General features: G+C 48.5%; 48 protein-coding genes (1 of these 48 running past the window's edge). 14 read left to right on the forward strand and 34 right to left on the reverse strand.

The window, feature by feature from the left end:
- The first annotated feature begins 415 nt into the window (after positions 1-415).
- The gene (locus tag ACEW8F_RS16440; RefSeq protein WP_373484546.1) at positions 416-1,606 is read left to right on the forward strand and encodes a DNA cytosine methyltransferase; all 1,191 of its coding nucleotides are present in this window, start codon (positions 416-418) and stop codon (positions 1,604-1,606) included.
- Positions 1,596-2,333 carry a PmeII family type II restriction endonuclease gene (locus tag ACEW8F_RS16445; RefSeq protein WP_373484547.1) on the forward strand — a complete coding sequence of 246 codons (738 nt, stop codon included), beginning with the start codon at positions 1,596-1,598 and terminating at the stop codon, positions 2,331-2,333. The genes ACEW8F_RS16440 and ACEW8F_RS16445 overlap by 11 nt, the downstream gene beginning before the upstream one ends.
- A gap of 66 nt (positions 2,334-2,399) precedes the next feature.
- Here ACEW8F_RS16445 and ACEW8F_RS16450 read toward each other — a convergent pair whose 3' ends face one another.
- From ACEW8F_RS16450 to ACEW8F_RS16465, 4 genes are all read right to left on the reverse strand, one after another.
- Positions 2,400-3,569, reverse strand: a complete 1,170-nt coding sequence (locus ACEW8F_RS16450; protein ID WP_373484548.1) for a Fic family protein — start codon at positions 3,567-3,569, stop codon at positions 2,400-2,402.
- 169 nt (positions 3,570-3,738) lie between these two features.
- Positions 3,739-4,503 (reverse strand): hypothetical protein, encoded by a 765-nt coding sequence (locus ACEW8F_RS16455; protein WP_373484549.1) that lies wholly within the window; start codon positions 4,501-4,503, stop codon positions 3,739-3,741.
- Positions 4,496-5,596, reverse strand: coding sequence for an ATP/GTP-binding protein (locus ACEW8F_RS16460; RefSeq protein ID WP_373484550.1), 1,101 nt, complete (start codon positions 5,594-5,596; stop codon positions 4,496-4,498). Before ACEW8F_RS16460 ends, ACEW8F_RS16455 begins: the two co-directional genes overlap by 8 nt.
- Positions 5,597-5,828: 232 nt before the next feature.
- Positions 5,829-6,293 (reverse strand): DUF6790 family protein, encoded by a 465-nt coding sequence (locus ACEW8F_RS16465; protein ID WP_373484551.1) that lies wholly within the window; start codon positions 6,291-6,293, stop codon positions 5,829-5,831.
- 126 nt (positions 6,294-6,419) lie between these two features.
- On the opposite strand from ACEW8F_RS16465, the gene ACEW8F_RS16470 reads away from it, so the two are divergent.
- The 3 genes from ACEW8F_RS16470 (at position 6,420) to ACEW8F_RS16480 (ending at position 8,837) form a co-directional block, all read left to right on the forward strand.
- A complete protein-coding gene (locus tag ACEW8F_RS16470) occupies positions 6,420-7,319 on the forward strand; it encodes a hypothetical protein (RefSeq protein WP_373484552.1) in 900 nt (299 codons plus the stop codon).
- 176 nt (positions 7,320-7,495) lie between these two features.
- Positions 7,496-8,704 (forward strand): hypothetical protein, encoded by a 1,209-nt coding sequence (locus ACEW8F_RS16475; RefSeq protein WP_373484553.1) that lies wholly within the window; start codon positions 7,496-7,498, stop codon positions 8,702-8,704.
- A gap of 1 nt (position 8,705) precedes the next feature.
- Positions 8,706-8,837, forward strand: a complete 132-nt coding sequence (locus tag ACEW8F_RS16480) for a hypothetical protein (protein ID WP_373484554.1) — start codon at positions 8,706-8,708, stop codon at positions 8,835-8,837.
- A 53-nt stretch (positions 8,838-8,890) separates the two neighbouring features.
- Here ACEW8F_RS16480 and ACEW8F_RS16485 read toward each other — a convergent pair whose 3' ends face one another.
- Entirely contained in the window at positions 8,891-11,419 is a 2,529-nt protein-coding gene (locus ACEW8F_RS16485; protein ID WP_373484555.1) for an EAL domain-containing protein, read from the reverse strand.
- A gap of 360 nt (positions 11,420-11,779) precedes the next feature.
- Between ACEW8F_RS16485 and ACEW8F_RS16490 the strand changes: the two genes are divergently transcribed.
- The 3 genes from ACEW8F_RS16490 (at position 11,780) to ACEW8F_RS16500 (ending at position 16,846) form a co-directional block, all read left to right on the forward strand.
- On the forward strand, positions 11,780-14,350 hold the full coding sequence (locus ACEW8F_RS16490) for an ABC transporter substrate binding protein (protein ID WP_373484556.1): 2,571 nt from the start codon (positions 11,780-11,782) through the stop codon (positions 14,348-14,350).
- A gap of 214 nt (positions 14,351-14,564) precedes the next feature.
- The gene (locus ACEW8F_RS16495; protein ID WP_373484557.1) at positions 14,565-15,350 is read left to right on the forward strand and encodes a hypothetical protein; all 786 of its coding nucleotides are present in this window, start codon (positions 14,565-14,567) and stop codon (positions 15,348-15,350) included.
- A 230-nt stretch (positions 15,351-15,580) separates the two neighbouring features.
- A complete protein-coding gene (locus ACEW8F_RS16500; RefSeq protein ID WP_373484558.1) occupies positions 15,581-16,846 on the forward strand; it encodes an EAL domain-containing protein in 1,266 nt (421 codons plus the stop codon).
- A 215-nt stretch (positions 16,847-17,061) separates the two neighbouring features.
- Here ACEW8F_RS16500 and ACEW8F_RS16505 read toward each other — a convergent pair whose 3' ends face one another.
- The 10 genes from ACEW8F_RS16505 to ACEW8F_RS16550 form a co-directional block, all read right to left on the reverse strand.
- The gene (locus ACEW8F_RS16505; protein WP_373484559.1) at positions 17,062-20,532 is read right to left on the reverse strand and encodes an EAL domain-containing protein; all 3,471 of its coding nucleotides are present in this window, start codon (positions 20,530-20,532) and stop codon (positions 17,062-17,064) included.
- Positions 20,533-20,785: 253 nt separating this feature from the next.
- A complete protein-coding gene (locus tag ACEW8F_RS16510) occupies positions 20,786-21,118 on the reverse strand; it encodes a CGGC domain-containing protein (protein WP_373484560.1) in 333 nt (110 codons plus the stop codon).
- A 170-nt stretch (positions 21,119-21,288) separates the two neighbouring features.
- Positions 21,289-21,537: a TIGR04076 family protein gene (locus tag ACEW8F_RS16515; RefSeq protein ID WP_373484561.1), complete on the reverse strand. Its 249-nt coding sequence runs from the start codon at positions 21,535-21,537 to the stop codon at positions 21,289-21,291.
- Between the two features lie 11 nt (positions 21,538-21,548).
- Positions 21,549-22,694, reverse strand: a complete 1,146-nt coding sequence (locus ACEW8F_RS16520) for an iron-containing alcohol dehydrogenase (protein WP_373484562.1) — start codon at positions 22,692-22,694, stop codon at positions 21,549-21,551.
- A gap of 147 nt (positions 22,695-22,841) precedes the next feature.
- Positions 22,842-24,359, reverse strand: a complete 1,518-nt coding sequence (locus ACEW8F_RS16525) for an APC family permease (RefSeq protein ID WP_373484563.1) — start codon at positions 24,357-24,359, stop codon at positions 22,842-22,844.
- Between the two features lie 143 nt (positions 24,360-24,502).
- Positions 24,503-25,720 (reverse strand): aspartate aminotransferase family protein, encoded by a 1,218-nt coding sequence (locus ACEW8F_RS16530; RefSeq protein ID WP_373484564.1) that lies wholly within the window; start codon positions 25,718-25,720, stop codon positions 24,503-24,505.
- Between the two features lie 290 nt (positions 25,721-26,010).
- Positions 26,011-26,565 carry a helix-turn-helix domain-containing protein gene (locus ACEW8F_RS16535; RefSeq protein WP_373484565.1) on the reverse strand — a complete coding sequence of 185 codons (555 nt, stop codon included), beginning with the start codon at positions 26,563-26,565 and terminating at the stop codon, positions 26,011-26,013.
- Between the two features lie 106 nt (positions 26,566-26,671).
- Positions 26,672-27,790 carry a 4-hydroxybutyrate dehydrogenase gene (locus ACEW8F_RS16540; protein ID WP_373484566.1) on the reverse strand — a complete coding sequence of 373 codons (1,119 nt, stop codon included), beginning with the start codon at positions 27,788-27,790 and terminating at the stop codon, positions 26,672-26,674.
- A gap of 54 nt (positions 27,791-27,844) precedes the next feature.
- A complete protein-coding gene (locus tag ACEW8F_RS16545) occupies positions 27,845-29,197 on the reverse strand; it encodes an aspartate aminotransferase family protein (RefSeq protein WP_373484567.1) in 1,353 nt (450 codons plus the stop codon).
- A gap of 324 nt (positions 29,198-29,521) precedes the next feature.
- Positions 29,522-30,328 carry a tryptophan-rich sensory protein gene (locus ACEW8F_RS16550; protein WP_373484568.1) on the reverse strand — a complete coding sequence of 269 codons (807 nt, stop codon included), beginning with the start codon at positions 30,326-30,328 and terminating at the stop codon, positions 29,522-29,524.
- Between the two features lie 227 nt (positions 30,329-30,555).
- Between ACEW8F_RS16550 and ACEW8F_RS16555 the strand changes: the two genes are divergently transcribed.
- Both ACEW8F_RS16555 and ACEW8F_RS16560 read left to right on the forward strand, forming a co-directional pair.
- Positions 30,556-31,689 (forward strand): PucR family transcriptional regulator, encoded by a 1,134-nt coding sequence (locus ACEW8F_RS16555; RefSeq protein ID WP_373484569.1) that lies wholly within the window; start codon positions 30,556-30,558, stop codon positions 31,687-31,689.
- A 118-nt stretch (positions 31,690-31,807) separates the two neighbouring features.
- Positions 31,808-32,995 carry a diaminopropionate ammonia-lyase gene (locus ACEW8F_RS16560; protein WP_373484570.1) on the forward strand — a complete coding sequence of 396 codons (1,188 nt, stop codon included), beginning with the start codon at positions 31,808-31,810 and terminating at the stop codon, positions 32,993-32,995.
- A gap of 99 nt (positions 32,996-33,094) precedes the next feature.
- On the opposite strand, the gene ACEW8F_RS16565 is transcribed toward ACEW8F_RS16560, so the two are convergent.
- From ACEW8F_RS16565 to ACEW8F_RS16575, 3 genes are all read right to left on the reverse strand, one after another.
- Positions 33,095-35,218, reverse strand: coding sequence for an amino acid permease (locus tag ACEW8F_RS16565; RefSeq protein ID WP_373484571.1), 2,124 nt, complete (start codon positions 35,216-35,218; stop codon positions 33,095-33,097).
- A 232-nt stretch (positions 35,219-35,450) separates the two neighbouring features.
- Positions 35,451-36,329 (reverse strand): mechanosensitive ion channel family protein, encoded by an 879-nt coding sequence (locus ACEW8F_RS16570; protein WP_373484572.1) that lies wholly within the window; start codon positions 36,327-36,329, stop codon positions 35,451-35,453.
- Positions 36,330-36,456: 127 nt separating this feature from the next.
- The gene (locus tag ACEW8F_RS16575; RefSeq protein WP_373484573.1) at positions 36,457-37,092 is read right to left on the reverse strand and encodes a DUF2179 domain-containing protein; all 636 of its coding nucleotides are present in this window, start codon (positions 37,090-37,092) and stop codon (positions 36,457-36,459) included.
- Positions 37,093-37,777: 685 nt separating this feature from the next.
- On the opposite strand from ACEW8F_RS16575, the gene ablA reads away from it, so the two are divergent.
- Positions 37,778-39,103 (forward strand): lysine 2,3-aminomutase, encoded by a 1,326-nt coding sequence (gene ablA, locus ACEW8F_RS16580; protein ID WP_373484574.1) that lies wholly within the window; start codon positions 37,778-37,780, stop codon positions 39,101-39,103.
- Position 39,104: 1 nt separating this feature from the next.
- The gene (ablB, locus tag ACEW8F_RS16585) at positions 39,105-39,986 is read left to right on the forward strand and encodes a putative beta-lysine N-acetyltransferase (protein WP_373484575.1); all 882 of its coding nucleotides are present in this window, start codon (positions 39,105-39,107) and stop codon (positions 39,984-39,986) included.
- Between the two features lie 46 nt (positions 39,987-40,032).
- On the opposite strand, the gene rffA is transcribed toward ablB, so the two are convergent.
- From rffA to ACEW8F_RS16620, 7 genes are all read right to left on the reverse strand, one after another.
- A complete protein-coding gene (gene rffA / locus ACEW8F_RS16590; RefSeq protein WP_373484609.1) occupies positions 40,033-41,166 on the reverse strand; it encodes a dTDP-4-amino-4,6-dideoxygalactose transaminase in 1,134 nt (377 codons plus the stop codon).
- A 55-nt stretch (positions 41,167-41,221) separates the two neighbouring features.
- Entirely contained in the window at positions 41,222-41,992 is a 771-nt protein-coding gene (locus tag ACEW8F_RS16595; protein WP_373484576.1) for an ABC transporter ATP-binding protein, read from the reverse strand.
- A 26-nt stretch (positions 41,993-42,018) separates the two neighbouring features.
- Positions 42,019-43,062, reverse strand: coding sequence for an ABC transporter substrate-binding protein (locus ACEW8F_RS16600; protein ID WP_373484577.1), 1,044 nt, complete (start codon positions 43,060-43,062; stop codon positions 42,019-42,021).
- 185 nt (positions 43,063-43,247) lie between these two features.
- Complete coding sequence (locus ACEW8F_RS16605) at positions 43,248-44,033, reverse strand: ABC transporter permease (protein ID WP_373484578.1); 786 nt, start codon at positions 44,031-44,033, stop codon at positions 43,248-43,250.
- A gap of 124 nt (positions 44,034-44,157) precedes the next feature.
- Positions 44,158-45,855 carry an FAD-dependent oxidoreductase gene (locus ACEW8F_RS16610; protein ID WP_373484579.1) on the reverse strand — a complete coding sequence of 566 codons (1,698 nt, stop codon included), beginning with the start codon at positions 45,853-45,855 and terminating at the stop codon, positions 44,158-44,160.
- A 64-nt stretch (positions 45,856-45,919) separates the two neighbouring features.
- A complete protein-coding gene (locus ACEW8F_RS16615; protein WP_373484580.1) occupies positions 45,920-47,209 on the reverse strand; it encodes a YeeE/YedE family protein in 1,290 nt (429 codons plus the stop codon).
- Positions 47,210-47,286: 77 nt separating this feature from the next.
- The gene (locus ACEW8F_RS16620; RefSeq protein WP_373484581.1) at positions 47,287-48,216 is read right to left on the reverse strand and encodes a rhodanese-like domain-containing protein; all 930 of its coding nucleotides are present in this window, start codon (positions 48,214-48,216) and stop codon (positions 47,287-47,289) included.
- A gap of 218 nt (positions 48,217-48,434) precedes the next feature.
- Between ACEW8F_RS16620 and ACEW8F_RS16625 the strand changes: the two genes are divergently transcribed.
- Entirely contained in the window at positions 48,435-50,117 is a 1,683-nt protein-coding gene (locus ACEW8F_RS16625; RefSeq protein WP_373484582.1) for an ArnT family glycosyltransferase, read from the forward strand.
- Here the strand turns inward: ACEW8F_RS16625 and ACEW8F_RS16630 are convergent.
- The 5 genes from ACEW8F_RS16630 to ACEW8F_RS16650 are packed head-to-tail and all read right to left on the reverse strand — an operon-like array spanning position 50,095 to position 54,626.
- A complete protein-coding gene (locus ACEW8F_RS16630) occupies positions 50,095-50,826 on the reverse strand; it encodes an ABC transporter ATP-binding protein (RefSeq protein WP_373484583.1) in 732 nt (243 codons plus the stop codon). The two genes, ACEW8F_RS16625 and ACEW8F_RS16630, sit on opposite strands and share 23 nt — an antisense overlap.
- Positions 50,823-51,605: an ABC transporter permease gene (locus ACEW8F_RS16635; RefSeq protein ID WP_373484584.1), complete on the reverse strand. Its 783-nt coding sequence runs from the start codon at positions 51,603-51,605 to the stop codon at positions 50,823-50,825. Before ACEW8F_RS16635 ends, ACEW8F_RS16630 begins: the two co-directional genes overlap by 4 nt.
- Positions 51,595-52,563 (reverse strand): ABC transporter substrate-binding protein, encoded by a 969-nt coding sequence (locus ACEW8F_RS16640; RefSeq protein ID WP_373484585.1) that lies wholly within the window; start codon positions 52,561-52,563, stop codon positions 51,595-51,597. The genes ACEW8F_RS16635 and ACEW8F_RS16640 overlap by 11 nt, the downstream gene beginning before the upstream one ends.
- A 21-nt stretch (positions 52,564-52,584) precedes the next feature.
- Positions 52,585-53,871, reverse strand: a complete 1,287-nt coding sequence (locus tag ACEW8F_RS16645; protein WP_373484586.1) for an ATP-grasp domain-containing protein — start codon at positions 53,869-53,871, stop codon at positions 52,585-52,587.
- A gap of 2 nt (positions 53,872-53,873) precedes the next feature.
- Positions 53,874-54,626 carry a glycosyltransferase family 2 protein gene (locus ACEW8F_RS16650; RefSeq protein WP_373484587.1) on the reverse strand — a complete coding sequence of 251 codons (753 nt, stop codon included), beginning with the start codon at positions 54,624-54,626 and terminating at the stop codon, positions 53,874-53,876.
- A gap of 106 nt (positions 54,627-54,732) precedes the next feature.
- Here ACEW8F_RS16650 and ACEW8F_RS16655 point away from each other — a divergent pair, with 106 nt between their 5' ends.
- Positions 54,733-54,945: a sulfurtransferase TusA family protein gene (locus tag ACEW8F_RS16655; RefSeq protein ID WP_373484588.1), complete on the forward strand. Its 213-nt coding sequence runs from the start codon at positions 54,733-54,735 to the stop codon at positions 54,943-54,945.
- A gap of 10 nt (positions 54,946-54,955) precedes the next feature.
- Here ACEW8F_RS16655 and ACEW8F_RS16660 read toward each other — a convergent pair whose 3' ends face one another.
- From ACEW8F_RS16660 to ACEW8F_RS16675, 4 genes are all read right to left on the reverse strand, one after another.
- Entirely contained in the window at positions 54,956-55,849 is an 894-nt protein-coding gene (locus tag ACEW8F_RS16660) for a LysR substrate-binding domain-containing protein (protein WP_373484589.1), read from the reverse strand.
- Between the two features lie 109 nt (positions 55,850-55,958).
- Positions 55,959-56,492: a YeeE/YedE thiosulfate transporter family protein gene (locus tag ACEW8F_RS16665; RefSeq protein ID WP_373484590.1), complete on the reverse strand. Its 534-nt coding sequence runs from the start codon at positions 56,490-56,492 to the stop codon at positions 55,959-55,961.
- 79 nt (positions 56,493-56,571) lie between these two features.
- Positions 56,572-57,222: a YeeE/YedE thiosulfate transporter family protein gene (locus ACEW8F_RS16670; RefSeq protein ID WP_373484591.1), complete on the reverse strand. Its 651-nt coding sequence runs from the start codon at positions 57,220-57,222 to the stop codon at positions 56,572-56,574.
- Between the two features lie 183 nt (positions 57,223-57,405).
- Positions 57,406-57,671, reverse strand: partial view of a zinc ribbon domain-containing protein gene (locus tag ACEW8F_RS16675; protein WP_373484592.1) — the 3' portion only. The gene runs 847 nt beyond the window's last position; 266 of the gene's 1,113 nt are visible here — the last part of the coding sequence; its start codon lies off the right edge, out of view; the stop codon is at positions 57,406-57,408.

The following is a 57,671-nucleotide window of genomic DNA, read 5'->3' on the forward strand; positions in this document are numbered from 1 at the left end:
TTATTTTTGTTCCATTTTTTCATCTTCTTCAATATTTTCATTGTTTTGTTGTTCCGTTTCACTTCCGACTTCATGAATTCTGCCTGGTTCTTAGACCCGGATTCTCTAAGCTCCAAATCTTTTTCATTTCGCAATTACCTATGTTTATTTTATCATAATTTTGCTAAATAATAAAGTTGTCAATCTTTCAAACCAGGCCCCGAAAGACTATCCTGACCGGGCTTCCGATGGTAGCCATACCGGCTGGTACTCTCTGTGCTACCCCAGACCCAATCGCCATCGAGCTATTGGTCTATTTTATTTTTTTCCATCCCATCACAAAGCGATGCGATCATCTGTTTCATTTGTTCTATCTAATCTCAATAAAATATGCTATAATATAACCAAATTACTAAAAGAAAAATGGTGAACAATTATGTCAACACTACAAAAAAATGATTCCTCTGTCATCTCGCTATTTTCAGGTGGCATGGGTTTGGATATTGGTCTGATGCAGGCCGGATTAAACATTCAAATTGGACAGGATATTGACAAGGCCTGTGTATCAACCATGAGACTCAATGGCCACAGTGTCATTGACGGCGATATCCGAAAAATAAGCGCTGAAGAAGTCTTAAAACTTTCTGGACTGGCCCGAGAAGAGCCTTTTTTGATCTGTGGCGGACCACCTTGTCAACCATTTTCAACGGCGGGCAAGCGACTAGGAATCAACGATCCACGAGGTAGCCTTTTTATGGATTATATCCGCATGATTGATGCCATCCGGCCTCGCTTCTTTATCATGGAAAATGTCAAAGGTTTGATATCTTCCTCTATCAATCATGTCCCTCTGTCAGAACGTAACAAAGAAAACAAGGATCCCCTGTCCCAACGGGGATCCGTTTTCAAAATTGTTCTTGATGAGTTTGAGAAATTGGGTTATACAACCATTTATGGCGTGCTGGATGCTGTCAATTATGGGGTTCCGCAATTCCGTGAACGGCTGATTATTATCGGTAGTCGTGATCATGAAGATATTTTTCTCCCCATGCCATCACATTTTCAGTTGCATCAGAAAAAAGATTACCAGTGGCATACCCTTCGAGATGCAATTTTTGATCTGGAAGACAATCCCGGCGAATGCGCCAGCTTTAGCAAAGACCGCTTGAATTTTTTAAAAATGGTTCCCGAAGGCGGCAACTGGAAAGACTTGCCCCCAGATCTTATCAAAGAAGCCATGGGCGGAGCCTATCTATCTGGTGGCGGAAAGGTTGGATTCTACCGACGTCTATCCTATGATCAGCCTTCGCCTACCCTAGTGACGACGCCAGTTCAAAAAGCTTCCATGCTATGTCACCCTACCAAGGATCGTCCCCTGAGCGTGACCGAATATGCGCGCATTCAACAATTTCCTGACGATTGGGTTTTTGCAGGAACCACGACAGCAAAATATTGTCAGATCGGCAACGCCGTACCAATCGGTCTGTCCCGGGCATTAGGACAAATGCTAGTTGCGGTGGCTAACAACAGTGCCATTATCAAATCAAAACGTACCCGTGGTACTGATATTCATCTCAAAATTCAAAATGCTATGTCGAAACAGGAGAATGCAATCAATGGCTATTAATTCAAACTATAACGAAGAGCTGATGCTGTCAGTAATTGGTGATGCCCTCAATCATTTTTATGTGTCACTTGTTGCGAAAATAGATTCACTGACCATCAAAACGGTCATGCGCAAAAAAAATCCTTATTTGTTTCGCGCAAAGGATATGCAAGGTGCGGCACAGATCGTTGATGCCATTCTTTCTGCTTATGTATCATCGTCGGAAGAAACAATTTTTGGTAATTTATTTTTTGAACCCATTGCTACGGCAGCGGTTCAGGGTCAAAAAGCGCTGGCCCCTGGCATTGACATCATGGTTGAGGGGGATGATGTGATTTACGCCATTGCCGTCAAATCAGGAACAAATGTATTTAATTCCAGCAGCAAGAAAAAACAAGAGCAGGATTTTGCTGCTGCCAGCAAATTAGCACAACAAGCGCGAAAACGTTATGTCCCGATCATTGGCTACAGCTATGGAAAAAAGAAAAATGGAACAAAGGCCATTCCCAAAATGTATGCCGAACTGGCTGGCCAGGATTTTTGGGAAGAACTTACGGGTGACCCAGAGTTCTATCTTAAATTGATCCATTATATTGATCGACTGCCTAAAACCCATATTGATGCTTTCGAAGCCGCCTATCAAAAAGCACAAAACCGCCTTATCAAAGAATTTACCCAATTATTCTGCTTAGACGACGGCAGTATTGACTGGGACGCCCTGGTGCGCTTCAACTCCGGCCGCTCCTAATCGCCTGGCTTTCTAAACATCAAACCCTTCATCGTATCGGGTTTGATGTTTTTTTTTGCTCATGAATCACCTCACAAAATACTTATTCCGGTTGCCATATTTGTGCACCCCCAGCAGTCCCAGTTCGGCAAACTTCAGGACAAAGCCCCGGATGGTGGCATAGGCGGCAGCGCCAAAGTCTTTTTCCAGCTGTTTGGTGGAAAACTCCGCCCGGCCATAAGCGGCCAGAACAAACTCAAAGAGGGCTTTTTCCTTTGCTGTGATCAGCCCCGCCGCCAGGGCCTCCTGATAAACCGCCAGCCCATCGGCGGCGACCCCGGTCTGGGGCTTCAGCTGGTGATAAACCGCTTCGATAAAATAGACCAGAAAGGGCGTCACATCCACAATCCCGCTGATCCGGTGATTATCTTCTACCCGGCTAAAGGCCTGGTAATAGTCTTTTCTGGTGGCATTGATATGGTCTGACAGGGGTTGGAACAAGGCCGCCGGATAACCCTGCTGGATCAGCAGCCATAAATGCAGCATCCGGGCCATCCGACCGTTACCGTCAAAATAGGGATGGAGATAGGCCAGGTAAAAATGAACAATCACCGCCTTGAGCAGATCGTTGAGCTGATCTTCGCTGTTGATAAAATCAACCAGCTGCGCCATCGCTGCAGGCAGCTGATGGGCGGGTAAACCGGCATGCTCGATTTTTTCGCCGACAATATACACCGCATCGTCACGATAGAAACGGCCCAGTTCCAGCTGGTTTTCCGGTTCCAGAAAGTCCCCCACCGTCATCATATAGAGCTGGTAGAGGGTCGCTTCGGTAATCTTATTAGCCGGATTACTGATAAAATCCAGCCCTTTTTTCATCCCCCAGAGCCGCTGCTCGCTTTCATCCTGGGGGGCATAACCGGTCAAAATATGACGAATACTCTCCCGGGATGAAGTGATATTTTCAATCGCCAGGGTCGCCTGAATCTCCGTTGTCATCGCGTTAATGTTATAAGGGTGGGTTCCCGGTGGCCGCGCAAACAGCACCCGGGCCGATGCCATGCTGAGCCTCACCCGGTTTTCCAGATAAACCAGTGACTGACCATCAAAATCCCGCAACGGCAGCGTTTTAAAGAAATCTTTCCGCAGCAGCGCAATCATTTCCGCCACCTCATTCGGTGAATACTTGTGCTGCATCTTTTTTAAATCGATGAGGTGTTTATCAGATAGCATGGCAATAAATTTTTCGGCCTCCATAACGATCCTCCTTGCTGATACCAATTAGTATCAATTTGTATCAGTATAGCACAGCGCCGGGCGAATGCCAATAAATAAAACCTCCCATCACTGGAAGGTTTAAGCACAAAAAAGCAGGGCTCGAAGCGCCCTGCTTTTTGTGAATCGACAATCATTGCTAGCTTAACGACTATTCCTTAATTTCCAAAAAAGCGGGGTTGTAATCCGCCACAAAAAAAACACAGGTCGATAACACATCGAATCTATTATCTATCATCAGGCGCCCCAATTGAACCCTCAACACGGTGAGATGATCAACTTCGGTAGTCACCTGCGGATCAGTCCAAGCAAAGATGGTGCCACTTTGCAAAGTATGTGCTTTTGCCAAATTCTGTCTGATCACGATCGTGATTTGATCCCGCGTTGTGGCAAACTTGCGATAATCCCCAGCCATTGTTTCCTGCTGAACTCTGGTTTTGTACTGTTTATTTTTCAATTCTGCGATCGAAACTTTTCGTTCATGAAAATTACGATCCGGAATCGATTGCATATGATAGAACGCTTCAACCATCGGGTAATTGATGTAAAGCTTCCCCATATCTGAAGAGTCCGTAAAATATTCCTGCAACTGCATGACAATCCGATCATTAAAACGGGAGTCCTGGGGATCCAAGTCGAAAATCAACAGGATATCCGTATATTTAGCATCAAACAGTTTTTTCTTACTTTCATCCCGCTCTCTGTTTTTGAGAATGAGTAGCAGATCAATGGCATCAAAGCTGGCGGTTCCGTAAGTCACCATTTCCTGATACAAAGCATAAATATTTGTGCAATACGAAACGATTCGATAGGTATCGCTAACCGGATACGCAGCGATTACTTTTTTCATCAGGCTGACATCCGTTTTTTCACCCTCAACGATGATCAGAATACTCTTTTTATCCGCTTCATCCATCAAATTCACCGTTTACATACAGTTTTTCCAGATTATGACCTTCTCTCAGTTCGCGCCGAGTGGCATTTGCCAGGGAGGTCAACCGCTCCGGTGTTAAAATAAAATAACAATCCGGACGCATGATGCGATTTGTTAAGAGATTCGTATTATGCGAGGTTAGCACCGTCTGAAAACCGGTCATCGATTCCAGTAATTCAACAATCATTTCCGATAGTTCAAAATGATAATAGGCATCAAATTCATCAATAAACAAAAACGAGAGATCGGTCGCAATTGTCAGCCAATAAAAAAACGTATATAAGGCTTTGGTTCCATTTGATGCCGCTTTAAAAAACGGGATTGGTTTTTTTCGCCGAAAATACAGTCGTTCCTGACCATCTGGATCAGCAAAGACCACTAACTGTTCATTGATTCCAGCCCGATTGAGCAGTTCCTGGAATTGCTGCAATGTTTGTTCTGCCAGGATAAAGTTAAAATAATCTTTACTGTCATTTTTATAACCAATATAACGGTTCTCATCGAGGCTGCGGTACCAGAGCATGTTATTGACGAAATGGACCAGCTCCCGTAACGGTTTGACTGCTTCGCTGGTACTGTTGCTGACCACGTATTTTAAGAGTGAAAAATTTTCTTCCAGAAATTCATAATTCAGGGTTGGGATCCGTTTTTTCAACCCCTCTAAATCACCTGTCTTTTTTATATGATCATAAGAAAATATGATCTCCGCATTTAATTTTACTTCTTCAAATTTCAAAATTTGCTCGTTGTTTTTATGATATCGATATTCAATTTCGCCATCAGCTACTTTAAAAACATATCGGAATTCAGCATAGTCGACTTCACTATCGGCATTTAGATAGTAATCATATAGACCCGGGGAAACATTTTTGTCTGACAAATGGGACGTCAGGTCAAAAAGAGCCAATCCGATATTTGATTTATCGACCCCGTTTTTTCCATAGATTATTATTTTATTTAACAAACCATCTTTGATACAGTCTTTATTGAACGAATAATCCCGGACGTCAGAAAAATCCAATCGAATCGTATCTTTGAAGTTTTTAAACCCTGTTACCATGAATTTTTTTAACATCTCATCACCTCTCGTTTAGATTACCACGTATTGAAGCGCGAATGCAATAAGTAATCTCGTTTTGCCGTAAAAATATTACGGCAAAACGAGATTACTTACCTGTCTTAGCTACCAGCATCCTTAGTATCACCAACTTAAAAATGGAAATCGAGAAAGACAAGCCCGTTTTTAGCCGCAAAAAAGCAGCGATATTTCGGCCCTGCTTTTTTCTACCCGGCTAACCGCACCCGCCTCAACCACGTTTGGCCCGGAGCGTCAGCAGCCCCAGCACCACCAGGGTCACCGGCCCCAATAAATCGGGAATGATGATCAGGGCATTGCCGGGATTAAAATTACCCAGAGCAATCAGTTCCTGCAGGTGGATGAATGCCGCGCCAAAAAAGAAGACCACCGAAATGATGATAATCGGCGCCCAGAAAGCCCCCCGGAATTTGACCGCCAGAAAACCGCAGATGCCAATCCCCAGGGACACGTAGCCCAGCTCTTTTTGAAAGCCGTTGGAGACCCAGCCAATCTGGGCGGCAATCTCCTCGCTCATCAGCACATGGCCCATAAAACTGATGGTCATCGCCACCCCCAGAAAAAACAACTGATGCAGCAGTAGGGTTTCGGCCAGCATGGCCCCGTTTTTGCGCCGGATCAACCAGTGAATCAGACCGCTGACCAGCCCCGTTAAAAACAATCCCATAAAAATCATCCTGTGCCTCCCCAAATTTATTGACGTTAATGTCCTTCTACTTTTACCACCTGCCAACAAAACCAACCGGCCGCCCTGCTTAAATAAAGAATGTGATGGTATGAATACCATAAAGAAGGTGATTCTGTGAAAGCAACCAAAAAAATAAGGCTTCTGACCGGCCTTTTACTGGTCCTGCTCAGCCTTTATCTGCTGGCCTTTGTGCCGGCGCTGGCGGCCCGGCGCAGTGATCTGCTGCTGCGGGCCCAGACGGCCAGCTTTGCCGGCCAGAGTGTCTTTGCCCAGAGCAACTTGAAGCTGACCGTGCCGGCCTCCGCCCAAACCGGCGACGGCCGCTGGACTGACACCATGAAGCTGTTTCACTGCGGCGACAACTTTCCCCACCAGGGCCCCGGTCAACTGAGCATCCTCTATAATTTTGGTGCCTTTGACGACGGCCGCTCGGGCTTCTACGATCCCGAAGCCGCCACCTTTAATGCCCATTACGGGGTCTATGCCATCAGTCAGACCAAGAACCCCTTCGGGTATCGCAACGGCGTCCCTGATGGTGACGCCATCACCGGTCTGGTGGCGTTTGACCAGCTGGAACTGGTGCTGGCCTCACTGGGCTGTCCCCCTTCCCAACGCTATTTTGATGCCCAGATCACCGCGATAAAATCCGGCCCGATGATGGCCGGGTTTTCCGACTGGATTCAGATTGACGCCACTATTTTAACCAACGCCCCGCTGTACCAGGCGCAGGGCTTTCAGCCGGGCACCATCCAATACGGCCCCCCGCCGCCTGACTATCCCGGCCCGGACTTTCCGGTGGTCCCGATGCTGGGCCGGCTCTATCTGCGCTACGACAAGACCCGGCAGCTGACGGTAATTTATTTTGTGATCGCAAAAGATGCCGAGCTGATTGAAGAAACGAGTGCCAATTATCTGAAGCCGATAAAGTGGCGAATGGTGAAATCTCAGAACAAAGCTGGGGCTGATGGTATCAGCGGGAGTACCAAAATCGTTTTCCAGCGATTGTCACCATGACGTCTGCGAACGTAATTTAAATCATCCCGGACCCTGTGATTAAATTAAAATTCTGGTGGTAATAAGAAAACAAGAAAACTAAATCATGATGCAAGCCGGGTATTGCCGATCCTCGCTCGGCGCTGGCTGACAAGATTCTTTTAAAGAATCTGATTCTCTTCATTCAGGAGGCTGATATGTCAAACCATGAGAAACCAGAACCGAAAAAAGATCATGAAAATTCTGCAAAAAATTTAAATATCAATGGAGTAGATGATTTTTCTATTGATTCCGATTTAATCGCCTTTTCTATTAATTCGGCGGGCACCAGCAATCTGCAAAATAGCGATTCGCCCAGCGGCAATTGTCCTGCCTGCGGTTTTCCCGCCAATCAGGAGCCCAATCAAATAAGAGCAATTGGCCCAAATCGGGGGATTTGTCCGGAATGTGGCCATCAACTGATCGCTTCTAAGACCGGTTATTTTGTCGTCTGCGCGGATAAAAAAGATCCTTATGACATTGCCTATCAATGGATTCCCGCAAAAAGCACTGAACCAACTGCGGCGGAAAATGATGATTTGATTCCGGCGGCGAAAAAAAAGTTGCTTAAAAAAATCATGGCCACCAATATAATAATCAAATCCTTGTATTTTTCCATCGACACCGATAAGGACAAGAAAGATCAAAAAAACAATCATACAATCAAAAAAAAATACTTTGATAAGCTTCTATCGCTGGCCCAGGCGGGATTGACGGGAAAAATGGCTTCGCCGGAGCTGGCCGTTTTAGCCCTGGAACAATTAAATAACGAAATCACGACGATCGAGGGTCAGCGCATCAAAAACACCTATATGAAAGAGTTGGGCATGCGCGCCTTTCTCTCCAGCCTGATTGCGCTGGTGCTATTGTTGATTACCTCAACCGCAATACTTTCCAATGACACTACCCTCGCTGAACTGCTGATCCAAAAGTCCGGCTCCACCGTTTTTTTCCAGCGCGACAGCTTAGCGATTATCAGTATGTGCAGTGTTATCTGGATCGGAGCGATGCTCGGGACTTGGGTTTCATTCGCCGCCCGAAATCCGGTCTTGGATTTTGAACGTCTTAGCATCCTTGAAAAAGATCGCATGAAGCCAACCATCCGACTGATTTATATTGGTATCTGTGCCATCATCTTTTCACTTTTCCTGTCGACGGGTATCGTTGCCCTGGAAGTCGGCAATCTTTCAACCAACACGATCAAAGACAGCATCAACACACAGTTTGTGATCGGTATATTGTGTGGTTTAACGGAAAGTAAAATCGGAAGTTTTATCCATACGAAAACCACGACGGTGTTGAACAGCCAAACGGATGCCCCACAACCTGAAGAAGCATCGCCGTCTCAAACGAATGTGGTATCCTAGTGTGGTGAAAAAGGCGAACAATCAATGGCGGTTTGTCTTTGCGGCCAAAACTGGCGATGGCAATGGTCATTTCCGATTGCTGTCGGGATCGCATAAGGCCGGCCCGGAACAGGACCCGGTTTTCAGCCAATAAAAAGCAGCGCCGTAACAGCGCTGCTTTTTATTGGCTCCTGCTCCCACCGCCAGTTACTGATAATACCGGGAGGTCGCAATCACCTGATGGGCCGGCAGACAGATCAGCCCAGTGGTTTTTTTATACGCATTCAGCAGTTCGTGCTCAATTTTGGCGGCCCGCATTGGCTGATAAAAATAATAACCCTGAATTTCTTGGCAACCGTGCTGTTTCAGAAATTGCAGTTGCTTTTCATTCTCGACGCCTTCAGCAATGGTGCTGCAGCCCAGTTTAATGGCCAGGACAATGGTGGAGACGATAATCGCTTCATCTTTTTCATTGTTGCCAATGCCGTCAATAAATGTCTTGGGAATTTTGATCCGGTCCAGCGGCAGTTTTTTAAGATAGGAAAGCGATGAGTATTCGGTGCCAAAATCGTCGATGGCAATGGTCATCCCCATGCTTTTAATCTGACTAAGCTGATCCAGCATCAGGGTTGTATCCTCCATGAAAATCGATTCGGTGATCTCCAGTTCAAAATAGTCCGGATTGATATCAAACTCGCCCAGGGTGCGCTTGACATAATCGACAAAATCGTTCTTTTTCAGTTGTTTGGTGGACAGATTGACCCCCATTCGCAACGGTTTTTCCATCCGCGCTTCCCATTTTTTCTGCTGCGCCATCGCCGTTCGGATCACCCATTCGCCAATCGGGATAATCAGTCCCGTCTGCTCCGCCAGGGCGATAAATTTCGCCGGCGCAAGCAGGCCCCGCTCGGGATGATGCCAACGGATCAACGCCTCAAAGCCATTAATCTGATGGCTGGTGGCATCCACCTGAGGTTGATAAAAGAGTTCGAATTCATTGTTTTCGATGGCCGCATAGAGATCATTGCTCAGGGTCATGTTTTCGTCAATGTCTTCTTTCAAACTGTCATCATAAAATACAAACCGGCCCTTGCCCTGTTCCTTGGCTTCGTACATGGCAATATCGGCATTTTTAATCAGGGCTTCAGAGGAATAGCCATGCTGGGGAAAACAGGCAATCCCGATGCTGGCGCTGATATGAAGATTGTAGCTGTCCATGGCAATGGGCAATTCCAGTCGCTGTAAAATTTTTTCACAGGCCTGGATGACTTCGTCGTTAAGATAGGTATTGTGCAGCAAAATCAGAAATTCATCGCCCCCGGCCCGACTGAGCACATCACTTTCGCGCAGGGCCTTTTTCAGGATTTGGGCCACCCGGATCAGCAAGGCATCTCCCCTATCATGGCCCAGGGAATCATTAATCAGTTTAAACCCGTCAAGATCGATAAACAAAACCGCAAAGCCCTTATTATACCGCAGCGCATAGGTCACATGTTGCTCCAGGTATTCATAAAAAAAGCGGCGGTTGGATAATTTGGTCAAAGCGTCTTCATAAACCATTTTTCTTATTTTTTCTTCATTTTTGACATTTTCGGCGATTTTATTTTTTAGCAGCTGATTCATTTGAGCCAGTTCCGCGGTTCGTTTTAACACCTTTTCTTCCAGCTCGCCGTTTACCTGGGCCAAAGCGGCTTCAGCCCGTTTTAACTCATTAATATCCTGAAAGGTAAACACCGTACCGATACGGTTGGCAAACTGATCGTAATGGGTATGACAGGAGATCAGCACCGGAACCAGCCGCTGGTCTTTTCCGATCAGCTCCATGTCATTGCTTTTTAGCTCCGCACCGGCATGACAGTCAAAACCGGCGTTCTCAGCAAACAACTCATCAATCGGATGGTCTCTGAGTTGTGCCGCCGGGTAGCCTAAAATCATCTCGGCACCGGCATTCATGGTGACGATCAGACCCTGGCCATCGGTGATGATCAACCCATCGCTCATCATCATAAACACTTCCATCATAATGCTTTCCGGGGTAATGCTCATCATCCGGTAGCGGGTAATGGCAAAATTCAGCCCGATGATACAGACCAGACAGAGTAGCACCGTCAGCGGCGGCAGGGTGGTGATCCCAAGAATCGGCAAGAGGGTGTCGGCAATCCCGCCAAAAATCAGGGTCGACAAGAAGGACAGAAAAATAATCGTCGATTGCCGTCGCTCCCGGGTGTAAAGGGTGGTTCGGTTCCAGTAAGCGGTCACCGCCAGGGCCATCAGGGTATAGGAGACATAATAAAGGGTAAAATAAGAGTCCCAGAAAAAACCCCGATCAGCTGGCACCGCAAAGGCCCAACCAGGATCCAGAGGAATCATCAGATCCACACCGATAGGGGTCAAAAAATAATAAAAAAAACAAAAGACTCCCGGGGTGATCAATAGCAGATTTTTCCAGAGCTGGTCATAAAACGCCCGCCGTTCGGACAGAAAAAGCACCAGATAGAGGGTCAGCGTAAATAAAGTTGACCAGCAGATACTCATCACCCGTCGGTAAAAAGCCGCCAGCTCAGGGCTATCCGCGAGGATCATCATAAACAGCAACATCGACCAGAGGGCCAAATTGAGGCAGATCATGCCGAAGACCCAGTTAGCGCCATTCTTTTTTGGGGGGGTCAGCGTCACAATAGCGGTGATCATATAATACATAAAACAGCTAAAATAAATGGCAGCAAACCAGTTCATATCCAAATCCTTTCTCTTCCGAATAGCCGTCCCAGGGCGGGCACTTGTCTAAACTAAAGTATACCCCCGAAAACAGCGGATTAACGTTTATTTTTAAGAAGCGACGAACCTCTTCAGAACGGGCTTGCACCCATAAAAAACAGCGCCTCAACCAGTTACTGCTTTTTTTGTTGACGCATCATAAAACCACCGCCGCCGGATCAAATTTGTTTTCCTGATGGGATTTCAGTGAAGATTAGGGTATGAATAAATCTAGGCTAATGCTATAATAATTCATTAATAAAATTTAGCCAAAGTCAGTGACATCGCTGCGATTAGTGTCCGATCAAAAGTTTCAAATCTGAGAGGGAGCATATTACAATGAAAACGACTTCGACTGTCATCAGGGTTTTGTTACTACTGATAGTAATCCCGTCCCTAGCCATTTTTTTTATCAATTCTCCGATCGCTGCCCAAGAAGATGCCCCGAATATCATGATTATTCATTCTTATGACTTAAGTTACCAGTGGACGTCTGGCCAGGATGAAGGGATCCGAACCACCATTTTAGAAAGCTATCCCACTGCTAATATTTATACCGAGAATTTAGATTCGAAAAGAATTTCTGAAGCCTATATTATGTCAACCCAAAAAGATGTTTTTGTCGATAAATACAAAAACATCGATTTTGACTTAATTCTGGCCACTGATGATATCGGACTAACGTTTGCGATTGACGTGCGGGAGCAACTGCAGCTTAATGTCCCGATTGCCTTTAGTGGGGTGCTGGAGAACACCGTCGCTAAACTGGTTGGCGATGCCAAAGATATTACCGGGGTATACGAAATTCGGGGCTTTACCCGAATGATCGAATTAATGCGGACATTGCAGCCTGAAGCTAAAAAAGTTGTCATTATCAACGATCATTCATCCAGTAGTAAGCAATTGGTGGAAAAAATTCTGATTGCTTTTGATGAATTACAATTGCGCGATGACTATGTCCTGGAGTTTTGGGAAGCTAAATCCTATGCCGATATCCTTAAGGATGTCAGCACCCTCGAACCTGATACGGCCGTCTATTTGATTTCCTATTTTGAGTCTGCCGATGGTGTGATTAAAGATGGAACCGTTTTTTGTCAGGAAATTTCTGCTGTCGCAACTGTCCCCCTCTATTCCTTAGGGGAGAATTATTTTGGCGCCGGGCTGACTGGCGGCGAGTTTCTCAGCGCCCTTTTACAGGGCAACGAACTGGGCGCCATTGCCACGGAACTTTTAGCTGGCACACCGGTTCAGGATATCCCCTATTCCAGCAAAAGCACGTCCTATTTGGGGGTTGATGAAAATATGTTACGCAAGTTTAACTTAGAAAAGATAGTCCTGCCGGAGGATACGGTGGTGATTAATGAGACCCATAGCTTCTATGAATCCTATCGTTCTTTAATTTGGTCGGTGTTACTGGCCTTTGTTATCCTGATCATTTTTATTGGGATCTTATTAAAGCAAAGACGAATCATCAATCGCACCAACCAAAGTTTGCGAAAACAAAAGGATGAGCTCCAAGATCTGTATGATCAGGTGGCCACATCCGAAGAAGAATTAATCGTCCAGAATGAGGCCTTGCTCCATTACCAGGAAGATTTAGAGTTAAAAACGATCATTGATCAATTAACCGGCCTTAAAAACCGTTCTGCGCTTGAAGCGTATGCGAAAAATCTGTTAGCGAATGATCCGCTTTACCATCAAAAATTATTGATTGCCTTTATCGATTTAGATAACTTTAAATATATCAACAGTAATCATGGACACCACATTGGCGATATTGTCCTCAAGCAGCTTAGCAATCGTCTGTTATCCCTGGGGGAAGCGTATTTTGTCAGTCGCGTTGGTGGCGATGAGTTTGTCATTATTTATGATTATACCCATTCAACCGCTGAAAGAACCATCGCTGAGGTCCTGCCATCGCTAAAAAAAATGTTTGCGTTACCGATTAAAGTTGGCGAAAATTCAATTTCCGTCAAGGCCAGTATCGGCTACAGCCTTTATCCTGAAGATTCCCAGGATTACGACGAACTGATCATTTTTGCCGACATTGCGATGTATGAAGCCAAGCGAAAACAACGCGGTTCAACGATGCGTTATACGGAAAGTTTGGAAAAGCTATTTGACAACGAATATAAGATGCTTAATGAAATTGAAAAGGGCATCGCCAATGATGAGTTCTATCTCGTCTTTCAACCGATTATGACCTTAGATGGTTCACAGGTTCACAGCTTCGAAGCGTTATTAAGGTGGAATAGCAGCTGCTATGGCCCCGTTTCTCCCAATGAGTTTATTCCGATCGCTGAAACGGGTGGACAAATATTAGCTTTAGGCGACAAAGTGATCGACATGGCCATTGATTTTATCAAAATGCTCCAACAGAATGAACAAAAAGTCAGTACGGTATCCATCAATATTTCCGTTGTACAATTTTATGAAGCCGATTTTGTCAGTAAATTACTTGCCAAACTTAAATATAACAACATAAAAAATTCAATGATTCAACTTGAAATCATTGAATCATTAATGATTCATTCCTATGAAATTATTAGAACTAAGTTAGATGAATTAAAAGCCAACAACATCACCGTTGCCTTGGATGACTTCGGCACCGGTTATTCATCCTTGGCGCATATCAGTAAATTACCGATCGATATTGTCAAAATCGACAAACAGTTCATTGATGATATTCTCGAAGACAAAGAAGGCCAGCTCATTATCGATACGATTTGTGCCTTAACCAAAAGCCTGTCATTGAAAACCATCGCCGAAGGCGTCGAAACCGTGGCGCAGCTTGACTATGTTAAGAAATGTGGTTGCGACTTTATTCAGGGCTATTTTTATAGTAAACCACTGATGGCAAATGATGCGATCATTTTTATCAAAAAACATCAGCAGTCTTTAAAAATCTAAAAAATGATGCTGCTGTTATCGTTTATACCCTTCTTTCTTAAGTGGGAGGCGCAGCTCAGTCAGATTATTCCGAAGACCCCATTTACACCATCCCCCGAAACGGTTATACTAGTTCAGTACCCTTAGTAAGCCCCCACCGGCAATTGATAAACTGTTGGCACCATTCCCGGCCCTTAATCAGTGCCAAAACTTCACCCACCAAGGAGGAAACCCCATGTCCGTTATCACAAACTTAATCGAAACATATAATCTTGTTTACCAGGTTGAAAAAGAATATCCCCTGGAAATTATCGTCACCATGGATCTCTATCACGAACGACTAAAGCTGGCCAATACCAAATGCGACCAGGCCATTGTCAAGGCCTCCAAACAGGAGCTTGATGACAGCTTAAAGCTGCTGGTGCTGCCTGACCTGATCGATCCCCATTATTATCTGCTGCTCCATGAAGACCTTTTTGATGAATCCCAGCAATACGGCCAGGCCATTGCCTATGAATACACCAAGGTTATCGATTATGCTGAAATTCAGGAAAAATACGGGGTCGCCAATTTACGGGCTGCCCAATTTCCCGATTCGGCCTGCTATTTATTTTTGGCCGAGGTCCGGGCCTGGTTCCGGGGGTTTAACCTCTATTACAATCTGATCAGCGCGGAAAACAAGGCGGTGCTCTTTTCCTATCTCTGCGGCGCGGTACCCGAATACGAAAGCCTGTTATCCTTTGATCTCACCAACCATATGCAGTCCCTGGCAGAATTCTACGGCCAGGCGCTGGCCATCGGCGCCTATGTCAATTTCGATGTCAGCCTGCCGGACTACCTGACCCGCCATCATGTCCATGATCTCCTCAAAGTGGTTCATGACAATATCAATAATCTCAGCATTTTTGAAAATTACGAGGCCATTCATGCCGCCTATGAGGATTTTGTCTTAAATCAATCCAAGATTCCCGAACCCCATATCCACAGCCATAGCTGCAACCATATCCACCATGATCATTAAGGTGTAACCCGGCGGCATGGTGGATGCAGCCGTTCAGGTGATCCTTCAGAAAAGACGAAAAAGGTTGAATAAATCCCCTTAACACAGTACAATAAACGAACAAGGCATCTTTTAACTACCGTACCGATAATTGTCGGTACGGGGTTAGCTGCGTGACCATCTGAAAGTACCATCAGACATTACCTTAACATTCGCAACCATCAAATCGCAACGATATCTGGAGAAATCAATTGGAAAGTTCAATTACCATCACAAGCCCTGCCGAAGCAACCGTTAATATCCGTGAAGTCATCGAACAAAAAAGTTTGGTGGCTTATTTTCAGCCGATTATGTCGGTGACCGGGAAAAAAGTCCTGGGCCTGGAGGGCCTGATCCGGGGGATCATTCCGGGCTCCGCTGGGCTCATCCAACCCAAGCCGCTTTTTGACGCCGCTGCTGATGCCGGACTGACCATTGCGCTGGATCGGGCCTGCCGGGATGCAGTGCTCGACGGCTTCTGCGATTATCATCACGCCAATCCCGATCTGCTGCTGTTTCTCAACCTGGACACGGCCATCATCGATGAGGTCGGCGGTTCCAATTATCTCTGCGAACAGGTTCGCCACAGTGGCATCAGTCCCAAAAATATCGTCATCGAAATCAACGAGTCCAAGGCCCTGGATACCCAGGGTCTGACTCAGTTTGTTGATTATTATAAAAGCATGGGCTTTCTGATTGCTCTGGACGATGTCGGGGCCGGGTTCTCCAACATGGACCGGATCGCCGGACTGAAGCCGGATATTGTCAAAATCGATCGCTCGATTATTCAGGATATGGACTGCATTTATCACAAGCAGGAGGTCTTTAAATCGCTGGTCAACCTGACCAATAAGATTGGCGCCCTGATTGTGGCCGAAGGCGTGGAAACCCGGGCCGAAGCAATCCAGGTGCTGAAGCTGGGCGGTCAGGTCATCCAGGGTTTCTATTTTGCCCGACCCGGCCAGGATTATGTCCTCAAGGCCGAGCTGATTGTCAAAACCACCGAGGTCGTCGACGCCTATAAGAGCCTGCTGCTGCGGGAGCTGGAAGACTACAACCAGAAGTGTCTGGCTTACACCCACACCGTCAATGGCATCATCAAAGCCCTGGCCGTGCTGGATCATCCCGACGAATTTGATGCGCAGCTCCATCACTGTCTAATCAGTACCGACACCGTGGATTGCGCCTACGTCCTGGATGAAGCGGGAATTCAGTGCAGCGACACCATCGGCGCCAAAAACATCGGTGCCTGCGAAAAGCTGGTCTTCCACTCGGCCAAAGTGGGGGTCGATCATTCGATTAAAAACTTCTATTATAACCTGATCAAACGCCGCCAGGACACCTACATTTCCGAACCCTACGTCTCCATGGCCACCGGCAGCCTGTGCATCACCTATTCCCGGGTCTTCCGCCTGGCCGCCAAAAAATACATCCTCTGCGTCGATTTTCTGGAAGCCCCCCTCCCGGTTAACCCTTAACTGCCATAAAAAAAGATGAACGGTTGGGTTCATCTTTTAAGTTAGTGGCAAACTACCGTACCGACCAATTGTTAATCTGTTGTTCGCTGCGGGATCGAACAGGCGTTGCCGTGTTCGCCCCGATGCGTACAACATGATATAACAATTGTCGGTACTGGTTGGCTGCTTCATAATTCGATTGATGAACTTTGGTTCATCTTTTTTTTCGCCGTCAGCTAAAATTTGCTTCGCTTATATTGGCTGAAATCGACCTTCATGACCGTCGGTTGCCCAGTCAGTTCGTCAAAATACTGGTAGGCCGTTTTATCGGTAAAGCTGCCGTCAGCAAAGAGAATATTTTTCTTCATTTTTACCTGCAGCTCATAAAGGGTTCGCATCAGTTCCTCGCCCTCATGTTCATCCATCATAAATTTCACCCCGTATTCAAAAAGATTATCCGCCGCTTCCAGGCTCCAGACCGGGGTGCCGATGGCCGAGAACTCCTGGCCCATCAGGGTGGTCGTAAATTTCAGGGTAAAATCCCGTTCCAGGGGAAACTGAATGTTCGAAATAAAACACAGTCCCCCAGGGCCCAGGTCTTTGATCAGGGCCTTGGAATTGCCCACCTTCATGGTTTTATCCTTAATCTTCAAAATCCGCAGATCGGTCTTTAATAAATCCCGGAAGGGCAGCCGGAAATATTTACGCCGTTCCGTCCGGGTTTTTAAGGTGGCATTGCTGAGCACCGGCCGGCATTTGCCTTTTGCCAGGATCTCATCGATTTTCAGAAACGGCACCGGTCGCGAATAAAGATAGCCCTGTCCGGCATAGCAATTATTTTCCTTTAAAAATGACAGCTGTTCCCAGTTCTCAATGCCTTCACAAACCAGTTTAATGCGCAGCTCTTTGGTCAGATTAATGATCGCCTGGGCGATGATGGCGGTGGTCTGATCTACCATCACATTTTTTAAAAAGGAGGCATCCATTTTGATAATATCGATGTTAAAATGCTGCAGGTAACTCAGCGATGAGTAACCGGTGCCAAAATCATCGAGGGCCACTTTGATTCCGGCCTGCTGCAGTTTTTTGATATCGTCAATGGCCTTGTGGGCATTTTCGATGATCAGACTTTCGGTCAGTTCGACGATCAGATATTGGGGATCCACCTCAAATTCAGCCAGAACATCGGTAATATTTTTGACAAAATCCCGCTCATAAAACTGGATACTGGAAAAATTAACCGAAATATGAACCGGATCGTAGCCCTTTAAGGTCCAGTAGCGATGATCTTCACAGACTTTCCGCAACAGCCATTTGCCCATTTCGACAATCGCCCCGGTTTCTTCCGCCAGGTAAATAAATTCTTCCGGCGAAACCATCCCCCAATCCGGGTGATTCCAGCGGATCAGCGCTTCCACCGCCAGGATCTGATTGTTTTGTAACCGCACGATGGGCTGATAATAAACTATAAATTGATCCCGCTTCACCGCCATCCGCAAATCGTTGCGCAGCTGCAGCTGTTTATAGTTCTGGATATTCAGCTCTGAAGAATAAAAGCGGTAACGGTTCTGGCCCTCTTTTTTTGACCACACCAGGGCAATATTGGCATATTGAACCAGCTCTTCAAGCTCATCCCGGGCCGGATCCGGCTCAGCTGTTTCGTCTTCAGCCGCTGCCATCGTTGCTGTCACTTCCGGCGGATAAACGCTGACCCCGACATTGACATTGACATCAAATTCATAGATATCAATTTTAAAGGAACGATGAAAAAAGTCGATGACTTCCAGAACTCTGGCCTCATAAGCCTCCAGATTGATCAGTCCCTCGATGACAATGGCAAAATGATCTTCGGAATACCGGGAAATCAGGGTATCTTTTCCTAACAGTCCCCGGAGCCGCATGACAATCTGGACAATCAGCTGTTGGCCCACCGTAAATCCCAGCGAATCATTGATCTCTTTAAAGCCCTCAAAGTCCAGCATCATCACAATCAGACTCTGCTTGTCGCGATCGGCTTTGCGACATTTTTCGGCGAGCTCTATTTTAAACTGATTCGGTTTAGGCAGCGATGTGGTTTCATCATAGGAGGCCATCTTTTCAATTTTTCGCTGCATAATAATGCGATTGGTGACATCCCGAAAATCCAGCACCAGTCCCTGGATAACCGGATGATCGAGAAAATTCTGGATATGCACTTCCAGATAAATAGGCCGATCACTATTCCCGGCAAAGGTGATAATCCCGGTTTCCGCGATCAATTTATTTTCCATGGCATTGGTAATCAGGCCCTTTAAATAGGCCGCTTCATCGTGATCATAGTAGTCATAGACCGATTTGCCGATCATACTGCCGGGATCGTAATTGATCACCTTTTGGGAGGTATCGCTAATATAGCGGATGATCCCCGCCGCCGAAATAATCTCAAAGACCACCCCGGATTCCTGAATCAGCATTTTAGTGCGTTGCTCAATTTTGTCGATCTCCTGCTGTTTGATTTCAATGGCCCGCTGATATTCTTTTCTTTCAGTGATATCCTGGATGGTACCATAAACATGGGATACCTGCCGGTTGTCATCAAAATGATATTCTACCACCTGAAAAACCTCGCGAATGGTGCCATCTTTCCGGATCACCCGAAATTCCAGCTCAAAGGGTTCTTCGCTCAGCTCGCCGGCCATGGCATCGGTGATGATATGGTGATCCTCGGGATGCACCCGGCTTAAAAAATCATCAAAGGTGCCCTTAAACTCAGCCGCAGTGATCCCAAAAATCCGCAACGCCTCATCCGACATAAAATTCTGGGCTTTTTCAACGTTCATTTCCCAGCTCCCTATTTTTGCCAGCCGCTGGGCCTGCTCGAGATTTTTTTTGATGAAAATAATCTCGTTTTCCAGTTTTTTGATTTCAGTGATGTCCTGGATGGTACCCACCAGATCGGTGTTTAAGCCATCCTTATTGGGCAGCGGTTCCCCCACCAGGCGCACGTACTTAATGGTTTTATCCCGCAACTGGATCCGGTACTGGAGATCAAATTTTTGATGAGCCAGCCGTTTTTGGGTGAGTTCGGCTAAAACATGGCGATCCGCCGGATAGGTAAAATCCATTAATTCAACCACGGTGCCCCCAAATTCTTCCGGTTTGAGATCATAGATCCGATAGATTTCATCAGACCAGAAGATTTCATTTTTAACCGCATCGTATTTCCAACTGCCCAGGCCGGCCACCTTTTGACCCAGATTGAGGTTTTCGCCCAGCTCTTTCAAACGGTTTTCAACGGTTTTTTCGCTGGTAATATCCTGCAGGGCGCCGATAATTTTAACCGGCTGGCCGCCTTCATCCAGGAGGGTCCGGGTTTTTTCTTTAACAAATTTCGGCTGGCCCGATCCCGTGATAATCTGATATTCCAGCTCCTGATCCTGGCCCTGAAAGGCCCGTTCACGTGATGTTTTTACCTTGCTGACATCGTCCGGGCAGACAAATTGAAAATAGGCCTCGGCGTTGGTTGCCAGCTGCTCCGGCACTGTTTCAAAAATATGATAGTATTCATCGGTAAAATAAACCGTGTCCTTACCGATTTCATAGGTCCAGCTAGCGGTTTTCATCATTTCCTGAGCATGCCGGCGGTTTTCCAGATACCACTGATCCTGTTCCGGCAAGCTGGAGGATTCTTTGAGTTTGATGCGATTAAACAAGCTCTCTAAGGTCATCTGGCACACCACCTTTCCAAAGCAAATCCGGGTTGAGGATATGTGACTTTTTCATTTCTCCTCCTGAGCATTCATTATTTTGATATTCATAGTAAAAAGTATACGCTCATTCAAATCGAGTCGCAATCACTTGTTTTAAATATATACCCCCTTTAAGGATCAAAACCAATGCTTTGTTTAAGAATTTTGGTGATCATTAAAAAAAAACAGGTCGCCGCTAGGACAGGCCTGATTTTTCTGGGAATACTTACGATCAATGGGTATAATCGATGATCCGGATCTCATCGCCCAGTTTCTTCACAATCGCTGCTTTAATCTGATCTGCATTGGGACAGACAAAGCCGATCGGATTCCCCCGGGTGATACAGGAACACAGCACAATGGTATCGGCTCCGCGCTTCACCATTTCCGTCGCCCGGGTCACGGCTTTTTTCCCGGGACATCCGCCGCAGCTGACAAAGCCAACGATCTCAATGTCTTCTTCAATTCCCTCAAAGGCCGCCTTTTTGTCCCGCATCACCTTGAAATCAGTGGTGCCGGGACACATATCTTCGGTTTGCTGGCAGCGAATTAATCCAACTTTCATAAATCCTCCTTTTAAACTAATCTATGAACACCGTTACCCTTTACTATCAGCATACCGGGATTTTAAAAAGTTGTCAATGGATTTTAAAAAATGGATTATCCGCTTCAATAAAGAAAACAAGGCCTGATGAATGGTGACATCAGGCCTTGTTTTTCTTTCGGGGGCAGTTATCAGGCTTTCATGATTCGAAACACCACTTTTTCCCCACAGTCCGGACATTGGAGCGGGGCCTCGCTGATGACGCCTTTACGGGCGGCATAGACAAAGGGAAATACTGCACTGAGTGCCATCATGCAGAAATTTCCACTCTTGTCCTTATCCAACAGGGGTCCGTCGAAGATGACTTCATCCCCCGGCGCGTAAAGCGGGCAACCCGATGACTCGACCACCAGTTTTATTATTTGTTCGATTGCTTCCATATCGCCCACCGCTACAACGCCTGGCGATACAGGTCTTCGATCTGCGTCAGGGTGGTGGCCCGGGGATTGACCAGAATATTGCCGCTTTTCATGGCGTCTACGGCCATCGCCGGGATCTTATCGGCGGTGACTCCCACCTCCGTCAGGGTCTGGGGAATACCCAGGGCGGCGGTCAGACTGCGGATCTCATCGACCAACGTCTGGGGCGTGAAATCTTCCCAGCCGTCACCGCATTTAATCGCTTCGTAAATGGTCTGATAGCGTCCGGTATCAGCCAGGGCGTTATATTCCAGCACCGTCGGCAGCAGTACCGCGTTGGCCACCCCATGGGGGACATCGAAATAACCACCCAGGGGATGGGCCATCGCATGGACATTACCCAGTCGCGCCCAGGCAAAGGCGATCCCGGCAAACATACTGCCGTAGAGCATTGCCGCGGCCGCTTCCAGATTGGTCCGATCGGCCACAAACAAACGAATATTTTTACCAATAAGTTCCAGCGCCTTTTCGGCCATGGCATCAGAAAAAGGTGAAGCCGCCTTGGAGAGATAAGCCTCGATGGCGTGCACCATGGCGTCAATCCCACAGGCCGCAGCGATTTTTTCCGGAGCCGTCATCACCAGCGTCGGATCCAGTACTGCATAGGCCGGAATTAGTTCATAACTGAACACCGTCAGCTTGTAATTTCGGGAGCGGTCGGTGATCACCGCAAAGGCCGTCACCTCCGAGCCGGTACCGGCCGTGGTGGGAATCGCTATCAGCGGAATAATCGCCCCGGGAACCAGATGAGCCCCCTCATAGTCGGTGATGGCACCACCAAACCTGGCCAGTACCCCCACGGCCTTGGCCACATCCATGGGGGAACCGCCGCCTAGCGCAATCAGACAATCTGCCCCGCTTGTGACAAAAGCCAGCCTTGCCTGCTCCACGGTTTCCACTGAAGGATTGGCCTCAATTTCTAAAAAACTGTCAAAACCAATCCCCGCCCGGCCCAAAATATCGGTGATCCTGGCAACCATCCCCAGCTTCTCCAAATGGGGATCCGAAATCACCATCACCTTCATTAACCCCTGCTGACTCAACAGCTCCGGGATTTTCTCAATACTATTCTCACCACAGATTATTTCCTGGGGTATTTTAAAACTAAAACGATTCATCAGTCTTCCTTTCATAATTTCAGATCCAGTCTATTATAATAATTATCCAATGTAAATTAACAAACGACTAAACCAGTACCGACAATTGTTACATCATCTTGTCCGCATCAGAGCGGACACGGCATCGCACTCAAACTAACCGTGAGGTTATTCGGTTACGCTGCCAACCCGGCCGGCGAAGACTGGTTTTTCATCTACATCGATATATTCCACATCGATATGGGCGCCAAACTCATCGCCGTACTTGAACTTGCAGTAGCCATAGAAGATCACTCCTAATACCGCCCAGCCGCCAGCCATGATCCATTCTTCCATGACCAGGGCGGTGGATGCAAAGGGCAGCGGAATCACATATAAGAGTGTCATCATCCCCGATAAAGCCACGGCCACGATGCCCACAAAGGTGCCGAAACGGACCTTGTAGGGGCGTTTCATGTCGGGATCTTTTTTTCTGAGGATCAGGAAGGACAGTGATACCATGGCATAGGCCAGACAGACCCCGAAGCTACCGGCATCGACGATCCAGACCAGCATTTTCCGGCCAAAGAAAGGGGCAATCACTGACAACACACCAATCAGGGCAATGGCCAGAACGGGAGTTTTGAATTTAGGGTGCAGTTTGGCAAAAACCCGGGGAATCATGTTGGATTCCGCCATTGAGAACATCGCCCGGCTGCCGCCAATTAAGAAAGAATTCCAGCTGGTGATGATCCCGGCCATCCCGCCGACAATCAGCACCTTGGTCATAATTGTGCTGTTAAAGGCCAGCCCCATCGCATCGGCAGTCACCAGGGTGGAATCTGCCATGGCACTTAAGGGCATCACATAGGCAACCGCCAAAATGATTAAAGCATAAAAAGCCACGGCCATCAGGATCGACAGAATCATAATGCCGCCAATTTTCTTGAATCCGGCGTTGATTTCTTCCGCCGCCTGGGGAATGACATCAAAGCCCACAAACAAAAACGGTGTCATCACGGCCACGGTGAGCACGCTGCCCAGGGCCGTGGTGCCCATTTCAATACTGCCGCCAAACATATTTCCGGCAATGTTGGCGGGAGCGCCGTTGATGACTGATCCGGCAATTAACAGTAGTCCGGCGCCAGCAATTAACGCAGTAAAAACGGTCTGCAGTTTGGCCGCTGTTTTGGCCCCGAGAATATTGATGGCGGTAATAATAATGGCAGTGATTACCCCGACAGCCACCCAGGAGGCGTAAATATCAAATCCGGCCACGGTGTACATATAACCCTGCAGGAAATTGGGACTCAGGTATTGAATAACGGTGGGAAAGGCGCAGGCTTCAAAGGCCACTACGCTGACATACCCGAGGATAATCGCCCAGGTACAGATAAACGATCCGGTCGGCCCCATCGCCTTATAACTAAAGACATGCTCGCCGCCGCATTGCGGCATGGCCGCAGTCAGTTCGGCATAGGTCAGCCCGACAAAAAGCACCATCACCCCGCCGATGAGAAAGGCCAGGGCCGCTCCCAGGGCACCGGCGGTTTCAATCCAGATGCCGGTATTAACCACCCAGCCCCAGCCAATCATGGCGCCGAAGGCCAGCACAAAAATATCTTTGGTATTTAACACCTTGTCAAATTTTGACTTGTTCGTTTTTTCACTCATTTTTTCGTTTGTATGATCCGCATTCCCGATCATACACTCCTTTCGTTTTTGAAATTGTTACAATAATTACGTATTTCAATAAAAAAATGGGGTCCTTACCAGCCGCTTGCTGCCGGTCTGATTGATCAGACCGGCAGCCGTTCAGCTGTAAAAACCCCATTGTTTAAAAACTTTATTTAGTTAACCAGTTCCTTAACGGTTTCTTCGATAATCCCATAGGCCTTGTCGCAGTCTTCTTTGGAGACGATCAGAGGCGGGATCATGCGGATGATGTTTTTGCCGATGGCCGTGATCAGCAGTTTTTTCTCCAGCACGCCATGTTTGATATCAACGCCGGAGACGCCGTCTTCAAATTCAACCCCGATTAGCAGGCCCTGACCGCGGACTTCCTTGACCTTGGGCAGACCTTTTAATTGTTCCATAAAGTAGGCCCCCATTTCCCGGGCATTGCCGGCCAGGTCGCGATCCAGCAGCTCGGTAATCTGGGCCAGGGAGGCAGCGGTAGAAACCGGATGGCCACCGTAGGTGGTGCCGTGAGAACCCATGGTAAAGGATTTAGCGACCTCAGCGGTAGCACAGATGGCGCCGATGGGCATGCCCCCACCCATGGCCTTGGCCATCGAGACGATATCTGGTTTGATGCCGTAATGCATGTAGGACATAATCGCCCCGGTACGGCACCAGCCGGTCTGGACCTCATCCAGTAATAAGAGCAAACCTTTTTCATCACAGAGAGCCCGAAGTCCTTCCATAAACGTCATTGTTGCTGGATGGACTCCCCCTTCCCCCTGGACCGGTTCGACGAGGATCGCGATGGTATTGTCGTTGACGGCATCTTTAAATGACTGCAGGTTATTAAATTCAGCATAGCTAAAACCTGGCGTCATATCACCAAAGCCGATCTGGCAGGCATTATCCGGCTGGCCGGTGGCACTCATGGCACCGAAGGTCCGGCCATGAAAGGACATTTTGGCGGTCACAATGTTATAGCGCTGCGGCCCGTAGGTTTCGACCCCATATTTTCGGGCCATTTTGATCATCGCTTCATTGGATTCAGCGCCGGAGTTCTGGAAAAAGATCTTGTCCATGCCAATGCTGGTGCAGATCTTTTCAGCCAGCAGCACCTGGGGGATGGTGTAGGGATAGTTGAAGGTGTGAATCACATCGGCGACCTGATCCTGAACTGCGGCCACCACCTTTTCATTGCAGTTGCCGGTGCTGTTCACTGCGATGCCGGCATAAAAATCCAGGTAGGCCTCGCCATTTTCATCATAAATATACATATCTTTGGCTGTCTCCGCGATAAAATCAAATCGCTCGTAGGTTTCAATCATATAGGTGTCAACTTTTTGTTTTAATTCCTCTTTTGTAAGTCCGGTGTCTTTCAGTTTCATTCCAAATTTCCTTTCCTGATTCCTTAAACTATAGTGTCGCAGTTCTGACAAACCTCATCGTTTGTCGGATAAAACAAAAAAAAACGCCGGAACATGAACCATCATGTTTCGAACGCCTTCGTTCTGTCAATTGACAAGTACAATATAACACGTGTGCATTATATTGTCAATAGAACCAGTAAATATATTTAATTATTTTATAAAACCCCTTTTTATAAGGATTCAACACAATAAAAAAATACTTATTGTGCATTATATTGTTTTTTTTAAATGACGGATCACCGCTACAACTACTGTTTAAAGACAAACACAATTAAAAATTTCAGCTTCTCACGGCCCTTATTCCAATAGGTGTGCTTCATGGCGGTTTCAAAACTGAGGGCATCTGCTTTTTTGACCTGATAACAGGAATTGTCGATTTCCAGGGTCAGTTCGCCGGCGTGCACGACAATGTACTCGCTGGTTCCTTGACCATGGGCCCCGCTGACATAACAGGCCCCGGGTTCAATTTCAACGGCATAGATTTCAAATTTCCGGTTTTTTTCATAGGGAAAATAGGTGTAGACCGCATAATGACCGGGCACCTCTTTGGAGGCAATCAGTTTTTCCCGGTTAACCTGATAAACCCCAATCCCCGGGGTCCGGGTCAGATCAGAAAGATCCACCCGCAGCCCGCTGACGATCTTGCCCAGGGTACCAATGGTGGGATTGGCCTCCCCCCGTTCAATCTGCCCCAGCATGCTTTTGCTGACCCCGGTCTGTTCGGCCACCTCATCCATGCTCATGCCCTTTTCTTTTCGTATTGCTTTTAAATTAATTGAAATATTCTTATTTAAGTAATCCATCCTCTTCGCCTCGTCTTTCTTAAGGCTAAGTTTAACTTAACAGCCAGGCAAAATCAACGGTTACCTAAAAATCTTTGTCGGTACGGCAGCTGCGCACAAAAAGTTGCTAATACAGCTGCTCATAAATTGCCAGTACCTGATCCCGGGCCAGGGGCACATAGTTGTTGGCCATCAGCCGGGTTTGTTTGGTCATCACGGCTTCGGTAAAAGTGCCCAGATCGGCCGGGGTGACACCATAGTCCCGAAGGGCTTTTTTAGGCAGGATGTGATTGAGGAGCGCTTCAATTTCTTCGTAAACAGCAGTGGCTTCACAGCCCAGCAGGCCGGCCAGGAAAAGATTCAGCCCGGTGATGCTGCCGTCGGGATCAAGGGCCTGATAGGTTTTGTAAACAGCCGTAAACAGGGCATAGTTGGCCTCGCCGTGGGGCACATGGTAAACTGCCCCGAGGGGGTAACTCATGGCATGAACGGCGGCACAGCCGGCATTGCCAAAACTGATGCCGGCAAAGGTTGAAGCAATCATAAAGTCTTTCAGCAGCGGTTTGCGGGCTTCTGCACCCGCTGCGGCAATGGCCTGATAGCCAGTGATGATCATTTTCATGGCCTGTTTCGAATACAGTCGGGTAAAGGCACTGGCCTTGGGAGAGGTGTAGGATTCGATGGCATGAATAAAGGCATCAATGGAACTGGTGGCAAAGACGCTCATCGGCAGATCGTTTAGCAGTTCCGGTACCAGTACCGCATAATCGGCATAAAGTTCATCCACCGCCAAACCAAATTTTGAATGGATGGCGGTGAGTTCCAGAATCGAAATATTAGTGACCTCGCTGCCGGTGCCGCAGGTGGTGGGAATCAAAATCAGCTCCTTGTCTTTGCTGATTTCCAGTTCTTTATTAAACAGCTCCACCACTGGCACAGTATTTTTCAGGGCAAACAGCTTGGCCACATCCAATATTGTGCCACCGCCGATGCCGAACACCCGCTTATACTGATAGTCTTTGATATCGGCAAAAATCGCTTCCACCATCACATCGGTGGGCTCGCCCCGCACGTATTTCCGGTAGTTGACCCGATAGGCTTCAGCGCTGATGGTGTCTTTGAAATACTGCTCATTGGTTCGGTCACTGATAAAAACCAGATCTCCCGCACCGATCTGAAAATGCTCTCCCACTTCATGACAGTGTTCAAATTCGAGGATCTTCGGGGTAATTCCAAATTGTTTCATTGTCTTTCCTTTCTGGCTGGTCATTCGTTTATTACATAGCCAATTAATAAGGGTTTACACACATTTGATGATGGCTTTTTCAAAAATATCCAGACCGGCGGCAAGCTGCTCGTCGGTGATCACCAGGGGGGCCAGGAAGCGGATCACGTTGCCGTAGACCCCGGCGCTTTCGATGATCAGGCCCTTCTGGACGGCTTCATTGACAATGGCTGCTACCAGTTCCGGGTCCGGGGCTTTGGTGGTCCGGTCTTTGACAAATTCAATCCCAATCATCGCACCCAGCCCCCGGACATCGCCAATCACGGCGTAGCGTTCCTGCCAGCTGTTAAAGCGGTCCATGGCGATGGTGCCGATTTCCCGGGCCCGTTCATCGAGGCGGTCGCGCTGCATGATTTCAATGACCTTCAGGGCTGCGGCGCAGGCCACCGGATTGCCGCAATAGGTGCCGCCAATGGTGCCGCCTTTAACCGCTTCCATAATTTCGGTCCGGGCGGTGATGGCACTTAGTGGCAGTCCGGCGGCGATGGATTTGGCGGTGGTAATAATATCCGGCTCCACCCCGACCTCCTGCCAGTACTGGCTTGCAAACATCTTGCCGGTGCGGCAGAAGCCCGTTTGCACCTCATCGGCCATTAGCAGAATGCCATGGTCATCACAAATTTTACGGACAGCCTGGATCCATTCCAGCGGGGCTGGAATAAAACCGCCCTCGCCCTGGAGGGGTTCCACCACAATCGCCGCCACGTGTTCAGCCGGTGACGCTTCTTCAAAGACTTTCAGAATGCTGTCGGTGTAATAGGCAATGGCGTCTTCCGACTTCATCCCCGCCGGATTCCGATACAAATAGGGAAACTGGGCCCGATAAATGCCATCCGGGAAGGGTCCCAGGCCATGGGCATAGGCTTTTTTTGAGGTCATCGTCATGGTCAGCATGGTGCGGCCGTGAAAGGCTCCGGAAAAAACAATAATATTGGGGCGTCCGGTATAGGCTTTGGCAATTTTAACCGCATTTTCATCGGCTTCCGCGCCACTGTTAGCAAAAAAGGTCTTCTTTTTCGCACCCCGCACCGGCACCATGGCGTTCATGGTTTCGGCCAGCGCCACGTAGCCCTCATGGGTGACAATATTGAACATCCCATGAAAATACTGTTCGGTCTGGGCTTTTACGGCGGCTACAATTTCCGGATGGGAATAGCCGATGTTTAACACCCCGACCCCGCCGACCCAGTCGACAAAGTGATTGCCGTCAACATCTTCGACCATCGCGCCGGCACCTTTCTCGATCACCAGGGGATAAACACATTTGATGGCGCCGGGAATGGCCTCGCCGCGGCGGGCAATGATGGCTGCCGCCTTAGGCCCGGGCAGCTGTTTGGTAATTATTTCAGGTAAGGCATTTTTTAACATTTTATTCTCCTTATTTCTTGGCTGTCTGGCTCATTGTAAAACGCCCTTGTCAAAGCACCCTTGCTTTGCCTGGGGTTCTGCAAAAAAAAACAAGACCGGGAAGTGACTTCCTTGTCTTGTTCTTGGTCTCATTATAGCACAATGAATCCCCACTGCAATGGCCAGCCAGCCTAAATAATTCGACCTGCTTTGTGCTGAGTAAACAAGGGCCTCCGACACCCCCAAGGCCAATCAAAAAGCCGGATTCCCTAGCGCTGTTACAGCGCTGGGCCTCCGGCCCCTCTTTTTAACCATTGCTTGATTGGTTTTTAAACTGCGTCCGGCTCACAAGGCGTCAACCTGATCCGCTTTAACCACCGGCATCAAGCGGAAACCATTCAAATACAGCTGGATTCCCGTCATCACCACCAGCAGCACCATGCCGGCGATAGCCACCATGGCCAGGTTGGGATAGGCTCCCTGGAAGCCCTCGGCGCTATTTAAAGACTGGTAAATGCCAAAATATCCCCAGGCCACCGGTATCGGCAGAATCGCATTTTTGGTAACCAGGGTCACCCCCACCGTGACAATCACCGCCACGATTAGGATGATCATCCCCCAGACATCGGCGGCAATCCCCAAGCCCTGCCAGTCGATCGAGACCAGCCAGGAGGAAATGTTGACCACCGTGGCGATCAGCAGCCAGCCGGTATACATCCCAAAAGCCGCCGGCAACAACCACTGATTGCCGGTCTGGATCTTTTTTAATTGGAGGATCAGCAGGGTCAGGGTGATGGCAAAGGCCAAAATCACCAGCGCCGAGACACCAATCAGGTTAAAGGAAAAAATAACAATCCAGAGCATATTCAGGCCACTGGACAGCCAGAACAGCTTACTGATGGCATCAATGGCCTGGCCATAATAATCATCCTTGTTCTTAATAATCATCACCACGGCAGCCCCAATTAATAGAGCATAAATCACACTCCAGATACTGAAGGTTGACGGCGCCGGAGTAATCAGGGTGCCATTCATATCCGAAATATCCCGCTGGGACATGCCATTGAAAACTCCAAAGGCCCCAAAACTGTTTACTACCAGGGTCCCGATTAACAGGATCATCCCAATCCAGGCCTGTGTAAGTCGATTCATAAAATTCACCTCTTCTGTCTTATTTTCTGCAAGATTATATTATTTTTTGCAAGATAATTTTTTTATACCCCTTTTTTAAGCGAATATTGAATCAATCCGATTTATTTTTAAATTTTATTTTCCTTCTTTTATTAAAACTTCGATTTGATCAACCTTGTGCTGGACAGCCAAAGACCCTTTTAGTATACTGGACAAAACACCCGCTAACATTTCAAATGAGGTAATTTATGTCGATCATTTTAGCCGATTTATACCAGGCCACCCAAAACACCTATCAGCTCCAGCTACTGGCCGGAGCCGCTGGCCTGCAGCGACCCATCGATTGGGTGCAGTTTACCGAGGACATCGCCACCATTGATTTTTTAAAAGGCCGTGAGCTGATTATCACCACCGGCATGAGTGGGGATTCCGGGGTCTGGCTTTATGAGTTTATCACCCGGCTGATCGCCCAAAAAAGCGCCGGGCTGATTCTCAATACCGGCCGCTATCTGTTTGCCGAAGCCATTCCGGCGGAAGTCATCGCCTTATGCACCGAGCATCAATTCCCGCTTTTTGCCATGCCCTGGAAAATCCATCTGGCGACGATCATGCAGGACTACTGCAACCGCATCTTTGCCCAGTCCTATCAGGAAGACCGCACCACCATGGCCTTTTCCCGGCTGCTGCTGCACCCCGACGAACCGGAAGCCAGCATCGACACCCTGAACAGCCTGGGTTATGAAACCGACCTTCCCTATCAGGTGATGGTGGCTGCCGCCCCGGAAATCCCCGCCCGGCTGATGGAGCGGCTGCGCCAGATCGGCCCCCGCTGCTATCATTTCCGGCTCCGGGAGGCCTTTGTCTTTGTTTTTCAGAAGCCCGACAGCGCCGCCCTTCAAACCGCCCTCACCGACTTTGCGGCCATCCCCTCAGCCCATCCGGCTGTCCCGGTTTCTTTTGGCATCGGTACTCCGGCGGACTCCCTGGCCAGCCTCCACCACAGTTATCAGCAGGGTCTTTTTGCCCTGAAAACGGTGCCGCAGGGAAATCGCCACCATCAGTTTTTTAATGATCTGGGACTGTTCAAGCTCTTTTTCGCAGTTCCCGATCCGGCCATCCTGGCCAGTCTGGCGGCGGACAGCCTGAGTCGGCTGGAAGCCCATGATGCCCGCAACCAATCCCACCTGACCGAAACCCTGCGGCTTTATATCGAACATGATGGCAGCATTCAGGCCGTGGCCGAGGCCAGCTTCAGCCACCGCAACACCATCAACTATCGGATGAAAAAAATCCGTCAGCTGTTACATATGGATCTGATTACCATGGAAGAAAAGTTCGCGCTGGCCCTGGCCTTTAAAATCAAAGCCTATCTGTCCCTCTGACCCGGCCTGGCTGACACCAGCGGTTAACTTACCTCTCACGACTGCGGTAGACTTCAACCAGACCGATAGCGGCTTTACCAGCTACAATTTTTGCCAATTAAATTTAAAGGAGTCTCATATGAAACCACCGATTACCATCATCCCCGGCGCCGCCCAGGGCCAGGCCGTCACCCCGCTGCTGGCCCCGGCGGCCGTGGCCGCGGTCCGTCGCTTCCATCAATCCCTGCCCGACTATCAGCCGACGCCGCTGGTGTCCCTGCCCGGACTGGCCCGAAAACTGGGTGTCGCTAATATTTTTGTCAAGGACGAGTCCCAGCGCTTTGGCCTTAACGCCTTTAAAGGCCTGGGGGCCTCCTACGCCATGGCCACCATCCTGGCCGCTTATCTTCAGCTCAGCGGCGATCCGTTGGACTATGCGATGCTGACGGCCCCGGCGGTGCGCCAGCAGATCCAAACGCTTACCTTTATCACCGCCACCGACGGCAACCACGGCAAGGGGGTGGCCTGGGCCGCCGCCCTGTTCGGCTGTCGGGCCATCGTGCTGATGCCCCGGGGCACTAAGCCCTGCCGGGCCGAGGCGATCCGGGCCATCAACGGTACCCGGGTGGAGATCACCGACCTGAATTACGACGATGCCGTCCGCCAGGCAGCCCAGCTGGCCGACGAAAACGGCTATCTGCTGATTCAGGACACCGGTCTGGCCGGCTACGAGGCGATCCCCAATGCCATTACCCAGGGTTATACTACCATGGCGGCGGAAGCCCTGGAGCAATTGTATGATCGCGGTATTGCCAAACCCAGCCATGTATTTTTGCAGGCTGGAGTCGGCTCCATGGCCGGCGGGGTGCTGGGTTATCTGGCCCATTATTACGATCAAGCGCCGCCGCTGACCACGATTGTGGAACCGGACACGGTGGCCTGTATTTACAAATCCGTCGCCCAGGGTAATGGCCAGCCCCTGGCCGTGGGCGGCCATCCCGAAACGATTATGGCCGGCTTAAACTGCGGCGAACCCAACCCCCTGACCTGGCCAATTTTGCGGGATTATGCCAGTTTCTATGCCCGCTGCCCGGACTGGGTCGCCGAGCTGGGGATGCAGACCCTGGCCCACCCCCAAACTTCAGATCCGGCCATCGTCGCCGGCGAATCCGGAGCGGTCAGTCTGGGCCTGCTGGTTGCTTTGTCTCAAGACCAAAACCTGACCAGCCTGAAAGCGCAGCTCCAGCTAGACTATAACTCCACCATCCTGCTCTTCAACACCGAGGGCAATACCGATCCCGAGGGCTATCAGGCCATTGTTGGTTAGCCCGCCCAGAGGATCACAAAAAGACGCCAACCCAACGGCTGGCGCCTTTTTTATTCTTCACAATTATTTAATGAACTGACTCGGCTAGACGCGCGGCCATCAGGCCAGGATATTCTCAAATCCACCCGAAGCCACAAACAAGACGCTACCAGGGGCCGTATCGAGAATCTTAAGAATATCCTCATATTTTCCGGGCATCCCTAAAATCGTCAGGTCGGCTGTTTCGGTCTTGAGTAGTTCATAAAAATTGCCGTTTAAGACTTTGATCTGGGTGTTGCCTGGCAAACGGGCCGCTTCAATGAAATTGGTCAGTTCTTTTTCAACCTTGACCTTCTTACTTTCGTGGCCAACCGCCCGATACAAGGTAATATCAGCCCGTAAGTTATTCATCAGTTTAAGGGCACTTAAAACCGCTAAATCATTATTGCGGCTTTTTTCCCGCAGCCAGATATTGATCTTTTGCTCCGAACCCAAACCAAATTTGGGATGCAGCCACAGACACATGACCGATATTCGGGTATGCTTCAAATCATTGATCAGCACCTTGAAGCGATCTCTTTTCTCGGGGTCATCACTGATGGTCAGCAAGACCATATTGGGGGGCAGAAAGCTGTTTTCAAAGCACTGCAGGGCCTGAACGATCATTTTGTCAAAACGATCGGATTGGACAAAGACCTTCTGAACAAAAATATGTTCTGTCAAAATTGGTGCCAGCACCTCATCGATGGCCTCTTTCTGGCTTTCATCCATGGTTGTTTCGGGGAAGATGGTCATATAATAAAGGCGGCCCGAGCGATAAACCAGATTGCGGACAAAGCGCGCAATGCGGCGGAAATCTTCCGGGGATTCTACCGGTATGGCCACTGCCGGCTTCCACAGCCGGGGATGAAAGGGCGTCTTCATGATCCGCTGGGCCGCCCATTCGGTCAGGGCGACAAAGACACCGCTACGGACATCGCCAAAGGGCGACACCAGATTTTTCCGTTTTAACACTGAGTAAATGACAATGATGGTGACAATCGTAATCCCGGTAAAGAGGGCATTGATTAAGAGCATCACCGCTAAACAGCCCAGAGTTCCCAGTAAGGGCACCAGAATCGACATCGCCATGGTCGGTCGGAAGCTGGAAATCCCAGTCCCCTGTTCAATCAGCACCACCAGGTTGATCATCAGATAGGTGGTCAGGAAAAACATCGTCAACAGCACGGCCAAACTGTTAAGATTCCCCAGCACAATCACCACCAGAGAAATCGCCGAGGAAATTAAAATGGCATTCAGCGGTTCGCCCTTTTTCGTTTTTTTTGCAAAAAATGTCCCCAAGGGGATCACCCGGTCCTCAGCCAGGGCCGCCAGGGTTCGCGGGGCACTGACTAATGTCGATAAGGCCGAGGATAAAACCGCCCCCATGACCCCGGCAATAATCAGAAAATCAAAGCGGGCCAGTTTAAAGATAATCATGGTATCAGACAGCAACAAGTCCGCCGTCGCCTGACGGGCAAACCAGACTGCCAGAAGCATATAAACCACAAAACCGGTGACTACTGCCGCAATGGTTCCTTTAATAATACTTTTGCCGGGGTTTTCCAGATCGCCGGACATGGTCGCCCCGGTTAAGATCCCGGTTACGGCCGGGAAAAAGATGGCGAAGGTGGCCCAGAAACTGGCGTCAGCCATGGAACCACTAAGCACCATGGGACCGTCATTTAAACTGGGGCCAATCAAAAAAGAGACAATTGACAAAACTACCGCTGCCAGGATAAAATACTGCACCCGAAAAGCCAGTTTGGTCGAGATAATTGACACCGCCGTCAAGACTGCCCAAACAATCATCCCGACAATTATAAACGAGTGACTGGGAAAAAAGGTGACCCACAGCTCACTGAATCCGGCAATGTAAAAGGCGACCGAAATAGCCTGTGAAAAATAAAGCGGGATCCCAATGGCCCCCCCCATCTCCATCCCCAGCGAGCGGGCAATAATGGCGTAGGCGCCACCGGCACCAATTTTTATATTGGTCAACATCGACGACATCGACAGTGTCGTTGTGGCGGTGATGACATGGGCCAGGACAATGATGGCCAGCGCTCCCCATAGCCCGACGTTACCAACCACCCAGCCCAGACGGAGGTACATAATCACGCCCAGAATGGTCAGCAGGGTTGGGACATAGACCCCTTCTAAGGTATTCAGGCCCTTAGTATTGGCCTTTAATTTTTTTTTCAAGTTAATGATCCTTTCATAAGGCGAATTCTTTCTCACAACTAGTCACTTTAATAAATCAGAGACTCTTGTTTATTGGCATTTTTGCATAAGATTGCCCTTCTGTCAAGATAAAATGCCGCTGCTTTTCGATTCCATTTTGTGATGGTAAGCAGCCAGCTTTTTTTTGTAATAACGACCAAAAATCCTTCTCAAGAGGTCTTAAAGGGAGCACGGTATTGAACTTAAAAAGTCCTCAAATAATATGCCTGCGGGTGGGATAAGCCAATTCGATTTGCGGCGTGTCGGCAACCAGTTTAAGGACGTCTTCCCAGATAAAATTATTGGTATCCCGCCGTTGTTTGGGCAGACAAAGGTATCTTAAGGTCAATTCGACCCCACTTTCTTTAACATCGGTATAAACAATGGGGGTCAGATTATTGTAGAGAATCATATATTTTCTGGCCGTCGATTTAATTTGTTCGGCTGCTTCTTCGGTAAAGTGCAGGGCATGATGATTGACTATTTCCGTCAGCTTCTGTTTGGCTAATTCCCAGTCACTTTCAAAGGTAATTAAAACGGCTATCTCATTCCAGATATACATAAACCCTTTGGTGTAATTAACCGTCGGGTAAGTAAAAACAAAATGGTTGGGAATATCGACAATGCGGCCGGTACTTTGTTCCCCCACGTGGACATCGGTCACTTCCATTAGCGAAAACTGAAATAAGCGGATATCGATGACGTCGCCGCGGCTATCATTAATTAAGATCCGTTGCCCGATTTCAAAGGGCTTTCTGATCATAATAAAAAACCAGGCCGCGATATTGGCAAAGAGATCTTTTAAGGCAATCGCAATCCCCGCCGATAATAAACCGATGTAAGTGGCAATATAGGCAGTGTTTCGGGCCCATAAAACCCATAGAATAATCAAATAAACAATTGAAAAAGTGTAATAAATCCGTTTTCTGAAAACATGATAGCGGGAATTATCATCGATGTAACGAAACAACAGGCGATTGATAATGGTCACCAGCAGAATCGTGATGATTAACCAACCGATTGAGTAGATTATGGTCAGGGTGTGATTATTTTCAGTAAAATAGCTCAATATATCGTTCATTATTTCATTCATTGTTCTCTCCAAATTTCTATTGCTAGTTTCCAGATTTAATCTTGGCATTAAATTCCATTAAACTGTGACATCTTCCGATCTGATTAACAACCATGCCTTTCTGATTTAATTACATTGCAACCCCATCCTATCCTTCAAACCAGTCATTTTTCAGCGTCTCGGTTTCATTTCTGATTTCGGCGACGGTTTTCTCAAGCACACTTTTAACTTCCTTTTCAGCCTGACCGGCCCGCTGTAGCTTTCTTTTGATCCGCCCATTCATCATTTCCGTCAGATAACCGCCGCGAAACATTTTCGGTTCAAACGACATGATAAATGCCTGGGGCTCGTATTGATCAATGAGTTTCAACAGACTCTTTTGCGATTTACGCCGGGTCAGAATATCGAGATTAGTGCGTTTTCCAAATTTACCTTCTCCACAATAGACCGTTACGCCATAGCCTTCGTTTCGCAATACGTCAATCAGGGTGGGATTTTCCTCTTCAATATTCACCTGGATACTGGTAAAGCCGATGGCCAACTTTTGTTCAATGTAAATCCCCAGGGTCAGCCCGGCAGCAAAGCCAACAGCATAAACAACCATCTCCAGTATGCTTTGCTCCCCGGAAAGAACCATGGCCAGACCAAAAATATAAATCAGGGCTTCCATAAATCCAAACAAGCCGGTTAATACCTTTAAGTTTTTAACCATGCAAATGGTTCGCAGGGTTAACATCGGCACATACAATAATTGTACAAAGATAATTAATAATAGTCGTGTCATCACTACTCCTTCATAAAAAATGTTTTATAACTTTTGTCAAAATGCCATTGGCTGCGTAATATTAAACCAACGGTCAAAATTATTTGGACTTTCTCCATTGTATCAGAAAAACACCATGATATGAAGGGTGTTCAATTGAAAACCCTTGCGTTTAGCTTGCTGTCGTGCTGCTTGATGATAACAGCACCGTTGTAATCACTGCGCCTGAAAGGAGCTTTCTTTTAAAAAACCTTTAATGAAATCCATTTTACTTGACAAAATAGCTTTTCGTTGTTATTATAGTTAACAAAAACGAACAAACATTATGTGAAGTATATGTATTGAGTAATTTTATTTGTGAGCTTGTTTACGTATTGATCTGAATGTGGAAATAAGTAAGCTGATTATTAAACCGATGAAATTTACATGGAAAAACATCCTGGATGGAACTGGGGCTTGTATAGGATCATCATGGTCATATACTATACTATTCTGACTGATTCGAAGGTATTAGTCATGATGAATGGTATAAGGTGAGTTATCTTTAGCGAAACCTATGCACTCTAACTCTGTGAACACAGAGTTAGAGTGCTTTTTTTATAAGCAAAATTATACCGCGCAGACACTCTCTGCAGCCAAAGCACCGATTGTTCGTTTTTTTTATTGCACCATTACCGATAATAAGATGTATCTGAAAGGAACAAAAATGCAAGAAGCAATCAAATTAACACAGCACCACCTGAATACCGACCAATCCTCACATGATTTAATGGATAAATGGACCGATTGGCGCTGGCAGCTTAAGCATACCATTCGCAAAGTCGAAACGGTTGAAAAAATAATGGGCATACAGTTCTCTGATCAACAAAAAAAAGAGATTAATGCGACCATTGATAAATTCCCGATGGCCATCACCCCTTACTATTTATCCTTAATCGATGATGATGATTTTGAAACCGATCCGGTTTTTAAACAATGTTTTCCCAGCATTGATGAATTACAGCTCTCGCCCATTGATATGGAAGATCCCCTCCATGAGGACAAAGATAGTCCCGTCAGTGGCATTACCCATCGTTATCCGGATCGGGTGCTTTTTCACGTCAGTAATGTCTGTGCGATGTATTGCCGTCATTGCACCCGCAAAAGAAAGGTCGGTGATGTAGACTCCGTCCCTTCTGCTGAAATGATTCAAGCCGGCGTTGACTATATCAAGAATACCCCCACCGTCCGCGACGTTCTGCTTTCCGGCGGCGATCCCTTCCTCTTGTCCGATGAAAAGCTCGATGAGATCCTCAGTCTGATTGCCGCCATTCCCCATGTTGAAGTAATCCGGATTGGGACCCGGACGCCAGTGGTGCTGCCCTATCGGATTACCGATAAACTGATTCAGGTGCTGAGTAAATATGACAATCTGTGGATCAACACCCACTACAATCACCCCCGGGAAATGACTAAAACCTCAATTGCCGCGCTCAAAAAACTGACTGGCATCGGAATTCCCGTCGGCAATCAGTCAGTCCTGTTAAGAGACGTCAATGACTGTCCCCAGATAATGAAAAAACTGGTTCATAAACTGGTGGCCAACCGGGTTCGACCCTACTATTTATATCAATGTGACTTATCCGAAGGGTTGGAACATTTTCGCACCAATGTCGGCAAGGGCATTGAAATCATGGAAAGCCTCCGCGGTCATACCAGCGGCTTCGCCATTCCCACCTATGTCATTGATGCCCCCGGCGGTGGCGGAAAAATCCCGGTGATGCCCAACTATCTGATTTCCTGGTCCACCAACAAGGTCATTTTGCGAAATTATGAAGGTGTCATCACCACCTATCAGATGCCCGACCGCTATGAACACAACACCTGCGATTTAGACTGTCTCAATTGCAAGCTGCAATTAAAATTAAACAGCGAAGAAAGTGACCGCAAGCCGATTGGTATCTCCAAACTTCTGTGCGATTATGAAGAAACCATAACCCTGGTTCCGGAAAATCTTGAACGTGATCAAAGAAATGGCGGTGAGGAGGGCTAATATGTGTGATATCATTGAATCTTACGGTAATAGTCTGATTCAACATGGAAAAAACAGCAATCGCATTTATGTCATGAAATGTGCCCGCGCCGAAGCGGAAGCGACCGCTCTGATCACCCAGCTAAACCAACTGGCTCGTGATCACAACTATTCTAAAATTATTGCCAAGATTCCGGCCGCGCTCAATCCGCTTTTTACCGCTGCCGGCTATCAAGTGGAAGCCGATATCCCCGGTTTTTATCAGGGCCGTGAAAACTGTCAGTTATTGGGCAAGTATTTCTGCCCGCTCCGGGAAAATTCTGCCAACCACCGCGATTTAAAAAAAGTATTGGATCAAGCCATCGCCAAACAAAACACCCCGGTCATCAAAGCCCTGCCTCCGAAGTTCACCATCCGGCTCTTGCAGGAAACCGATATACCGACTCTGGCGCAGCTCTACAGCAAGGTTTTTAAGAGCTATCCCTTCCCGATTTTTGAGTCCACCTATCTGCGGGAAACGATGGCCGAGCATGTCCTCTACTATGGCGTCTTTGACGAAGAGCGCCTGGTGGCCGTTTCTTCCAGCGAAACCGACCCCGACAATTTAAATGCGGAAATGACCGATTTTGCGGTCTTGCCAGCTTATCGCGGTCATCAGCTGGCTCTTCATTTACTAAAAGAAATGGAAAGCCACATGATTGCCACTGGCTATCGGCTGCTCTATACCATTGCCCGAGCGGCCTCCAACGGCATGAATACCACCTTTGCCCGGGCTCATTATCATTACGGCGGCACCCTTATCAATAACACGCAGATTTCCGGTTCCATCGAGTCCATGAATATCTGGTATAAAGAACTGACCCAGCCGCAAGCAGGACGAAAAAATAAATCGGCGCCAAACTGATTACAAGCCCTTGATTGATCTTCAATCAAGGGCTTGTACATTTTCTTCAGCGCTGATAAAAGGCCTCGATCCGGGCCACTACCGTGGCCAGCTGGGCTTCGGTAAGGCTATAAAAGAGGGGCAGCCGCAACAGCCGCAGACTTTCGCTGGTGGTGTACAAATCATTACCATGAAAGCGGCCATATTTTTGACCGCCTGGGGTTTGGTGCAGGGGGGTATAGTGAAAGACGGTGTTAATCTGATCACGCTTAAGCCAGTCAATCAGTGCATCCCGCTCCCGCTGGTCGGCGGTTTTAAGATAAAACAGATGGCCGTTATGGGTGCAATGTTTTGGCACCACCGGCAGTTCAATACAGCCGGCTGCCGCCAGCGGCGTTAACTGCTGATAGTACCCCTGCCACAGGCGCAGCCGCTGGGCATTGACTATTTCGGCGGCTTCCAGCTGGGCCAGCAGATGGGCGGCACCCAGTTCACTGGGTAAATAGGAGGACCCCAACTCGACCCAGGAATATTTGTCCACCCGGCCGGCCAGAAAATCATGGCGGTTAGTGCCCTTATCGCGGATAATCGTGGCCGGCTCCAGTAGCTCCGCGCGATTAATCAGCAGCGCGCCCCCTTCCCCCATGGTATAGTTTTTGGTTTCATGGAAGCTGTAACAGCCCAGATCACCAATGCTTCCCAGGGCTTTATTTTTATAGCTGGCCATCAGGCCCTGAGCCGCATCCTCCACCACCAGCAGCTCGTGGCGGCTGGCAATGGCCATAATCGCATCCATCTCACAGCCGACGCCACCATAATGAACCGGCACAATCACCTTCGTCCGGGGCGTGATGGCAGCTTCAATCAGGGTTTCGTCGATGTTCAGGGTGTCCGGCCGGATATCCACAAAAACGATGGTGGCACCCCGGAGGGCAAAGGCATTGGCGGTGGTCACAAAGGTGAAGGCCGGCATGATCACCTCATCCCCGGGTTTGATGCCGGCCAGTAGGGCCGTCATTTCCAGGGCCGCAGTACCGGAGCTCGTTAAAAAAGCCCCGGGGACCTGGGCGTTGTGACCCAACCAGTCCGAACAGGCTTTTGTAAAAGGGCCATCCCCGCTAACCTGATGATTTTTGGAGATGGCTGTCTCAATATATTTCATTTCAGTTCCCAAACACAGGGGGATATTAAATGGTATCATCGTCATTTCCTCTTTTGTCTTAATCTGGTCAATGATCGGGTCCGTGAGGGGTGATTTAAACATCGATCAAATCCAGGATTTCTTCGCGCCGGGCCAGATAGTCAGCATCGACGTGAACCCGGCCGGTACGTTCATCAACCCGGTCACAAAAATCGACGGCAAATTCCTGGATAATGGTACCAGGACTTTTAGACATCACTAGCAGCCGGGTACCCAGGGACAGGGCCTCGTCAACATCGTGGGTGATCATAAAAATGGTGTTCTGATCTTCTTTCCAGATTTTTCGAACCAGTTGCTGCATGTGAATCCGGGTCAGGGCATCCAGCGCCCCAAAGGGTTCATCGAGCAGCAAAATCGCCGGCTCATTAGCCAGCGCCCGGGCCAGTGCCACCCGCTGTTTCATGCCCCCGGACAGCTGAAAAGGCGGCTGATCGGCCACCTCCAGCAAATGCACCTGTTCTAGATAATGAGTGGCAATCCGGTTGATCTCCTCAGCCGGCAGGCCCTTTATTTTCGGGCCAAACTCGATATTTTTGCGGACGCTCATCCAGGGATAAAGGGAGGCCGACTGAAACACCACCCCCCGCTGCCGATCCGGGCCGGCAACCGGCTGGCCCTGCATTAAAAAGGTGCCCTCACTGGGCAGGGTAAAGCCGGCAATCACGTTAAGCAGGGTACTTTTGCCGCAGCCCGAGGGCCCCAGCACACAGATAAAATCATGCTGATTGATCTTCAGATTCACCCCGTCCAGGGCGCGAACCGATTCATTTTCGGTGGGGTAATCCACGGTTAAATTGTCTATCTCGATAATCAGCGCATTATTCATCTGAGTCCATCCTTATTCTTATGACATTATTCTAGTGACATTTCGATATAGCTTGAATTGATAAAGGCATCAAATTCTTCCTGGCTGGGCGAATTGTCAATCGATTTCTGACTCTGCAGAAAATCGGCAGTATCCTTCATGATTTTGGAAAAATTCCCGGGCTTCCCGGCGGATCCCATATAATCGGCACTCAGCTGTTCTGCCGGCGTCAGCCAGATTGATCCGGTCATCTGCATCAAGGCATTCTCAGCGGTAATGCCCAGTTCGGCGGCCACCGCCGCAGCCGCTTCCGGGGGATTGCTGCGGTAGAGATCCCCACCTTCACTGAGGCATTTGACAAAGCCGGCCACCAGTTCGGGATATTGGGCGGAAAATTCTTTGCGAACCAGACAGACATTGGCAGTAACATAACCTTTTTCGGCCATATCGGCACTGCTGACCAGAATGCTGCCATTTTGGGTCAGATCACCCAGGGTCGGCTGCCAGCTATAGGCGGCATTAATATCGCCCCGCTCCCAGGCGGCGACAATTTCTGAGGTCTGCATATCCAATAACTGCACCTGATTTTCAATCCCCGCCTCTTTTAAATAATTCAGCAAGCTGTAATGGGCGGTGCTGGCAAAGGGGGTGGCAATCTTCTGACCCACCAGATCTTCGGCCTTGGTAATATTGGCGCCGTTCTTCACTGCCAGCCCCTCAATTTCCCCCAATACCTCATGAATCCAGATCAGTTCCACATCAATCCCCCGGGACAGGGCAATGATGCCATTGGTATTACCCATGGTGGCAAAATCGATACTGCCTGAAGCCAGGGCCTTGTTGGCATCGACCCCGGAGTCAAAGACGATAAACTCATAGGGCACGCCCAGCTCATTGAAATAGCCATCAAAAACGGCCCTGGTCTTACTGACCATCTCATCATTGGGTACCCGCAGATAACCGATATTGACCTTCTTCGGCAGGCTGCCCTCAGCACTCTGATTTTGACAGCCGCTAAACAGCCCCATCGCCACAACCACCGCTGCCAGCACTGCCAGCACCCACACCTTTTTCGTTAATGCTCTTTTCATTTTCATTCCTCCTATTGGTAGCCCTTTTACTTCAGATCAAATAGTAAGCGTCTTCAATAGATAACCCAGTACCGACAATTGTTACATCATGTTGTACGCATCGGAGCGGACACGGCATCGCCTGTCCGATTCCGCAGCGAACAACAGATTAACAATTGGTCGGTACGGTAGTCTGACGCCACCCTTTATTGGTAGCCCTTCCAGAAAACAATTTTCTTTTCCAGGGCTTTCAGCCCCTGATCAATCAGTACCCCCGAAATCCCCATGATAATGATCCCCACAAAGATGACGCTGCTTTTTAAATACCGGGAAGCATCAATGACCATCCAGCCCAGACCCGAGGTGGCGGCAATCATCTCTGCTGACACCAGGGTGGTATAGGCCACCCCCACCGCCGTCCGGATACTGGTGAAAATATCCGGCAGGCAGGCCGGAAAAACAATTTGAAAAAACAAGTCCTTGCCATTGGCTCCCAGCGACTTGGCACTGAGCAGATACTCCACCCGAATACTGGACACCGCCGCGACACAGGCGATATAAATAGGCGCAAAAGCCGCCAGATACAAAAGCGTGATCTTCGACGATTCATCAATCCCCAGCCACAGAATCAGTACCACATAATAAGCCAGCGGCGGCAGCGGCCGGTAAAACTGAACGATGGAATCAACAACCGCCCCGACCCGGCTGAAATAGCCGCTGAATAATCCCAGCGGTACCGCCGTAACAATGGCCAGCACCGAGGCGATAAAAAGCCGCAGCATACTGATACCCAGATGTTCCCAGATGCTGATGCCATTGTAGCCCTCTTTGACAATCGAAATAAAAGTCTGGATCACTTCCCCGGGGGATGGCACAATCAGGTGCGAAACCAGATTGAAGCGGGTAATAAGAAACCAGACCAGGAAAATAAAGGCCCAGGTCAAGAGCGTCAGCAGCCGATGGTTTTTGTTAAAATCCTTCATATTCGGCATACTTCCTCCTGATTCCCGGGCCTTTAGCCTGTTGTTTATGATCGGTTTGCCGTACCAATCGCCTGTTGATCGATTTAAGCCTGATGATCGCAATCGGATCATCAGACTTTTTTATAGTGCTATCTTAACAAAAATTATAGTCGGTTACAATGGGTTTACGGTTCTTTGTCTTGTCGTTGAAATATTCATAGGTACTGATTCCCAGGAATGACCCGGAAATGTTAAAGACCTGGTCGTAACCCAGCTGTCCCAGAGCCCGGACCATGTTGTAGCTACGCTGGGCACTACGGCAATGGATGTAAACCGGTTGATCTTTGGGTATCTCAGCCAGTCGCTGACGGAATTCACTAAGCGGTATATTCACGGCATTGATCAGGTGACTTTCTTGATATTCATCGGGTTCTCGGGCATCAATGATAAAGGCATTGCTTTCCACCAGTTCCCGAACTGCGGTTACCGGTACCTGGCGGTATTCACCGTTGAGAAGATTCAAGGCCACCATGGCAGCAAAATTAACCGGATCCTTGGCGGTACTGAAAGCCGGTGCATAGCAGAGTTCCAGCTCCTTGAGGTCTTCCAGGGTTGCGCCCATGGAAATCATCCCGGCGACTACATCCACCCGTTTGGTGGCATTACCGCGGCTGACGGCCTGAGCTCCGATGACCTTGCCGGTGGGTACTTCATAGACCAGTTTGAAAAAGAAGGGATGGGAATCCGGCATGATGCCGACGATATCCCCGGGGATCAGATAAACCATGTCATGGGGAATGCCGCATCGTTTGGCCATGGCTTCCGTTAAGCCGGTGGAAGCCACATTCATTTCAAAGATCTTGATACAGGAGGATCCAATAACCCCATTATTCCGGGTCGGAATCCCATAGAGATGATCAGCGGCGGCGCGGGCCTGTTTCTGGGCTGGACCGGCCAGAGCCAGTTTGGTTTTCTTGTGGGTCAGCTGATGATAAACTTCAACGGCATCACCCACCGCATAGATATTGGGATCACTGGTCTGATAATGGTGATTGACCAGAATCGCCCCGGTTTCGCCAATTTCGAGGCCGGTTTCCTGGGCCAGTCGGGTATCCGGAGTGACGCCGATGGCCATGATCACAGCCTGGGCGGGCAGGGTTTGGCCCGATTCCAGCACGACGGAATCATCGTTAATGGTGGCGATGGCATCTTCCAGAACTAACTGAATATCATTATCGATCAGCTCTTTATGAAGAATCTGGACCATATCATAATCCAGGGTGCACATGATCTGTTCCGCTTTTTCAACCAGGGTGACATTAAAGCCGTTTTCAGCAAGTTTTAAATTCTCAGCCACTTCGACCCCAATAAAACCGCCGCCGACAACGATCACATCCTTAACCCCATTCTGGACAAATTTATTGATCTTATCTATATCTACCACATTTTTTACCGAAAAAACATGGTCTTTGTCATAACCTGAAATTTTGGGAACAATCGGGTTGGCCCCCGGTGCCATAAAGAGGGTATCATAGGATTCTTCATATTCTTTTCCCGTCAACAGTTCTTTGATCTGCACGGTTTTCTGCCCAGGATTTATTCCCACTACTTCCTGTCTGACACGGGCATTAATATTATATTGTTTTTTAAAGACATCCGGTGTCATCAACACCAGATCCTCACTGTTTTCAATCATCCCACTGAGGTGATTGGGCAGGCAACAATTCGAAAAAGATACGTTTGGTCCTTTTTCAAACATGATAATCTCGGCCGCTTCATCCAATCTTCTTATTCGCGCCGCTACTGAAGCACCTCCAGCAACGCCGCCGATAATAACTACTTTTTTTCCCATTTGTCTGCTCCTTATATGTAGAATTTTTGCATTTGCGAAGTGTCGTGAGCTTTGTGCTCAGTTTCTATTGCTGATGTCGATCTGGTGGAATAATATTGACCTTGCCGGCAAAGACTTTCAGGGCAAAAAATCCGCCCAGGCCCAGGGTCAGGAAGAATCCCCATCCGGACAGGGAGAAATTGGCAATCCCGGAGAATAAGGCCCCGATATTACAGCCGCCAGCCAGTCGGGCGCCAAAGCCCATTAAAAAACCGCCGATCAGGTAATAAATAACATCCTTTAATTTAAAGTGCCGGTCAAAGGCAAGCTGACCAGCCAATAAGAAGGCGATCGCTGCGCCCAGAATAATACCGATATTTCGCAGCGAGCCGGGATCATTTAAGATTCCCCCGTTGGCCGCAGCCACCGCATCGGCAAACACCGGCGAGCTAAACTGGACACCGAACAGCTGGAAAAAGGCCACGCCCCAGGTTGTCAATGGTCCGGTTACGCCCCAGCTATGTCCGGTACTCACCAGAATAAAGGCAAACATGATGGCCAGCAGAATCCCACCGGTCATAAAACTCCAGCGCTGGACAAATATCTTATGGAAGGTAGCATAGCTGAAAAGTTTAGATGGTTTCTGTTTTGGAATTGGTAATTCCTGGTCTTCATAAACGGTTTCTTCAAAATATCCTTCTTTTTTACGGAAGTTTTCATATTTACGGACGATCAGATAGAGTCCCACCAGTACCAGCACCGAGACGACCACAGCCCCCACATAACCGATGACGTCCGGCAGATAAAGCTTCATCCCAATCTGGCCGATGGCGGAATTGTTTAAAGCATCCTGAGCCATCAGTCCGGGAATTGAACCCAGCACAAAGGTAGTCAAAGCGATCATGGCCCGACCGGCCCCTTCACCCAAATCACTGAGGGTTCCCGAAGCACAGCCACCGGCCAGCATCATCCCGATACCAAAGATGAAACCGCCCAATAGAATGGAGATGTTTAAAAACTTGACGGAACTGAGTCCCGGCGCATCGATACCCATCATCGTCGCCGACCACTGAATCCCGGCGGCGAACACCATCGAAAGCGCAAACATCACCAGCAACGCCTTACTGAGGCTGCCTTCGCCGGTGACATAGATCCGTTTGAAGCCACCGGCAAAACCGTAGCGGGAGCGGGTTAAGATATAGCCCAGAGCTAACCCCGTTATCAGAAACAGGGGCAATCGCTGATCCACATTACTTTTAAAAGCTGCAAAAATGGCAATTGTAATTATTAAGGCCAGTCCGATATACGGTTGTATTCTTTTCTTTTGATCGAGTTCCAGTGTTTTAGGCAGGTCGACGCGATTCGAAATATCCATTATTTTTCCCTCCATTCAGGTTTAAATAAACATGAAGTGGCAATTTGCCACTTCATGTCAGGTGTTCAAATAGTTAATTAATTCGTTACCAGTGGGTAACCTTTGTTTGTCCAACCAGAGGTCCCGGTGGCAGCCGTTCCAGCTCCGGAGTTCAGCGATACCGCATCATAACCCAGTAACCGTAAGCCCGCTACCGTCTGGCCAGCGGTTTGACCGGTGTAACAGTAAACGATAATGGTTTTGTCCATTGGCAGGCTTTCAAACTGTGTTTCCATGCCCTTGCCAAAAGGAATATTGGTGGCGCCTTCAATATGGCCCTTGTCATAATCTTCGACTTTTCTGACGTCCAAGAAGGTAATGGTTTCGTCTTTGGCGTCCATAGCCGCTTTGGCATCTTCTTCAGTAATTTTGTAATTGGCAAATTTAGTATCCTTCACATCTGTCAAACCAGCATAGTAAGCAACGACGGCTTCCTGAATATCGGGATCAATTTCAGTCTTGACGGCATCGTCAAAGGCGTTTGGTGTCGTTTCAATCACAGCGTCGACCCCTTCAACCTTGGAAATCCCCAGGTTGTAACCCAGATTAACTGATTTGGTCTCAAATCCAGCCAGATTCAAAAGCATTACGGTTTGTCCAGCGGTCTGTCCGGTGACACAATAAATCATCACAGGCTTGTCAGTTGGGATCTTGTTCAGATTATCAGCCAGGTTAGGACCCCATGGCATACTAAGGGCGCCTTTGACATGTCCCTGAGCATAAGCGTCAGCACTACGGATATCGATGATGGTCATTGCTTCGCCGGCTTTTACCTTATCGATAAAGGCAACCTGATCAATCTTGTTGATGTCTTCCGGCATATTGGCAAAATACTCATTGGTAGCAGTGACGACAACGTTAGGTTCTTCAGTTTTGGTTGATGTTGTGGTTGCCGGGGTACAGGCACTGACCACCATCATGGTAGCGATTAAGGCCATTAAAACTAAAATACGACTTCTTTTTAACATTTTTCTTTTCCTCCAGATCGTTAATTATTTAATTAACAACATTGTAACCGATAGTCAAGGGATTTGGTTCACAGACATTGTAATGCAGTATTAATGTTATTAATGGCACAATCAAAAGAGATATTTCCGTGAACCCGACCCGGCTTTGTGTTATACTCAATAAAACGAATCCGGTCGTTATCTAAAATCTGTTTGATAATGTCTTTGAGGTGGCAGCAATGAACGCGAACCAAAAACCAACACGCGCGAAAATAATAGGGCCCACAATAAAAAAAGCCCGGACTGAAGCGCTTCGCTCAAATCAGGCCATCTATTGGCTGCTGGGTCTCTACTTTCTCGTCAATCTGTTGTTTCTGACGGCCTTTCCCTATGTTCATTCCGACGAATCCTGGCTCAGCGGGTTGTCCCGGCATCTCGCTGTCACCGGCGATATCGGCGTCACCGAGCCTTTTTTCAACGCCTATGAACGCCATCCCCATGCCATCCGGCTGCTATTTCATCTGCTTCAGGCGGGCTTTATGCAGGTATTCGGCTATCAGATTTTTACCTTTCGGCTGATTTCACTGCTTTTTTCGGTGGCCACCCTGTACTTTTTTTATCAACTCGGCCGGCTTTTTTTTCGTACTGCCGGTACGGCGTTGCTGGCCACCCTGCTGTTGTCCCTGGATATCCAGTTTATTTACGCCGCCCATCTGGCCCGGCAGGAAATCATCATTGTCTTTATTCTGGTGCTGGCCATCTATTTATTGATCAGCCGGATCGATACCCATGGCTTTAAGGATGACTGGTGGCTGGGACTGCTCGTTGGCCTGGGGATCGGGGTTCATCCCAATAGTCTGATTGTGGCGGTGACCATTGGCCTGTCTTATCTGTATTATATCCAGCATAAGAAAATCAGCTGGCGCAATTTCTCCCTGCTGGTGCTGGTGATTGGTCTGTTGGCCCTGGTCTTTATCGGTCTCAGTTTAACCATGGATCCCGAGTACCTGACCCATTATACCCAGCAGGGCCGAAATTTCGGGGTTGGCGACGGGTTGCCGGGGAAGTGGCAGGGATTTTGGGATTTTTACCAGCAGCTCTTTAACCAATTCAACATCGAATATTTTATGCCCAATATCCGGCCCCAGCTGATCGTCTTTGGGCTGGCCCTGCTGCTTAGCCTGCTATTGCTGGTAAAGCACCGGTCTGAGCCCCGCTATTTGCAACTGGGGCTGCCACTGTTACTGGTTTTCGGCGTTAATCTGGGAATTTTTGCCATTGGCCGCTACAATGTAACCAGCATTGTCTTTGTCTTTCCGTTAATGTACTTGCTGATTGTACTGTTACTGGAAATTATTTATCCCCAACAAATGCCTTCTGAACAATTGCCGACCGAACAAGTGTTGCATATTCACCAGCTACCAGTAAAAAAGCGCAAAAAAAAGCCGTTACCAGGACTGTTAGTCCTGATAACCGCAACGCTGACCCTGACCGGGCTGCAACTCCCGGCCCATCCCTATTCTGCCTATCTCGCTCAGATCCAGGCCGCCATTCCTGGCAATCCCAAGATCCTCGGCAATTTAAACGCCGAGTATGCCTTTGCCGACGGCCAGCTGCTTGACTACCGTAATCTCCAGTACCTGGATGATCAGGGGATCGCCTTTGCCGACTACGTGGCGGCCGAGCAGATTGAGGTCATCATCTATTATGACGAGCTGGCCTTTATTGCCCAAAACCATCCCACCTATGATGTGATGTACGGTGATCTCAACACGGTTTTTCCGGAAATGACTGCTTTTCTCACAGAACACTGCGAAGAAATCAACGTCTTTACGGACTCCACCTACGGCACCAATCTGGCGCCCCTGATCGATACCAGGCCCTGGACGATCCATATTTTCAGGGTGACAGCAGCGCCGTAATCACGGCCACCTGGGTCTCATCGGTGTTACGGCTGTGATTTTCGATCACCGCCGCCACCGCCCCGGCCTTCAGCACCACAATCCGGTCAGCCAGATACAGGGCCTCGCGGATATCGTGGGTCACAAAAATGGTGGTGGCCTGGGTTTCCTGGCGTATTTCCAGCAGGGTCTCCTGCAGCTCCCCTTTGGTTTGGGCATCGAGACTACCAAAGGGCTCATCCATCAACAGGAGCTGGGGCGACAGTGCCAGGGCCCGGGCCAGGGCGGTCCGCTGCTTCATCCCGCCGGACAACTGATTGGGATAATATTCCCCAAATTCGGTGAGTTTGACCAGCTCCAGATAATGCTCCGCCCGGCTGCGGATTTCCCGATGGCTGAGCTGCTCCGGCGCTTTTTTCAGGGGAAATTCAATATTATGGCGGACCGTCTGCCAGGCAAACAGCTGATCAAATTCCTGAAAAACCATGATGCATTGGCGACTGGGTTTTTCCACCCGTACCCCGTTGAGCCGGATTTCCCCCTGATCGGCTTTGACAAACCCGCCAATCAGGTTCAGCAGCGTACTTTTACCGCAGCCGGAGGGACCGATGACGCAAATCAGTTCCCCGGGCCAGATCTCCAGATTAATGTCGGTCAGCACCGGTCGCCCCTCGTAGGATTTGCTGACAGCACACATTTCAATGATGGGTTTCACCGCAACCGCCATCATGCTACACCCCACTTATTGATGGTATTTTTCTCCAGCTTGCCAAAGACAAAATCTTCCACAAAAATCCCCACCGCAATGATCATTAAAATCCCGGCATAAACCCCGGCAGTATCCATAAAAACCCGTTTATTGAAAATATACCAGCCAATCCCGCCGATGCCCCCAGAAGCTCCAAAGATCATTTCCGCCGAGATAGCTGCCCGCCAGCCCCGGGCCCAGCTGATTTTCAGCCCGGCAATCAGAAAAGACAGAGAGGCCGGAACAAAGATCCGGATGATGCTCTGGAAGGTATTAAACCCATAATTTTCACCGATTTTTTTATAGACCGCGGGAATCGCCTTAAAGCCGGCACTCATGTTGAGAATCATCGGCCATAACACCGAATGGACAATGATAAATAAGATCGCCGCACTGCCGGTCCCGATCCAGAGAATGATCAGCGGCAACAGGGCAATGCCCGGCAAGGGGTGAAAAATCGAGACGCAGGTGTCGGTGAAGCTGGCAAAAACCGGGCTCACCACCGCCAGAAACGACATCAAAAAGGCCAGCGCCACGCCAATCCCCAGGCCGATCAAAATCAGCCCCAGGGAAAAAACCATCTGCCTGACCAGATCGCCGTTGCTGATCGAATCGATTAAGGCCGCCAGAATCAGTTCCAGGGATGGAAAGGCCAGGGGGCTCACCGGGGCCAGCTGCGCCGTCAGTTCCCAGGCCATCAGCATCAGGATGATCCAGATATATTTTGAATAGGGTGACAAAAAAAGCGCTTTAATCCTCATAATCGGTCTGCTCCCAAATAACCGCCTCCGAGTTTTCAAAACTTTTCTTCAGATAACCGGTTTTCAGCATAAAATCAGAAAAGGTCTGCAGGCCTTTGACGGTCTGGCTGTATTCGGTATCGGTGGCGGTCAGATAGGCCAGCACTTCGGCTTCCGGCAAATCATAGGCCTCACTGAGAATCACCGCCGCCGCCTGGGGATGCTCATTGATAAAGGCGATGGCCTCGGCCAGGGATTGATTAAAGGCGGCATAAACTTCGGGGTTTTCGTCGTGAAGTTTTTGGGTGGTCACCCCAACAATAAAAGAAAACTCCCCGCCAAAGGCTTCGTTGCCAGAGATGATCTGATGAAATCCCGGCGTGGCCAGCTCTTTTTCCAGGTAAGGAGTGGCAGTAAAGTGGGCCGTCACATCCCCGCCGGACAACAGGGCATTCATTCCATCGGGATGGGACAGGGTCACCAGCTGATTGTCCAGCTTCTGGGGATTGCCAAATTCCCGGTCACAGGCCATGGCCAGCAGAATATGCTGAACGCTACCCGGCTGTGGCACCGCAATGCGATCCTGTTCACCCAGATCGGCCAGGCTATTGACACTGGTTCTGGTTACCAGTCCGGTCGGCACTGATGACAGGCCGGTGGCAATTTTCCAGTCCATCCCGTTGTCCCAGCCAATCAGAAATGGCGGGATGGCCATAAAGCCGGCATCCAGACGATCTGCCACCATTGCTTCACGAATGGCGGCGGTATTGCTCATCTGTTCCCAGGAAATCGCGATTCCCGGACAATTTTTTTCCAGCAGCCCCTGGGCTTTCATGATTTGCACCGGGGCATAGGCAATCCCATATTGTTCGGCCATCCGGATGGTTTTTTGCGCACCGGCGGTTTCTGTTTTTGCACAACCGGTGGTCAACACCAGCGCTATTACCCATAAAATGATCATAAACTTTTTCAATTGCATCCCCCTTTATTCTTCTGCGTATTAATGAGTCGCTGCTCCCGGCCCCATTTTTGCCGGTTGCGATGATCCCTCACGATAGGCCTTGGGCTGGATCACCAGGTTCTGGCCCTGTTCGTCAATGATTTTTAAAGCCCTGAAGGCCTGATTGATGGATTCATGCAGGGCGCGTTCTGTCGTTCCGGCCATCACCAGATAGCCGGCTCGGGCGGTGGCATTCGCAATGGTTTCCAGGGTCTGTCCGGCGGCCACATTATAACCTGCGGCAATCACCCCGGGGAGCTTACGGAGTGTCTCCAGACTGGTCAGGCTGGTTATTTTGCCTGGTTTGGCAAAAAACAGCTGCACTGACAAATGCTCATTCACACGCGCTGTTCTGGTCTGATCACCGGCGGCTAAAACAGCATCGATCCCCAGTGAAAAATTGATCACCCGATCGAGAATATCAAAGCCGGTCAGATAGGGAATAAAGATATCCTCATGGGCGCCGCCAATCCGACCGGCGACCTCATTGACGACAATCCCCTGTTCCCCTACCAGCAGCTGCACATAGAGGGGGCCGGCCTTAATCTTAAAAGCCCGGGTGATGCTGTGAACCAGCGCCCGGATCTCCGGCTCCCGGCGCTGGTGGCGGCTGGGATATTCATGGGCATAACAGATGCCAATATTGCGGTCAAAGGAAAAGCTCTCGCGGTCGGTGATGGTGAGAATAGCCGGCACGCCCTTGTCAACCCAAGCGCTGACAGTGATTTCATCACTGCGATAATAGGACTCCAGCAGCACTTTATCGGCCCGGGAAAAAGAAAAAGTTTCCGGCAGGCTGTCAATCACCGCCGTCGCCGTGGTGAGCTTAAAAACCCCCCGCTGACCCTGACTGTCGAGCGGCTTGATTACCACCGGAAAGGGGATTTTGTCGAGATCTTCGACCCGGGCCGCTTTCGTTAAAAAACGATAGGGCACGGTGGGAATCTGGTTAGCCGTCATGATCTGCTTCATGATTTCTTTATTGGTGACGGCCCGGGCGGTTGGCACATCCAGAAAAGCCGGCAGCTTCAAGGCCTCGGCCACCCGGGCGACGGTGTAAACCGGCTGATCGGTGCCCATCGTCATGACCCCGTCAACCCCGTATTTTTTAGCGATATCAATGTTTTTTTCGACGTCAAAGGTGCTGACCACCTCATGAAAGGTCGCATAAATCCGGCCCGGCGGATTTTTAAAATAATCTACCAGCACCACCTCGTGTCCCATTTCAGCGGCCCGGCGGATGGCGCCCAGCTGATTATTACCGCCGCCTAAAATTTGCAGTCGCATGCTTATTTCCGTCCTTTATTTTTTATTTTATCCATTTCCTGTTGGCGGGGCTGGTAACCCCTGTTAATGCCGTAGTAATAAAACAATCGCAATAACAGCTGACTCAACTTTTTAAAATTATAATTGGATTTGCCATAGCGCCGGGGCCGATAGGCCACCTTGACATTGCCGATGTTTCTGGTCAAGCGGAGGGTAATGGCCGTGATATAAACAAAGGGGGTCTGATCTTTAATAATCCGCTCAACGATTTCCCGGTTAAGCACCCGAAAGCTGCCGACCCGGATGTTTTTCGGTTTTTTTAAAATCAGGGTAAAAAAAAGATCCACCAGCTGGGATCCCCATTGCCGGTAAAACGGATAGCCGGCCCGGTCGGGAATGCCGTAAACCACGTCAAAGCCCTTTTTAATCTCAGCCAGCAGCACCGGAACATCTTCCGGCTGCTGTTCCAGATCGTCATCGATGGTGACCACCCAATGTCCCTTAGATCGGGACAGCCCGGTTTTGATAGCCGCCTGCTGGCCGGCATTGTGATCCCGGGCAATTAAAATAATCCGGGAATCGTCGGCCGCCAGCCCCCGGATTACGGCCCGGGAATCATCTCCGGAACCATCATCGACCAGAATAATCTCGAAGCACAGCCCCCGGGCGTCCAGGGTGGCCACCAGCCGGCTGATTAATTCTGCGATCGATTGAGAACTGTTAAATACCGGGATGACAATACTGACTGCCTGATCCCATGCTATTATTTGATCCAATTTGACTCCTTTATCCCGATTAACACCTTGCCGCCGTTAAATAACCCTACCGAAACTTATTTTAATATGTTATACTAATATCCAAAAAAGATAAGGCGGTTAAGCCATGATAACCATTGATTGTCTGGGGGAAATGTGCCCCATCCCAGTTCTGAGAGCACAAAAAGAATTCAGAAAAATAAAATCCGGTGACACCATCAAAATCATAACGGATCACAGCTGTGCGCTGGAGTCCGTCACCAATGCTTTCAAAAAACATCAGATTAGTTCGGATGAGGTCATTGTCGGCGTCTGGGAAATCCTGATCACCAAATCCTGAGCTGTCGATCTTAACAGAGACTTTTTCGGGCAATATCTTTAAAGTATTTGATAAAATCGATGATCACATGGTTGTTTTCGGTTTCATCATAGATCAGATACATCTCATACTCAATGGTCAGATCAGTAATCTCGATGGCCTTGATCTGCTTGCGGTAGAGCTCTTTTTTAATGGCGATATAGGGTAAAAAACCAATCCCAAATTCGTTCATCACCGAAGCCTTCACAGATTCAATGGAGTCGCTCTTGTATAAAATATTCAGGGGCACATCATTATTACCGGTTTGCTGCATTTTTTTTAAAATCACCCGGGTTAAATCCATGCTGTCATGAAGAACAATCAGCGGATAATCGGGCAGATCACTCAGGCTGATGGTATCGGGAATATCATAGTCCGCCGGGGCCACCAGCACCAGCTTATCGATGCCGATTTTATAGTAAGAAAGCTTTTCATTCTTGGGCTTGCCATAGATAACCCCCAGATCACAAATATTATTGATGATATTTTCTTCAATCACCAGCGCTTTGTTGGAGCGGATTTCGTAATTATTCTGGGGAAACCGTTTCTTGACCTTATACATCACGCAGGGCAGGGAATAGTTGGCAATTGTCCAGAAGGCTTCAATTTTGATGTCTTTTAAAACCTGATCACTTTCTTCCAGTTTGGCCCGCATCATGTTCAGGGTGCGCACGATGTTACCCGCATACTGATAAACAATCTTTCCTTTTTCCGTTAATTCCACCCCTTTATTACTGCGGATCAGCAGGGTGCTGTCAAAATCCTTTTCCAGCTTGGAAATCTGCTGGCTCAGTGCCGATTGGGAAAGATGGTTTTCAGTGGCCACCTTGGAAATGCTTTTGGCTTTTGCCACCAGATAAAAATTTTCTAAATATTCAATATGCAAGTATTATCACTTCCTCATTTTTATATTCTTTGTTATCATTTTATCACAGTTTATCTTTCCAAACAGCAGCTATTTAATAAATCCCGGGCGACGGCTCAGCTCCCGGCGGTTAAATAAGAAAGCGGAGCAGTAGTTTCCCGCCAATTAAGGCGCCAACAAACAAAAAAAAGCCGAATACCCAGCCGGATAAGGACATTGACCCAATTCCACTGAAAAATGCGCCGATATTGCAGCCCGCTGCGATGCTTGAACCATAACCCATCAGGAGTCCGCCCAAAGCTGCCGCCAGGACTTGTTGCCCTGATTTGATTTTCTTGAGTCGAAATTGTGATGCCAGCAAAGCTGATAATAGAGCCCCCAAAATGATCCCCAGATTACGCAGGGTTACCAGATTATCCTCGAACCATAAGGTTTCCCGGGCTCCCAGCAATTGGGTGACCATCTCCACATGCCCGGGCATCCCCAAACCCAGAACACCTTGCAGGCGCATGGCCCAAAAAGAAAAGGCACTGGTAATCCCCAGCGGCTCCTGGGTGACAACCAGGGTGACGACCTGGAGGATCGATAATAACACCGCCCCAATCACATAGGACCATGACGGCTTAAACCATTTTCTGAACTTTTCCTGATCTTTCCCGTTCATCACTTTTCCCCTTTTATTACCTCAAAACAGCCCCTTGCATCCCAAGATCTGACCAACCGCTGTCAATACAAAGTCGCCTTTACAGCGCCTGTTTTTCTTCCCATTTAACGGCCAGTCGATACAGCAGACCGATGACCAGGAGCTGGATGATCAGGGCCCCCGACCAGCCGAACAGATCCGGCAGAAATACCCCGTCCCTGATCCACATCAAATGGGTGTTCCACCACTCCAGATGATTATTGCCCAGCATCGTTCCCAGAAAAAAACCAACCAGGGTGATCAGATGGATTTCGAAACCTTCACCAATCCGCATCAGCATTCCCGAGGCACAGCCCCCGGCAATCACCATCCCAATGCCAAAAAAAGTACCACCAACCACAGTATTCATGCCGATGGCCGCAATATAGCTTTGTCCCGGGATGGGCTGGCCGGTGAAATAATAAAAGTATTTGACGGCCGTAAAACCGATACTTGTCAAAGCCAGTGCCACCAGCACCCCCCGGGTCACAACCGTACTGCCTGTCAGCGCCGGATCCCGGAAGGCCGCCACAAAACAGAAGCGGGAGCGCTGCAAGATATAGCCAAAACCAAGGCCGCTGAGCCAGAAAAAAGCAATCATCGGGGCGGACTGAAATAAAAAAACAGCAATTATCAGGACGATCGCAACTAAAACTAAACCAACGGAAAACTGTCGGGAAAATTCATCTTTTTTCTGCTCGTTTAAGTTCATCACCGCACCCCCATTCTTGTGATTTTTCCTGTTATAATCAAAGCCCTGGTCATCCGGCTTGATAAAATCAACAAAGAATAAGCACTGGATTTCCTGCCATGGATTAAGAAATTTATGATTATCTTACACTGAATTAAGATATTTTGCAACGTTTAACCGTCGCCGGTTACACTAAATAAAGAATCAATGTTCCACCAGCGTACCGCATTTAGTACAGAATTTTCTGCCTGGTCTGAGGGGTGCTCCGCACTGATGGCAGAAGCGTGCCGGTTCTGGAGCCACGGTTTGCGGCGGCACCGTGGTAAAGGCGATTTTTTTCAGATAGCCCATCCACTGCTCCAGCAAGGTGATGATGTGACCGCTATCCAGGGCCTGATGCTGAAATTTCAGTTCGCCATGCTCGGGTTCCAAAGAGACCAGATGGGTGGTAAAAGCTGTCGGCATCAGGA

The sequence above is a fragment of the Acetobacterium sp. genome, assembly GCF_041752335.1.
GTDB lineage: Bacteria > Bacillota > Clostridia > Eubacteriales > Eubacteriaceae > Acetobacterium.

Excerpts from the sequence above, each read along its gene's own strand:
- ACEW8F_RS16560 (WP_373484570.1), top strand. The coding sequence starts at position 31,808 with ATGAAACCACCGATTACCATCATCCCCGGCGCCGCCCAGGGCCAGGCC.
- ACEW8F_RS16635 (WP_373484584.1), bottom strand. The coding sequence starts at position 51,605 with ATGAGGATTAAAGCGCTTTTTTTGTCACCCTATTCAAAATATATCTGG.
- ACEW8F_RS16465 (WP_373484551.1), bottom strand. The coding sequence starts at position 6,293 with ATGATTTTTATGGGATTGTTTTTAACGGGGCTGGTCAGCGGTCTGATT.
- ACEW8F_RS16490 (WP_373484556.1), top strand. The coding sequence starts at position 11,780 with ATGAAAACGACTTCGACTGTCATCAGGGTTTTGTTACTACTGATAGTA.
- ACEW8F_RS16600 (WP_373484577.1), bottom strand. The coding sequence starts at position 43,062 with ATGAAAAGAGCATTAACGAAAAAGGTGTGGGTGCTGGCAGTGCTGGCA.
- ablB (WP_373484575.1), top strand. The coding sequence starts at position 39,105 with ATGTGTGATATCATTGAATCTTACGGTAATAGTCTGATTCAACATGGA.
- ACEW8F_RS16445 (WP_373484547.1), top strand. The coding sequence starts at position 1,596 with ATGGCTATTAATTCAAACTATAACGAAGAGCTGATGCTGTCAGTAATT.
- ACEW8F_RS16475 (WP_373484553.1), top strand. The coding sequence starts at position 7,496 with ATGTCAAACCATGAGAAACCAGAACCGAAAAAAGATCATGAAAATTCT.
- ACEW8F_RS16615 (WP_373484580.1), bottom strand. The coding sequence starts at position 47,209 with ATGGATATTTCGAATCGCGTCGACCTGCCTAAAACACTGGAACTCGAT.
- ACEW8F_RS16505 (WP_373484559.1), bottom strand. The coding sequence starts at position 20,532 with ATGACCTTAGAGAGCTTGTTTAATCGCATCAAACTCAAAGAATCCTCC.
- ACEW8F_RS16570 (WP_373484572.1), bottom strand. The coding sequence starts at position 36,329 with ATGAATGAAATAATGAACGATATATTGAGCTATTTTACTGAAAATAAT.
- ACEW8F_RS16620 (WP_373484581.1), bottom strand. The coding sequence starts at position 48,216 with ATGTTAAAAAGAAGTCGTATTTTAGTTTTAATGGCCTTAATCGCTACC.
- ACEW8F_RS16625 (WP_373484582.1), top strand. The coding sequence starts at position 48,435 with ATGAACGCGAACCAAAAACCAACACGCGCGAAAATAATAGGGCCCACA.
- ACEW8F_RS16535 (WP_373484565.1), bottom strand. The coding sequence starts at position 26,565 with ATGGATTACTTAAATAAGAATATTTCAATTAATTTAAAAGCAATACGA.
- ACEW8F_RS16595 (WP_373484576.1), bottom strand. The coding sequence starts at position 41,992 with ATGAATAATGCGCTGATTATCGAGATAGACAATTTAACCGTGGATTAC.
- ACEW8F_RS16440 (WP_373484546.1), top strand. The coding sequence starts at position 416 with ATGTCAACACTACAAAAAAATGATTCCTCTGTCATCTCGCTATTTTCA.
- ACEW8F_RS16605 (WP_373484578.1), bottom strand. The coding sequence starts at position 44,033 with ATGCCGAATATGAAGGATTTTAACAAAAACCATCGGCTGCTGACGCTC.
- ACEW8F_RS16455 (WP_373484549.1), bottom strand. The coding sequence starts at position 4,503 with ATGGATGAAGCGGATAAAAAGAGTATTCTGATCATCGTTGAGGGTGAA.
- ACEW8F_RS16485 (WP_373484555.1), bottom strand. The coding sequence starts at position 11,419 with ATGAACTGGTTTGCTGCCATTTATTTTAGCTGTTTTATGTATTATATG.
- ACEW8F_RS16495 (WP_373484557.1), top strand. The coding sequence starts at position 14,565 with ATGTCCGTTATCACAAACTTAATCGAAACATATAATCTTGTTTACCAG.
- ACEW8F_RS16630 (WP_373484583.1), bottom strand. The coding sequence starts at position 50,826 with ATGATGGCGGTTGCGGTGAAACCCATCATTGAAATGTGTGCTGTCAGC.
- ACEW8F_RS16460 (WP_373484550.1), bottom strand. The coding sequence starts at position 5,596 with ATGTTAAAAAAATTCATGGTAACAGGGTTTAAAAACTTCAAAGATACG.
- ACEW8F_RS16540 (WP_373484566.1), bottom strand. The coding sequence starts at position 27,790 with ATGAAACAATTTGGAATTACCCCGAAGATCCTCGAATTTGAACACTGT.
- ACEW8F_RS16530 (WP_373484564.1), bottom strand. The coding sequence starts at position 25,720 with ATGAAACTGAAAGACACCGGACTTACAAAAGAGGAATTAAAACAAAAA.
- ACEW8F_RS16515 (WP_373484561.1), bottom strand. The coding sequence starts at position 21,537 with ATGGAAGCAATCGAACAAATAATAAAACTGGTGGTCGAGTCATCGGGT.
- ACEW8F_RS16450 (WP_373484548.1), bottom strand. The coding sequence starts at position 3,569 with ATGGAGGCCGAAAAATTTATTGCCATGCTATCTGATAAACACCTCATC.
- ACEW8F_RS16545 (WP_373484567.1), bottom strand. The coding sequence starts at position 29,197 with ATGTTAAAAAATGCCTTACCTGAAATAATTACCAAACAGCTGCCCGGG.
- ACEW8F_RS16665 (WP_373484590.1), bottom strand. The coding sequence starts at position 56,492 with ATGAACGGGAAAGATCAGGAAAAGTTCAGAAAATGGTTTAAGCCGTCA.
- ACEW8F_RS16645 (WP_373484586.1), bottom strand. The coding sequence starts at position 53,871 with ATGCGACTGCAAATTTTAGGCGGCGGTAATAATCAGCTGGGCGCCATC.
- ACEW8F_RS16575 (WP_373484573.1), bottom strand. The coding sequence starts at position 37,092 with ATGACACGACTATTATTAATTATCTTTGTACAATTATTGTATGTGCCG.
- ACEW8F_RS16550 (WP_373484568.1), bottom strand. The coding sequence starts at position 30,328 with ATGAATCGACTTACACAGGCCTGGATTGGGATGATCCTGTTAATCGGG.
- ACEW8F_RS16655 (WP_373484588.1), top strand. The coding sequence starts at position 54,733 with ATGATAACCATTGATTGTCTGGGGGAAATGTGCCCCATCCCAGTTCTG.
- ACEW8F_RS16510 (WP_373484560.1), bottom strand. The coding sequence starts at position 21,118 with ATGAAAGTTGGATTAATTCGCTGCCAGCAAACCGAAGATATGTGTCCC.
- ACEW8F_RS16555 (WP_373484569.1), top strand. The coding sequence starts at position 30,556 with ATGTCGATCATTTTAGCCGATTTATACCAGGCCACCCAAAACACCTAT.
- ablA (WP_373484574.1), top strand. The coding sequence starts at position 37,778 with ATGCAAGAAGCAATCAAATTAACACAGCACCACCTGAATACCGACCAA.
- ACEW8F_RS16610 (WP_373484579.1), bottom strand. The coding sequence starts at position 45,855 with ATGGGAAAAAAAGTAGTTATTATCGGCGGCGTTGCTGGAGGTGCTTCA.
- ACEW8F_RS16520 (WP_373484562.1), bottom strand. The coding sequence starts at position 22,694 with ATGAATCGTTTTAGTTTTAAAATACCCCAGGAAATAATCTGTGGTGAG.
- rffA (WP_373484609.1), bottom strand. The coding sequence starts at position 41,166 with ATGATACCATTTAATATCCCCCTGTGTTTGGGAACTGAAATGAAATAT.
- ACEW8F_RS16670 (WP_373484591.1), bottom strand. The coding sequence starts at position 57,222 with ATGAACTTAAACGAGCAGAAAAAAGATGAATTTTCCCGACAGTTTTCC.
- ACEW8F_RS16525 (WP_373484563.1), bottom strand. The coding sequence starts at position 24,359 with ATGATCGGGAATGCGGATCATACAAACGAAAAAATGAGTGAAAAAACG.
- ACEW8F_RS16640 (WP_373484585.1), bottom strand. The coding sequence starts at position 52,563 with ATGCAATTGAAAAAGTTTATGATCATTTTATGGGTAATAGCGCTGGTG.